At 39.9% G+C, this 57,671-nt stretch carries 46 protein-coding genes, 2 tRNA genes, 1 pseudogene and 1 riboswitch (1 of these 50 running past the window's edge); of the genes and pseudogenes, 17 read left to right on the top strand and 32 right to left on the bottom strand.

What is annotated here, in order from left to right; translation table 11 throughout:
• Together trmB and rsgA are read right to left on the bottom strand one after the other, a co-directional pair.
• Positions 1-478 carry the 5' portion of a tRNA (guanosine(46)-N7)-methyltransferase TrmB gene (gene trmB, locus H0W64_11975; protein ID MBA3662440.1) on the bottom strand. 227 nt of this gene lie to the left of the window's left edge, so only the first 478 of its 705 coding nucleotides appear in the window; the start codon lies at positions 476-478; its stop codon lies beyond the left edge, outside the window.
• Positions 479-481: 3 nt separating this feature from the next.
• Positions 482-1,390 carry a ribosome small subunit-dependent GTPase A gene (rsgA, locus tag H0W64_11970; protein MBA3662439.1) on the bottom strand — a complete coding sequence of 303 codons (909 nt, stop codon included), beginning with the start codon at positions 1,388-1,390 and terminating at the stop codon, positions 482-484.
• 37 nt (positions 1,391-1,427) lie between these two features.
• On the opposite strand from rsgA, the gene H0W64_11965 reads away from it, so the two are divergent.
• From H0W64_11965 to H0W64_11950, 4 genes are all read left to right on the top strand, one after another.
• The gene (locus H0W64_11965; protein ID MBA3662438.1) at positions 1,428-2,528 is read left to right on the top strand and encodes a multifunctional CCA tRNA nucleotidyl transferase/2'3'-cyclic phosphodiesterase/2'nucleotidase/phosphatase; all 1,101 of its coding nucleotides are present in this window, start codon (positions 1,428-1,430) and stop codon (positions 2,526-2,528) included.
• 231 nt (positions 2,529-2,759) lie between these two features.
• A complete protein-coding gene (locus H0W64_11960) occupies positions 2,760-3,551 on the top strand; it encodes a DsbA family protein (protein ID MBA3662437.1) in 792 nt (263 codons plus the stop codon).
• 124 nt (positions 3,552-3,675) lie between these two features.
• Positions 3,676-4,293, top strand: a complete 618-nt coding sequence (locus H0W64_11955; protein MBA3662436.1) for a DsbA family protein — start codon at positions 3,676-3,678, stop codon at positions 4,291-4,293.
• A 53-nt stretch (positions 4,294-4,346) separates the two neighbouring features.
• Positions 4,347-5,579 (top strand): M20/M25/M40 family metallo-hydrolase, encoded by a 1,233-nt coding sequence (locus tag H0W64_11950; GenBank protein MBA3662435.1) that lies wholly within the window; start codon positions 4,347-4,349, stop codon positions 5,577-5,579.
• Positions 5,580-5,632: 53 nt separating this feature from the next.
• Here H0W64_11950 and H0W64_11945 read toward each other — a convergent pair whose 3' ends face one another.
• Positions 5,633-6,277: a hypothetical protein gene (locus H0W64_11945; GenBank protein MBA3662434.1), complete on the bottom strand. Its 645-nt coding sequence runs from the start codon at positions 6,275-6,277 to the stop codon at positions 5,633-5,635.
• Between the two features lie 48 nt (positions 6,278-6,325).
• Here H0W64_11945 and H0W64_11940 point away from each other — a divergent pair, with 48 nt between their 5' ends.
• Positions 6,326-7,207: a hypothetical protein gene (locus H0W64_11940; GenBank protein MBA3662433.1), complete on the top strand. Its 882-nt coding sequence runs from the start codon at positions 6,326-6,328 to the stop codon at positions 7,205-7,207.
• Here H0W64_11940 and H0W64_11935 read toward each other — a convergent pair.
• On the bottom strand, positions 7,187-8,575 hold the full coding sequence (locus H0W64_11935; protein ID MBA3662432.1) for a hypothetical protein: 1,389 nt from the start codon (positions 8,573-8,575) through the stop codon (positions 7,187-7,189). The genes H0W64_11940 and H0W64_11935 overlap by 21 nt on opposite strands.
• 113 nt (positions 8,576-8,688) lie before the next feature.
• On the opposite strand from H0W64_11935, the gene H0W64_11930 reads away from it, so the two are divergent.
• Positions 8,689-9,567, top strand: coding sequence for a Kdo hydroxylase family protein (locus H0W64_11930; GenBank protein MBA3662431.1), 879 nt, complete (start codon positions 8,689-8,691; stop codon positions 9,565-9,567).
• Positions 9,568-9,623: 56 nt separating this feature from the next.
• On the opposite strand, the gene H0W64_11925 is transcribed toward H0W64_11930, so the two are convergent.
• The 7 genes from H0W64_11925 to H0W64_11895 all read right to left on the bottom strand — a co-directional run bounded on the left by H0W64_11925 (position 9,624) and on the right by H0W64_11895 (position 16,796).
• Positions 9,624-10,307: a class I SAM-dependent methyltransferase gene (locus tag H0W64_11925; GenBank protein ID MBA3662430.1), complete on the bottom strand. Its 684-nt coding sequence runs from the start codon at positions 10,305-10,307 to the stop codon at positions 9,624-9,626.
• Between the two features lie 134 nt (positions 10,308-10,441).
• Entirely contained in the window at positions 10,442-11,359 is a 918-nt protein-coding gene (gene truB / locus H0W64_11920; protein ID MBA3662429.1) for a tRNA pseudouridine(55) synthase TruB, read from the bottom strand.
• Positions 11,360-11,398: 39 nt separating this feature from the next.
• Complete coding sequence (gene rbfA / locus H0W64_11915; protein MBA3662428.1) at positions 11,399-11,764, bottom strand: 30S ribosome-binding factor RbfA; 366 nt, start codon at positions 11,762-11,764, stop codon at positions 11,399-11,401.
• Positions 11,764-14,298: a translation initiation factor IF-2 gene (gene infB / locus H0W64_11910; GenBank protein ID MBA3662427.1), complete on the bottom strand. Its 2,535-nt coding sequence runs from the start codon at positions 14,296-14,298 to the stop codon at positions 11,764-11,766. The genes rbfA and infB overlap by 1 nt, the downstream gene beginning before the upstream one ends.
• 71 nt (positions 14,299-14,369) lie before the next feature.
• Entirely contained in the window at positions 14,370-15,914 is a 1,545-nt protein-coding gene (nusA, locus tag H0W64_11905; GenBank protein ID MBA3662426.1) for a transcription termination/antitermination protein NusA, read from the bottom strand.
• A gap of 149 nt (positions 15,915-16,063) precedes the next feature.
• Complete coding sequence (gene rimP / locus H0W64_11900; GenBank protein MBA3662425.1) at positions 16,064-16,531, bottom strand: ribosome maturation factor RimP; 468 nt, start codon at positions 16,529-16,531, stop codon at positions 16,064-16,066.
• Positions 16,532-16,719: 188 nt separating this feature from the next.
• A tRNA-Met gene (locus tag H0W64_11895) sits at positions 16,720-16,796 on the bottom strand.
• 130 nt (positions 16,797-16,926) lie between these two features.
• Here H0W64_11895 and H0W64_11890 point away from each other — a divergent pair.
• Positions 16,927-18,012: an FUSC family protein gene (locus tag H0W64_11890; protein MBA3662424.1), complete on the top strand. Its 1,086-nt coding sequence runs from the start codon at positions 16,927-16,929 to the stop codon at positions 18,010-18,012.
• Positions 18,013-18,070: 58 nt separating this feature from the next.
• Complete coding sequence (locus tag H0W64_11885) at positions 18,071-18,712, top strand: DUF3421 domain-containing protein (GenBank protein MBA3662423.1); 642 nt, start codon at positions 18,071-18,073, stop codon at positions 18,710-18,712.
• Here H0W64_11885 and H0W64_11880 read toward each other — a convergent pair.
• The 4 genes from H0W64_11880 to H0W64_11865 form a co-directional block, all read right to left on the bottom strand.
• Positions 18,693-20,078, bottom strand: a complete 1,386-nt coding sequence (locus H0W64_11880) for a hypothetical protein (GenBank protein ID MBA3662422.1) — start codon at positions 20,076-20,078, stop codon at positions 18,693-18,695. The genes H0W64_11885 and H0W64_11880 overlap by 20 nt on opposite strands.
• 66 nt (positions 20,079-20,144) lie before the next feature.
• A complete protein-coding gene (locus H0W64_11875) occupies positions 20,145-21,446 on the bottom strand; it encodes a nitrate/sulfonate/bicarbonate ABC transporter ATP-binding protein (protein ID MBA3662421.1) in 1,302 nt (433 codons plus the stop codon).
• Positions 21,447-21,449: 3 nt separating this feature from the next.
• Entirely contained in the window at positions 21,450-23,075 is a 1,626-nt protein-coding gene (locus H0W64_11870; GenBank protein ID MBA3662420.1) for an ABC transporter permease subunit, read from the bottom strand.
• 141 nt (positions 23,076-23,216) lie between these two features.
• Positions 23,217-23,966, bottom strand: a complete 750-nt coding sequence (locus H0W64_11865; protein ID MBA3662419.1) for a pteridine reductase — start codon at positions 23,964-23,966, stop codon at positions 23,217-23,219.
• Positions 23,967-24,012: 46 nt separating this feature from the next.
• On the opposite strand from H0W64_11865, the gene H0W64_11860 reads away from it, so the two are divergent.
• Positions 24,013-25,164, top strand: a complete 1,152-nt coding sequence (locus H0W64_11860; GenBank protein MBA3662418.1) for an SAM-dependent methyltransferase — start codon at positions 24,013-24,015, stop codon at positions 25,162-25,164.
• Positions 25,165-25,187: 23 nt separating this feature from the next.
• Entirely contained in the window at positions 25,188-25,676 is a 489-nt protein-coding gene (locus H0W64_11855; protein ID MBA3662417.1) for a 6-carboxytetrahydropterin synthase, read from the top strand.
• A 160-nt stretch (positions 25,677-25,836) separates the two neighbouring features.
• On the opposite strand, the gene H0W64_11850 is transcribed toward H0W64_11855, so the two are convergent.
• Both H0W64_11850 and H0W64_11845 read right to left on the bottom strand, forming a co-directional pair.
• The gene (locus tag H0W64_11850; protein MBA3662416.1) at positions 25,837-28,218 is read right to left on the bottom strand and encodes a hypothetical protein; all 2,382 of its coding nucleotides are present in this window, start codon (positions 28,216-28,218) and stop codon (positions 25,837-25,839) included.
• Positions 28,219-28,360: 142 nt separating this feature from the next.
• Complete coding sequence (locus tag H0W64_11845) at positions 28,361-28,708, bottom strand: DUF1622 domain-containing protein (protein MBA3662415.1); 348 nt, start codon at positions 28,706-28,708, stop codon at positions 28,361-28,363.
• A gap of 161 nt (positions 28,709-28,869) precedes the next feature.
• Between H0W64_11845 and H0W64_11840 the strand changes: the two genes are divergently transcribed.
• Positions 28,870-31,302, top strand: coding sequence for an ankyrin repeat domain-containing protein (locus H0W64_11840; protein MBA3662414.1), 2,433 nt, complete (start codon positions 28,870-28,872; stop codon positions 31,300-31,302).
• On the opposite strand, the gene H0W64_11835 is transcribed toward H0W64_11840, so the two are convergent.
• Genes H0W64_11835 through ribD form a run of 4 tightly spaced genes read right to left on the bottom strand, consistent with a single transcriptional unit; the run spans position 31,299 to position 34,638 of the window.
• The gene (locus tag H0W64_11835) at positions 31,299-31,742 is read right to left on the bottom strand and encodes a 6,7-dimethyl-8-ribityllumazine synthase (GenBank protein MBA3662413.1); all 444 of its coding nucleotides are present in this window, start codon (positions 31,740-31,742) and stop codon (positions 31,299-31,301) included. The genes H0W64_11840 and H0W64_11835 overlap by 4 nt on opposite strands.
• Before the next feature lie 2 nt (positions 31,743-31,744).
• The gene (ribB, locus tag H0W64_11830; protein MBA3662412.1) at positions 31,745-32,977 is read right to left on the bottom strand and encodes a 3,4-dihydroxy-2-butanone-4-phosphate synthase; all 1,233 of its coding nucleotides are present in this window, start codon (positions 32,975-32,977) and stop codon (positions 31,745-31,747) included.
• Positions 32,961-33,572 carry a riboflavin synthase gene (locus H0W64_11825; protein ID MBA3662411.1) on the bottom strand — a complete coding sequence of 204 codons (612 nt, stop codon included), beginning with the start codon at positions 33,570-33,572 and terminating at the stop codon, positions 32,961-32,963. Before H0W64_11825 ends, ribB begins: the two co-directional genes overlap by 17 nt.
• Positions 33,565-34,638, bottom strand: a complete 1,074-nt coding sequence (gene ribD, locus H0W64_11820) for a bifunctional diaminohydroxyphosphoribosylaminopyrimidine deaminase/5-amino-6-(5-phosphoribosylamino)uracil reductase RibD (protein MBA3662410.1) — start codon at positions 34,636-34,638, stop codon at positions 33,565-33,567. The genes H0W64_11825 and ribD overlap by 8 nt, the downstream gene beginning before the upstream one ends.
• 72 nt (positions 34,639-34,710) lie before the next feature.
• Positions 34,711-34,858, bottom strand: a riboswitch (FMN riboswitch).
• A gap of 297 nt (positions 34,859-35,155) precedes the next feature.
• Between ribD and H0W64_11815 the strand changes: the two genes are divergently transcribed.
• Positions 35,156-40,438 (top strand): AAA family ATPase, encoded by a 5,283-nt coding sequence (locus tag H0W64_11815; protein MBA3662409.1) that lies wholly within the window; start codon positions 35,156-35,158, stop codon positions 40,436-40,438.
• 81 nt (positions 40,439-40,519) lie between these two features.
• Here the strand turns inward: H0W64_11815 and H0W64_11810 are convergent, their stop codons facing one another.
• The gene (locus tag H0W64_11810; GenBank protein MBA3662408.1) at positions 40,520-41,272 is read right to left on the bottom strand and encodes a hypothetical protein; all 753 of its coding nucleotides are present in this window, start codon (positions 41,270-41,272) and stop codon (positions 40,520-40,522) included.
• A gap of 222 nt (positions 41,273-41,494) precedes the next feature.
• Here H0W64_11810 and H0W64_11805 point away from each other — a divergent pair, with 222 nt between their 5' ends.
• A complete protein-coding gene (locus H0W64_11805) occupies positions 41,495-43,357 on the top strand; it encodes a GNAT family N-acetyltransferase (protein MBA3662407.1) in 1,863 nt (620 codons plus the stop codon).
• Between the two features lie 232 nt (positions 43,358-43,589).
• The gene (locus tag H0W64_11800) at positions 43,590-44,705 is read left to right on the top strand and encodes a hypothetical protein (protein MBA3662406.1); all 1,116 of its coding nucleotides are present in this window, start codon (positions 43,590-43,592) and stop codon (positions 44,703-44,705) included.
• A 228-nt stretch (positions 44,706-44,933) separates the two neighbouring features.
• On the opposite strand, the gene H0W64_11795 is transcribed toward H0W64_11800, so the two are convergent.
• From H0W64_11795 to bla, 4 genes are all read right to left on the bottom strand, one after another.
• Complete coding sequence (locus H0W64_11795) at positions 44,934-45,146, bottom strand: helix-turn-helix transcriptional regulator (protein MBA3662405.1); 213 nt, start codon at positions 45,144-45,146, stop codon at positions 44,934-44,936.
• Between the two features lie 9 nt (positions 45,147-45,155).
• Positions 45,156-45,743 (bottom strand): DUF2975 domain-containing protein, encoded by a 588-nt coding sequence (locus H0W64_11790; GenBank protein MBA3662404.1) that lies wholly within the window; start codon positions 45,741-45,743, stop codon positions 45,156-45,158.
• Positions 45,744-45,794: 51 nt separating this feature from the next.
• Entirely contained in the window at positions 45,795-46,190 is a 396-nt protein-coding gene (locus H0W64_11785; GenBank protein ID MBA3662403.1) for a hypothetical protein, read from the bottom strand.
• 541 nt (positions 46,191-46,731) lie between these two features.
• Positions 46,732-47,601, bottom strand: a complete 870-nt coding sequence (gene bla, locus H0W64_11780) for a subclass B3 metallo-beta-lactamase (protein ID MBA3662402.1) — start codon at positions 47,599-47,601, stop codon at positions 46,732-46,734.
• A 619-nt stretch (positions 47,602-48,220) separates the two neighbouring features.
• Here bla and H0W64_11775 point away from each other — a divergent pair.
• On the top strand, positions 48,221-48,877 hold the full coding sequence (locus H0W64_11775) for a CatB-related O-acetyltransferase (GenBank protein ID MBA3662401.1): 657 nt from the start codon (positions 48,221-48,223) through the stop codon (positions 48,875-48,877).
• A 265-nt stretch (positions 48,878-49,142) separates the two neighbouring features.
• Complete coding sequence (locus H0W64_11770) at positions 49,143-50,099, top strand: phosphotransferase (GenBank protein ID MBA3662400.1); 957 nt, start codon at positions 49,143-49,145, stop codon at positions 50,097-50,099.
• A 279-nt stretch (positions 50,100-50,378) separates the two neighbouring features.
• Here the strand turns inward: H0W64_11770 and H0W64_11765 are convergent.
• The 6 genes and pseudogenes from H0W64_11765 to coxB all read right to left on the bottom strand — a co-directional run bounded on the left by H0W64_11765 (position 50,379) and on the right by coxB (position 56,279).
• A tRNA-Glu gene (locus tag H0W64_11765) sits at positions 50,379-50,453 on the bottom strand.
• 4 nt (positions 50,454-50,457) lie between these two features.
• Positions 50,458-51,342, bottom strand: a complete 885-nt coding sequence (locus tag H0W64_11760) for a sulfurtransferase (protein ID MBA3662399.1) — start codon at positions 51,340-51,342, stop codon at positions 50,458-50,460.
• A 9-nt stretch (positions 51,343-51,351) separates the two neighbouring features.
• Complete coding sequence (locus H0W64_11755) at positions 51,352-52,284, bottom strand: cytochrome c oxidase subunit 3 (protein MBA3662398.1); 933 nt, start codon at positions 52,282-52,284, stop codon at positions 51,352-51,354.
• The gene (locus tag H0W64_11750; protein ID MBA3662397.1) at positions 52,284-52,844 is read right to left on the bottom strand and encodes a cytochrome c oxidase assembly protein; all 561 of its coding nucleotides are present in this window, start codon (positions 52,842-52,844) and stop codon (positions 52,284-52,286) included. The genes H0W64_11755 and H0W64_11750 overlap by 1 nt, the downstream gene beginning before the upstream one ends.
• An 8-nt stretch (positions 52,845-52,852) precedes the next feature.
• Positions 52,853-54,535, bottom strand: a complete 1,683-nt coding sequence (gene ctaD, locus H0W64_11745; GenBank protein ID MBA3662396.1) for a cytochrome c oxidase subunit I — start codon at positions 54,533-54,535, stop codon at positions 52,853-52,855.
• A gap of 733 nt (positions 54,536-55,268) precedes the next feature.
• Positions 55,269-56,279 (bottom strand): annotated as a pseudogene (gene coxB, locus H0W64_11740) (cytochrome c oxidase subunit II).
• Between the two features lie 163 nt (positions 56,280-56,442).
• Here coxB and H0W64_11735 point away from each other — a divergent pair.
• On the top strand, positions 56,443-57,366 hold the full coding sequence (locus H0W64_11735) for a S49 family peptidase (protein ID MBA3662395.1): 924 nt from the start codon (positions 56,443-56,445) through the stop codon (positions 57,364-57,366).
• The last annotated feature ends 305 nt before the right edge of the window (positions 57,367-57,671 follow it).

Below are 57,671 nucleotides of genomic sequence, written 5' to 3'. Positions count from 1 at the left end.
AGGATCCATTGACGGTTAATTTGTCTTGAAGTAGCTGCAAAAAATCCGGTTGAATTAAACGACGCAAATGATGTCGTCTTTTAGGCCAAGGATCAGGGAAAAAAATCATGATTGCATCTAAACTTTCAGTGCCAAAACAATGGGTGAGGACCTCGACTACATCGGCTTGATAAATACGAATATTCGTAAGTGTTTCTTGATGAATACCGAGACACAACTTTTTGACTGCAGGATGGTAAGTTTCAACACCAATAAAATTTTTCTCTGGATAGAGTTTGGCAAGTTCAAGTAGCGACTGCCCGGTTCCAAAACCAATTTCCAACAAGCTTGACGCTTTTCTCCCGAAGGCTTTTTCCAAATCCAATACAGAAGATGCATCTAACCCCACGGTAGGCCATAACAAATGATAAGCTTCAATTGCGCTGACGCCACTGCGACCGCCACGGCGGCCATAACTCTTAATTCTCAACTGGGACATAACTTAAGGCTTCGAATATTCTTTTAATAGTAATTGATAGCTTTCAAATCGCTTGGGGCTTATTTTGCCAGAAAGTAAAGCTGATTTGATAGCACAATCAGGTTCTGCGCCATGACTACAATTACGAAACCGACATCCTGTTAAATAATCCTTAAACTCAACAAACCCTGCTTGTAAATCTTCTTTGGCAACTGGCCATAAATTAAACTCTCTTACGCCAGGAGAATCGATTAAAGCCCCGCCTGCCCGTAAATGATGCAAACGCGTTGCAGTCGTCGTATGTTTGCCAATTCCTTTCGAACTCACCACACCCACGCGCGGATCATCTTCACTCAGTGCTGCAATAATGGAAGACTTGCCAACGCCAGACACACCCACTAACACGCCTACTTTATTCTCCAAATAACGAGAGAGGTCGGCCATACCCGCCTGATTAACCACGCTGGTGAATAAGGTCTCATACGGAATGGATTGATAAGGAAGCAATGCTCCATCTAAAGTTATTTGTTGGCTCGTATCGAGTAAATCAGTTTTATTAACAACAAGGATCGCAGGAATATTTAACAAGCTTGCTGCGACTAAATAACGATCAATTAAAAATTCAGAAAAAATAGGCGGAGGCGAGGTAACAATAATGATGACATCAATATTAGCCGCAATCGCTTTCGTTTTTCCGCGTTTATCAGCACGCACAAGTTCCGACCGCCTGGGTAAGACCTGATCGATCGTGCCTGCAGCATCGCCTTGGCGTGACCATAAGACGGTGTCACCCACAACGGGTAATTGTTGATTACGATGCAGCAGGCATTGAAAAACTTGCCCATTACGCATTTCTACTGCGACACTATTCCCAAAATAGGAAATGACCAGGCCACTGTTTTCAGTGTTTAAGATTTCTTTCGGTTTCGTCATGCGTTAATAGTTACCCTTGATTGAGGATGTATCTTACATGAAAATTTACCTAGTCGGAGGCGCCGTGCGGGATAAATTGCTAGGCTTCCCGATTAAAGAGCGAGATTTTGTTGTCGTCGGCAGTACCGTTGCTGAAATGTTACGCCTCGGTTTTCGCCAAGTCGGTAAGGAATTTCCTGTCTTTCTGCATCCAAAAACGAAAGAAGAATATGCTCTCGCCCGAGCTGAACGTAAAGTAAAACCAGGCTATCAAGGATTTGAATTCGATACTGACAGAACAGTGACGCTGGAAGAGGACCTCATTCGTCGTGATTTAACCATTAACGCCATGGCTTACGATGAGGAAACAAATCAACTCATTGATCCGTTTCATGGTAAAGCCGATCTCGAGCAACGCTTATTACGCCACGTTTCGCCTGCGTTTGCCGAAGATCCCGTACGTATTTTACGCATCGGGCGATTTTTAGCCCGATATCATGGGCTTGGCTTTCATATTTATTCTGAGACCCTCCTCTTAATGAAAACCATGGTTAATGCAGGCGAAGTCAATGCGCTCGTTGCAGAACGTGTGTGGAAAGAATTGGAGCGTGCGCTTCTCGAACCCTATCCCACATTATTTTTTTCAACCCTGGAACAATGTGGTGCACTCTCTATTTTATTTCCCGGGTTGACACAAACCAGCCGGGGAATGAAAGCGCTGCTTGCGTCAAGTGCAACAACCAGCGCAGCGGTTCGTTTCGCCGCTTTATTACACGATCTTAATCCTGATGTGATCACATCATTATGCGAACGTTACCGCGTACCGAAAGCTTTTCGCGATTTAGCGGTTTTAACTGCACGCCATTTCGCAATGGTCTTACGCGTTGCAACTTTAACGACCGAAGAATGGCTACAGTTATTTAATGCGATGGATCTGTTTCGGCGTGAAATGCGTTTCAATGAATTTATCGAGGCTTGCATTGCCATTGCAGAAGTTGACGATAGGATTTTGGATGTGGAAAAAATACGTCATTGTGCAAACGAGGTAAAATCCATTGATGTGCAAGCCATTCTTAATCGAGGATTACAAGGGGGTGCATTAGTGGATGCCATTCAAGCAGCACGGAAGGAAAAAATAGCGCTGTTTTTAGCAAAATAAAATTTCATTCCGACTTAAACATGTTTATTCCAACAAGGATACAGCACGTCTCGGCACGCTCCCCTTAACTATCCAGACGAATCTCTCAGGAAATGACAAGTACAGCAATCGAATATAAGCGCGGCTAAACTGTTTTCTAATAAGTCAATTCCATCCTTCGCTTTATCAAATTCCCCTGGTTTGCTATGATGCCCACCTTATGCTTTTTATCAAGATAACAAGGAGATTTAGATGAATTCAATAATTAAGGCTTCTATTGCAGCCACGCTTTTGTCTACTTTAGCTGCAACTTCTTTTGCAGCTAATACTCCCGCTTCTGCGCAAGTCTCCGTCACCCCTGCAGAACGGGCAAAAATTGAAACCGTTGTACAACAATACTTAATGCAAAAACCCGAAGTCATTATTGAAGCGGTACAAAATTTTCAACGCAAACAATATGAGCAAGCAGAATTAACCGTCAAGAAAACGCAACAAACGGCTTCTACGTTTGCAGCCCCTTTATTTCGTCAAGACTTAGATCCCATCGCAGGCAACCCTAAGGGTAAAGTTACCATCGTTGAATTTTTTGATTATCAATGCACCCATTGTGTGGATATGGCCCCCGTGGTTGATGCAATTATCAAAGCCAATCCTGATGTACGCTTTGTCTTCAAAGAATTTCCAATCCGCGGACCACTCTCTGATTTTGCAGCGCGCGCAGCCCTTGCTGCCAACAAGCAAGGCAAATACTACCAATTCAGCCATGCTTTATTAGGTTCTAATAAACCATTAACGCAAGAATTAGTATATGAAGTTGCACAAGCAAGTGGTGTTGATGTTGATCAAATGAAAAAAGATATGAACAACATTGAAACTAACAATCAATTAAAGAAGAACATGAAATTAGGACAGGATTTGCAATTGTTTGGCACCCCTGCTTTTTTCATTGGTAAAACTGATATGAGCGCCAGTGGTTCAATCAATTATGTTCCTGGTCGCATGGATCAAGCACAATTACAAGAAGCTATTGATAAAACGAAGTAGGCTAACCGGGCAAGAGTGCGTTCATCAAAACGTAAGATGAACGCACTCGTACGGGCTATTATAATTAGTTCAAGTTGGAAGGATGGACAGATTAATGATTGATTGACTATTTAGGAGTTGAGTTATGTTCAGGATGAATACACCACGGTTATATCTTGCAACCCTTATCTATTTTTTTTCCGCCGCGATCGCAGCTCAAAACATTAATACTCTTTTTCGCCAAGCTCATGATCCTGTCGGCGGTAATCCGCGAGGCAAAATCACTGTTGTTGAGTTTTTTGATTATCAATGCTCACATTGCACAGTTATGGGCAATGTGCTTGCGACTATTATTCGAAACAATCCCAATGTTCGTGTTGTTTTCAAAGAATTTCCTATTCGCGGAGAAGGATCCGAACTTGCCGCACGCGCAGCCCTTGCTGCGAATAAGCAAGGCAAATACAATCGATTTAATCATGCGCTCTTGAACGCCAATCAAGATTTAACTGAATCGGTCATTTTCCAAATTGCCAAATCAAATGGGATTAATGTTGGACGATTAAAAAAAGATATGGATAGTCCCGCTATTACTTCAATATTGAAAGCCAATGCAAACCTTGCGCAAGCCTTAAAAATCACTGGAACACCTGCGTTTTTTATTGGTAAAACGAATGCGCAAAGTTTGAATAACGTTAGCCAAGTGTATGGGGAAATGTCACCCCGCGAGTTACAAGCCGAAATCAATCAAGCTAGTCAGCATTGATATTAAAATAACAGGTAGTAAAGGTATTTATTTAAATTCCATGGGAGGATGATATGTTTAAACTGAAACGTCAAAAATTTTTATTTGCTTTAACCTTTTTATCAATTGTTTCAATGGATACGTTTGCAGCAGCGCAAAGTCATTATTTAATTGCTAAAAGGTGTCTTACTGATCGATTAACCAGTCAAGCTGAAAAACTTGCAAGCACCCAAGATTTCGTCTTACTGAAAGCAACTGACGCGGTACGTGATGAACTCATTGCGGCCAAAGCAGATCGGACGAAGCTTTGTGGGGGCTTTATAGATGTTAGTCATGAATGGCTGATGAAACGAAAGGTAAAAAGATCCGCTGCGCAAGCTGAAGCATTTTTATTGGAACAAATTGGTTCGGATAAAATGGCTGAAAGTAATGCAACTTCCTCGTATGCTGTGCGTTACGAGAAACAAGTGGAAACCATTCTAAAAAATTTAAATCCACAAAATATGTGGGCTGACTTAACTAAACTGACTAATTTTCAGGACCGTTACGCCAATTCTGGAACCGGTAACGAAGCTGCGCAATGGATAAAAACAACCGTTGCTGACATGGCCAAACTTGCTAATCGTGATGATGTAACGCTCTGGGAAGTCCCGACAGGCGGATATAGTCAACCTTCCATCGTTGCTAAAATTGGTAAAGGAGATGAATCAGGGGTTGTTATTGGCGGTCACATGGATACATTACGTGGCACGAGTTATAACAAAAAACCAGGTGCAGATGATGATGGAACAGGTTCCGTAACGGTTCTGGAAACAGCACGTATCCTTATCCAAAGCGACATGCGCTTTAAAAAACCAATCTATGTGATTTGGTATGCCGCTGAAGAAATGGGATTAGTTGGATCCTCTTATGTCGTTCGCGATTTCAAAAAGAAAGCCATTCCAGTAGATGCGGTCATGCAATTGGATATGACAGGTTTTGCTTATAAGAACGAACCCACCATGTGGCTTTTAAGTGATTACGTTAATGCGGACTTAACCACTTACTTGGAAAAGCTCATAACCACGTATGTCAAAAAGGAAGTGAAATACACCCGCTGTGGTTACGGATGTAGTGATCATGCTTCATGGCATAAATATGGTTTTAAAGCAGCAGCGCCATTTGAAGCAAAGTTCGGCCAAGAAAATCACTATATCCATACAAGCAACGATACGATGGATCACCTTTCTCTTGACCATATGACTGATTACGCAAAACTTGCCGTCGCTTTTGCAGTTGAAATGGCAGAACCCGTTAGCAAAGCTTAAGTTACACTCCCTATTACGGTGGATAAAGTGGAATGCCTTGTTCGCCGTAATTCTTATTTTCTTTTCTCTATATTTAGGGAAAAATCAAATTTTTTTGTCTTAAACAAATTACACGCTCGGTATACATAACATAAAGCGCTATCCCATGATCCTTCGATCATGATCGTTCGCTCGAAGCGAAGCTTTGATAAGTTTAAGAGAGGTCTTAAGGTCAAAACCATGCGGACCGAATTCATTTGATTGAGCATCTGACTTAAATGCTTAAGCATCATCGGCGTAAAACAAATGGCATTGATCCAAATCACTGTAGCCTCATTGAAAGGTTCGCGAAAAAAATCGCCTTCAATAAAATCCAAGTGCCGTCCCTGCAAAAGAAGTGGGTGACATTCTTGTAAGGAATTTTTCATGCGCCTTGCAAAAGCTGCACATTCTGGGACGATTTCTATGCCTGTCGCATTTTGCACCTCGGTTAGCATAAATACTTGCAAAACGACTTTCCCTAATGCTGAACCCAAATCAAGAAAATGATCAGCAGAAGATAAATTCATGATTTTAATTAAGCTATTCACACTCTGGAATAAAACTTCGCCTTGCGTTTCAGACACTGGACGACCTGCGCGTTTGATCACAGACAGATCGACCTTTAACTGATTCAAAAATTGCTGGCAAATTTCGCTTGAAGAAAGCACGATAGACACAAAATTAACCCTGAATTGACATGTTGAAATTATAAATAGGATAAACCATTGGCTAAAATCACCTTTTCTACATTACGCTGGTATCGATTTAGTTATGCCAATGCCTTAAGTTTTCTTATCCACTATAGCGGGCTGATGATAAGCCTACAAAGCCCACAAGTTTTACCCATCTCACTTGCTGCAGGCACCGCCTGCGCTTTAACCATGATGCGAGGCTTACGCATTTTACCAGGCATCATGCTCGGAACATTTTGCGCTTTTAATTTTTCTACGCTTCCTCATGCACCGAGCTTGTTAGCCACAGCTTACTACTGTTTATTGCCGCTCAGTGTGCTTTCTTTATCTTATCAATTTTTCAATCCGATTCTTTTATTTAATAACACCCAGCAATTTTTAAAATGGTTAAGCGCCGTAGCTCTTATCATTGCGGCATTAAGTGGGCTTTATATCATACTGCAACATCCTCATGCGCTTTTCCCTTTTCGCCTTTGGGTTTTAACCGGCTTAGGAAGCCTCTCTGGTCTTTTGGTTTTTTCTTTAGGCATCACGATTTGGGATGCGTATTTCCCCATGTCTTCTGAATTGACGCGGCAAGATTATCACATGCTTGGTTCAGCTGCGTGTCTTTGTGCATTTTTAACGATACTTTTACTTATGATTGAATCCTCAACTACCCTATTGATTTTAAGCTTAAGTCTTACGATGATCATTCTAACCTTAACTTATAGCTATTCGTTTCTAGGGCTTGCCATTGGAACTATGACCCCCGCATTGACTATTAACTTTATGGATTATTTAGAATCAAATTTTTTCCTGCATGCAATGCCAAAACAATTAATCATGCTACAGCTCGGTATGATAAGCCTCGTCGTTATCGCAACGAGTTTCGCATTGTATCAACACCAAAAGTTAGCGTACCAAACGAATTGAGTGAGCCTCCCAGCTATTTGGCTCATTCTTTGGCGGCTGAGGTTGCCAAAGTGTGCTGATTTGATGGTTAATTATGGGGCTCATGGGCGTACGAAAATCCAGCATAGCAAGCTCATTACTCAGCTGAAATAGTGATTTTTCATCCCTGCATTTTTCTAGTAAATCTTTATTTTCGTACAATTGATTTAACAATCCCGTCAGGATTTGACGGTTAAATTTCCAACTGTGGTCAGACTTTTGGCTTAATCCAAAAATTAACTGCATGACTTTTTCATATTGTCTAACGTGATATCTTGTCTGAGGATCGGACTCTAGCAATTGGCGCATCTGAAGGGCGCATTCATTATCTGTATCCTCAAAAATAATTAATTCAATTGCCCGTACTGAAGAAACTTTCATCGATGTTGTATCATCATTTTGAACCGCCAAATGAACCAAGCTTGTCTTGGCTAAGTTGGGTTCTATTTCTTGCAATTTATTAAAGAAAGTTTTCTCTAATGCCACTTGCCAAGATCGTAATTCTAAAATCATTAAATGAATAAGGGATTTTGAATATTTTACTTTGAACGAATCTAAATTTTTTTTTAAAGAAATTTTAGCTGCATCTAAAGCTTCCTGCTCTTTACTGAGTAATGCACGTTTTTTTTGTGCCGCTAATTCATAAAATTTCGGCACACCCAATTTTTCTCTTTTGTAGAGTAAATATTTTCGGAACGCTTCTTTATCTTGATCCAAAGATTTCTGCTTTTCTTCCCATTTGCAGCTTGCACTATTGTCTTGCGCAGCTTTGATCTGTTGCGTACACTTTTCACTTTCCCGACTTAATGCTGCAATTTTTTCATTAATGGCTTTATATTCAGGAATGAGTTTTGCAATCCGAGTTTCCACCCCAGCATCTAGTTGCGCAAAACGCTTGTTGATATCACTTTTTTCAAATTTTTTTGCCATCATGACTTCAGCAATTTTTCTGATAGGTTCAATGGTATTAAGCCGTATAAAATCCAATCCTCCTCCTGTCTTTTCCAAAAAGCTAACAATGTAAAATACTTTTGCAATGTCAACGAAGGCTAACGCTTCGGGATCACTAGGAAGTTTTTTATTTAATTCGTCCAATAATTGGTCCATGCCAACATCGTCGGGGTTGGGCGTGCGTTCCTGCAGTGTTGCAATAATTTCTTTTTCTTGATTGGCACAATAGGAAATCAAATTTTTGATGGAAGGGGGAAAAGCGGCCAGTAATTTTGTCTGCAACTGCTTACCCTCGATCGGTGCAAGCGTAAGACGTACTCTCCATAACTCTGCTTGAAAGAAAGCCCGCGCGAGATCTTCTTTGGAGATTTCATTGATGAGTCTTATGACAGGATTCATACCGCTTCCTCATATTTGTCTAATTTTAATTCCAACTTATTCGTGGGATTGTTATTCTTACCATAAGAACGGTAGAATGTTGTTCTTTTCAGGGATTAATAACATAGACTCTTATGACGTTACAAACGTTTTCAACTCATCACTGGGACGCCAACTTTAATCAATCATCACAGCATATGGCGATGAATAGTTTAGAGAGTGGACAAATCCTTTTCTTGCCCCATTTAGCTTTCAACATAAACGAATCCGAATGTCGATTCCTTTCACCAGAATATGTGGATCCGCATGCAAAAAATATTAGTTTTCATGCCCTGCAAAATAAATTATGGGGTGTGCAACATTTGTCTGACCCCCAGCACATTCAGCTCAAGCAAATGCTCGGTCGTTTTGCTCAAAATGCACTTAAATTAATACAAGAATTGCTGCCCCGGTATGCAGAAGAAATGATCATGGCACGCACTAGTTTTCGGCCGGTAGAAATCAGTAATCGAAAAACATCTTATCGTAAGGATGATAAACGGCTACACATTGATGCTTTTCCCTCTGCACCTAATCAGGGAAAACGAATTTTACGCGTCTTTACTAATATAAATCCCGATCGGGTCGATCGTGTTTGGCGAGTTGGCGAATCTTTTGAACGTGTAGCGCAACAGTTTTTACCTAAAATTAAAAAACCTATTCCAGGTTGTGCAACAACATTACGTTTCTTGAAAATTACTAAAAGTTTTCGCACGCCTTATGATCATTACATGTTGCATATGCACGATAAAATGAAAGCCGATGAAGCCTACCAACAACGTGCCCAACAGCAAACGATCCGCTTTCCGACGGGGAGCACATGGATTGTCCAAACGGATCAAGTATCCCATGCTGCAATGTTAGGACAGCATGTTTTGGAGCAAACTTTTTATTTACCCATTTCAGCCATGCAAGATGAAAATCGCTCACCTTTGCGCATTTTAGAAAAAATGTTGCAACAACGATTGGTTTGATTTTTAAAAAAATCTAGCTAGGGTCGTATAACATCCCTAGCTATCTTTTATTCTATTCATTTGCTTAACTTCAAATACGTTTGCGGAGAGAATAAATAACGAGGATAGAAAACCGCCTGAACTTTCAAACCACTTGCTTCAACATCTTTTTTAAATACGGAAAAAGGGATGGGTACACGATCCAAGGGTTTTCTGCGTCGGACAAAATTAAGTAATCGACGCCACTGAGCTCCCAGAGAGTGACTATTAAAAAATGAAACGATAATTGGCCCATCCGTGACACGGCTAAGTTCTTTCAAAGCACGCTGCCTCAATGCCGACGTACCATAATGATGGAATAAACGATTACAGACAGTCGCGCCAAAACTTCGATCAGCATGGGTTATAGCCATTACATCTTGTTGTTCGAAACTAAGAGTATGCTTTAATTCGGGGATAAACAGTGGCTGTTGCTTTGCATATTTAATCATATGCTGGGAATAATCAGCACCGACCACGCGAAAGCCAAGGTTCTTAATAAAAAACGTCAACCGCCCTGTGCCGCAAGGGAGATCAAGAACTAACGTGTTTTTAGGAAGATCAGCAAGTGCCTTTTGAATACAAACTTGTTCTTGTTTACCTTTCCGACTTGTTAAATGACGCTTGCTATAAATCTTTGCAGCATGATCAGTATCAAATCGCACCTTACAATCTTCGTAAGTGAATTCTGTTAAATCCGTAACATTTCGAGCATTATTCACCTTAACTCTTCCTGAACTAAGTTGATGGAATATAATTTGGGAAGCCCAAGGTAACAAGAACTTGAGTTTGAGATCAAGCTTTTCCTTAGAACTCTAAATTATTGCGTTAGATCAAAATCGCTATCCTAAAATACTTATTTTCCTGCAACCAGTCGATGCGGTTTAATGCGCCCGTCTGCCAATATTTCGCCTACGCCAATAAAATCATCATGATCTGTATAGAGCCGGATTAAAGGTGCAGGATAAGGCACATTAGCACGAACCGCTTGTCCCTGACGTAAATAAAAAGCCGTTGCTGCATTTATTTTTAGCGCAGGATAACCCTGTACCGCGGATTCCAAAGGAAGTAAGTAATGCCGTAACTTTTCATAGCCGTCTTTTTCACAAACGGATTCAAGCGTTTCCATGGTAACCATGGGTTTATTTTCATAAGGCGTGACAGCTAATCGACGCAGATTAAGAACTGAGCCTACTGTGCCCGCAGCTTTGCAAATATCTTCAACCAAGGTGCGAACATAAGTTCCTTTACTGCAATGCACGGTAAAGTGAAAACGTTCTTGAGTGAATGCATCCAGGGTAAGCGAATAGATTTGAATACGTCTTGTTTTACGCTCGATCTCAACACCCTTACGCGCGTAAGTATAAAGGGGTTTGCCTTGATGTTTAATCGCAGAAAACATGGGTGGCATTTGTTCAATACTGCCGATAAATGTACTAAGACACGCTTCAAGTTTTGCTTGGGTAAGATGAGATGTCGGGGCTTGTGCAATGACTTCTCCTTCACTATCACCCGTGCTCGTTTGAATTCCTAATCCCGCTTCGACCAAATAAGTTTTATTCGAATCTAATAAAAATTGCGAAAACTTGGTAGCTTCTCCAAAACAAATAGGCAACATTCCCGTCGCAAGCGGATCTAAACTACCCGTATGTCCGGCCTTTTTAGCGGCAAATAAACGTTTAATCCGCTGCAATGCTGCATTGGATGAATACGTAAGGGGTTTATCAAGCAATAAAATGCCATGAATAGAAAAGCGGGGTAAGGAATGCTGCATATCGCCTACAGTTCGGTATGTTACGAAGTTATTATAATTTTATTTTTGCTTTTTCATCGCAGAATCAATCAAGCCTGAGATATGAAAACCGCGCGCGGTTGATTCGTCATAGACAAATTTCAATTCCGGCATAATACGCAGTTTGATCATATGCGCTAAATTGTAACGTAAAGGTTTTGCAGCTTGATTTAATGAAATGATCACTTCTTTTATTTTTTGCGGATCATCCATCAGCACACTGACATACACTTTTGCCGTGGAAAGGTCGCGCGCTAAACTCAAACCAGTAATGGTCACTAAATGAAAACGCTCATCACTCATGTCCGTTATCAACATTTGTGCAAGCGTTTTTTGCATCAAATCAGCAATACGCTGCGTGCGATCAAAACCGCGACCACGTTTCATTAAATTTCTCTTTGTATTTCTATTTTTTCAAAAACTTCTATTTGATCGCCAGATTTAATGTCATTGTAATTCTTAACGGCAATACCACATTCCATACCGGCACGCACGTCAGAAACATCTTCTTTAAAGCGACGTAAGGATTCCAGTGTTCCCTCAAATACCACAATATTATCCCGTAAAACTCGAATCGGGAAATTTCGTTTTACATGACCTTCAGTTACCATGCAGCCAGCAATAGCGCCGGTCTTGGATGAACGAAAGACTTCGCGAACTTGAGCAAGACCCACCATCCGCTCCTGAATCTCGGGCGCGAGCGCACCTTGCATGGCTTTTTTAACTTCATTAATTACATCGTAAATAATGTTGTAATAATGAACGTCAATACCGCTACCTTCCATTAATTTTCGTGCTTCAGCATTGGCGCGGACATTGAACGCGATGATAATAGCATTCGAAGCGATAGCTAAATTGACATCGCTTTCATTAATACCACCAATTCCACTGGAAATAATGAGTACTTTAACTTCGGACGTTGAAAGGTCTGTTAAGGCTTTGCGTAATGCTTCGACGGAACCTTGCACATCAGTTTTCAGTACGAAATTTAAGGTTGTAGCCGTTTTCTCGGCTTCAATACGTTGCAGCAAGTCTTCTAATTTTGGTGCTTGTCTGGCTAACTTTGCTTCACGTGATTTAATTTGTCTAAAAGCTGCAACTTCGCGAGCACGTTTTTCATCGGGTACAACCGTGAAATCATCACCTGCTTGCGGCATCCCTGATAAACCTAAAATTTCAACTGGAATAGAAGGACCTGCAGAATCAATCGGTTTACCTGTTTCATCTGATAGAGCACGAATTCGACCGTACTCGACACCGGCTAAAATAATATCGCTTTTACGCAATGTACCTTGCTGGATTAAAACACTCATCACCGCACCTCGACCTCGGTCTAAGCGGGATTCGATAACGACACCGCGCGCTGGACAGTCGATGACAGCTTTCAATTCTAAGATTTCTGCTTGAACTAAAACTGAATCTAATAAATTATCAACACCCATACCGGTTTTTGCAGAGATGGGAACAAACATCGTATCACCGCCCCATTCTTCAGGAATCAAACCGTATTTTGAAATTTCAGTTTTAACGCGATCCGGATCGATGCCTTGCTTATCCATTTTATTAACAGCAATCACGATTGGTACATTTGCCGCTTTCGCATGCTCAATGGCTTCAATCGTTTGAGGCATGACACCATCGTCAGCTGCCACGACTAGAATGACGATATCTGTTAACTTGGCACCGCGTGCACGCATCGCAGTAAAGGCAGCATGGCCAGGAGTATCTAGAAAGGTGATAGTGCCCTTGGGTGTTTGCACATGATATGCACCGATATGCTGAGTAATACCACCCGCTTCTGAGGCAGCAACTTTCGTCGTGCGGATATAATCAAGTAAAGTTGTTTTGCCATGATCAACATGACCCATGATGGTAATAACAGGCGGACGTGGACCCGCAATACCTTCTACAGCTAATGATTTTTCTAATTCTTCTTCAATCACATCTGAACTCACTAACTTAGGCTTGTGGCCTAATTCTTCTACTACGAGTACTGCGGTTTCTTGATCAATCGCTTGATTGATCGTGGCAATAATACCCATCTTCATCATCGTCTTGATTACTTCATTTGCTTTCACAGACATGCGCTGTGAAAGTTCTGCAAGTGTAATGGATTCAGGAATAATAACTTCATGCACCATGGGCGCAGTTGGGCGGGTAAAAGCTTGAACTTTGACTTTCATTGCGCCAAAGCGACCGCGCGCTGATTTCCGCGTGGATATCGATGAATCTTCATCTACTTGACTCAACACGCGACTTAAATCGGCACCGCGCGCCAGTAAGGATTCAAAATTTCGATCTGGGTTACGTGAGGTATCGCGCGTCTTTTTCTTTTTACGTGCACGATCCACTTCATTTGTTTCTTCAACTCCGCCAACTCTGGGCTTTTCTTTCTTTTTAAGATTTGCCTTTGCAGCGATTTCTTCAGCAGTCTCAACCGGCGCTTTAACTTCTTCCGGTGCATAAACAGCATCTTCTGCAGGCTTCTCTTGCACTTCCGCCGTTGCGAGAGCTCCTTCCACGGCTACGGGCGCCTCAGCGACTGCGTCATCGGCAACCGCAGTAACGGGTGCAATTGCAGTTTCAACAAAGCCTTCGTCTTTTTTATCGATAGGTTCTTCAGGAACCTCTTCTTCCACGACAGCACGTTTAACATAGGTTCGTTTTTTGCGAACTTGAATGCTAACGGTTGTGCCACCTGTTTTAATTTCACTGGTTTTAGCGCGACGGAGAACAATTTTTTCAGGTGCAGTATCTTGTTTCGCACCATGGTGGTCTTGTAAATACCGCAATAACATTTGTTTCTGATCTTCACTAACCAAGGCTTGTTCATTCAACATACGAATGCCAGCTTGTTTAAATTGATCAAGCAATTTTCCTGCTGTTATGCCAATTTCATTTGCAAATTGAATAACAGTCACGCCTTGTTTTTCTGATTCACTTACCGATTTTTTTACCACGTAACCCTTGCCTCCAAGTCGGAAATAATAATTTATTTCCCTTCTTCAAACGCATCATCAAACCATATTTTACGCGCAGTCATGATTAAAGTAGCTGCTTTTTGTTCGTCTATTTCTCCGATTTCCAACAAATCATCAACGGATTGTTCAGCTAAATTTTCTCGTGTCACGATACCATTATTAGCTAATACATAGGCAGTATGCTTATCCATGCCTTCCATGTTAATTAAGTCTTCCGCGGGCTCTACTGCTAAAGCTTGTTCTTCCGCAATGGCTTGCGTTAAGAGGGCCGCTTTTGCACGATCTCGCAAAGTACTAACAATTGATTCATCAAATCCTTCAATTTCTTGCAACTCTTGTAAAGGAATATAGGCAATTTCTTCTAAAGAAGAAAAACCTTCCTCAACTAAAATTTCAGCAACACCTGCGTCAATATTTAATTTTTCTTCAAACAATTTCTGTACCTTGCCACCTTCTTCAGCCGACTTCTTTTGCGCTTCTTCTTCGGTCATGACATTCAATGTCCAACCTGTAAGCTCACTTGCTAAACGCACATTTTGACCGTGTCGACCGATGGCTTGAGAGAGTTGATCTGCCTTCACCGCGATGTCCATCGTATGGGTGTCTTCATCAACCACAATAGCCGCAACTTCAGCGGGTGACATTGCATTAATGACGAGTTGCGCGGGATTATCATCCCATAACACAATATCAATACGCTCACCGCCAAGTTCCCCCGAAACGGCTTGCACGCGTGAACCACGCATTCCGACACAAGCACCAATCGGATCAATACGACCATCGTTGGTTTTAACTGCAATTTTAGCACGCGCACCAGGATCTCTCGCTGCTGCTTTCACTTCAATCAATTCTTCGCCGATTTCAGGCACTTCAATTTTAAATAATTCTGAAAGCATTTGAGGACGGGTGCGACTGATAAGAATTTGTGGGCTTTTGCCCCCTTCAGCATGAATATCGTAGAGATAAGCACGAACGCGATCGCCAATGCGAACTGCTTCATGCGGAATCATTTCGTTACGCGATAGAAAAGCTTCTGCGTTACTACCAAGGTCAAGAATAATAAAATCCCGCGTCACTTTTTTGACTGTGCCCATAATAAGTTGACCAATCTTTTCTTTATACGCATTAACAATTTGGGCTCGCTCAGCTTCTAAAACTTTTTGAATGATGACTTGCTTAGCTTTTTGCGCTGCGATACGACCAAATTCTACTGACTCCATGGGTTCAATAATATATTCGCCCGCTGTAATATCAGGATTTTTATTTTTCGCTTCACTTAAGGGAATAGTTGTTTCACGGCTAAAGTTTTCTTCACCCGTTTCATCGGCTGTCATTGCCGCATCTTCTACCGCGAGCCATCGCCTAACGGTCGCATAATCGCCAGTCTTTCGATTGATTTCTACTTTGACGTCGATATCTTCATCCGCTTTTTTTTTCGTTGCGGTTTCAAGCGCTGCTTCAATGGCTTGAAAAATAACTTCTCTATCCACACCTTTTTCGTTGGATACAGCCTCAACTACTAATAAGATCTCTTTATTCGTCACGGGCGACCTCATCTAGTTTGATTGCTTCAGCAATCTGAAGATAAACGGATTCCTCTTAAATAAGATATAAACCGCCATGTCTACATCACTTGCGCATGGCGAGGAAATCTGGCCGTTTTCTCTTAAGTTAAAAAAATTAAACCGCTTTAATAACCCTATGGTTACCAGCGGACGTCTCCAATCACATTGGCTTTGTCAATTTCAGTAAAAGGAATTTGAACAGGTTCTTCCTCACCTTCTACCAAAAGATAAATAGTGTCATTTTCTATACGTTGTAATATACCTTTGAATTGCCTTCGATTCCCAATTGATCTTGATAATTTTATCTTAATTCGACTGCCAATGAATTTCAGAAATTGATCAAGTTCAAATAAAGGCCGGTCAAGGCCTGGAGAGGAAACCTCTAGGTTATACCGTCCATTAATAGGGTCTTCTGCATCGAGCATGGCACTCACTTGATGGCTGACTTTCGAGCAATCATCAACAGTTACCCCGCCCGGGCTATCAATATAAAGACGAAAAACCGTACTGCCCCTTTGCGGAATCAGTTCTACCCCAAGCAAATCATAGCCCATTGCGGTTAGCAAAGTGCTGAGCTTCGTTTGTAATTCGTGGTTAATTTTTCTCATCTTTACCCTTTGGGTTAGCAAAGGCGTTATGGTGTTTCAACGATTTGGCTCAACCGCCTAACTATTACTTAACTTCACATATGAAAAATGGGCCTGTAGCCCATCCTAAATAAAAAACCCCAGAAGGGGTTTTTTTTATTTTAATCCCTCATTCATCTTGAGAGATGCATCACTTTAAGATGCTTAATTGGTAGCGGGGGCAGGATTTGAACCTACGACCTTCGGGTTATGAGCCCGACGAGCTACCAGACTGCTCCACCCCGCAATAAAGGTCGCTATGATATTAAATATTTACCTAAGCAGCAAGCAATAACCTTCTATATTGTTAAATAACTTAAAATAATCTCAGCCAGTGTGGTATTTTTTAAGATTGCAGGGGAAAAAGGAATCGCACTTTGCAATTCAAATGGTTTGATATTGAACGGATTATACACAGCACCAAGACAGCTATAGCTGTGCTGCTAGGCATTTTGCTGGTTAAATTCATCAGCTTACCCAACGATCAGTGGGTTGTCATTACCATCATTGTGGTCATGTGTGGACAGATTTATGTGGGCAGTGTACTTAAAAGATCTTACCTTCGATTTTTAGGCACGCTCATCGGTTGTTTATTCGCGATTATCACTATTTTAACCACACAGGATAGTTTACCGAGTATTATTCTGACGATCGCACTTTCTTCCTTTCTCTTTAGTTACCTTGCCACGAGTAACGAAAATTTTGTCTATGCGGGAACGTTAGGTGCTGTTACCACCGCCATTATTTTACTCGGTCCCATTCATACGGTTACTTTTGCTGTTCAGCGACTGGGAGAAATCAGTGCGGGAATTTTAATTGCGGCACTCGTATCGCAATTCATTTTACCCATCCATGCAAAAACGCATCTCAAACGCTCCCAAGCTAAAGTTTTATCACAACTTAAAGCTTATTACATTGCCTGTATGATTACGCATGACGTCGATTTTGCGGCAAATTATTATGAAGACTTAGATGAAAATATTATTAAATCACTCACCAAACAACGTCAGTTAGCTAAAGAAGCTGTCAGTGAACCTTTCGGCATGAGTTATGATCGCAAGCGTTTTATGCAATCGCTTTATTGTGAAAAAGAAATTTTACGTGCTATTGATTTTATGCACTATACCGTGAGTCATATTAAAAATATTGCTTACTTTACGCATGAACTCACAACGATTGCCAATTTTAATACCCTCGTAATCCAAAACTTTGATTTACTGATCAAACAAATTGAAGTGGATGTGGTCACCGAAGAACCTCTGCATTTACCCTCCTTGCATTTGCTAACAAATGAATTTAACGAAACCCGGACCGGCCTTTCTCCAAAAGATTCTATTTATATCGATGGTTTCCTGTGCGCAGCAGAAATTTTAACCGACTGTCTTAAACAATTAGCAAAAGCCTCGCACTTAACCATCCACGAAGAATCCGTTTCCCCAGCATTGCCAAACGCCCACAACTAGTTCAAAATTTTTCTTTTTCTCACCTGCTGCGCTTTAAGAATACAAATCGGAGTTTTCTATGCATCACATAAACAAACTTGCTCTTGCTATATTTTCACTCTTCGCACTCAACACATCCTTTGCCGATAATGGGTATTCGAGTAGTCAAGCCCAAGATTCAACGGCAGTAGGTTATTACAGCAGAGGTAGTAGCAACCAAAGTGCAACTGTGAATGGTCAACAACAAACCTTCTCTGCAATGAATTCAAATTACGCACCCCCACACGTAACACAACGCCACCCTGTTTACATTAAATGGGCAACCCTGCCCACTCATTCACCCATTCCTCCACAAGCCGTGGTGGGCGGCGAAGAAGCAAATTATCCTTATTATATTTGTCGTGCCTTATATCGAAATGTTTTCCATCCTGGAAAATTAGTGGGCGCGCAATGCAATATTACTTACGGTGGCAATGAAATCAGCGTGACGCCTTTTCAAGTTCTCCTTAGCCGAAATACGCTGCATTGGGTTGATGCAAGTCATGGTTACATTCCGCCACGTACACTTTTTGCAGGGGTTGAAAACGGCCAACGGCTGTACATTTGCCAAGGCGTGAGGGAATTTGGAATGTACCCCGGTAAAGTAATTAACCAACGATGTTATATTGGCTGGAATGGCAAAGAATTTGCATTAACGCAATTTAACGTTTTGGTGAAATAGCGATAGATGACAAGCCAACCTGTTCGCGATGGACAGGTTGGGCTGGCTGAAAAAACCGGCTTTTACATATCCCCACGATCGATTTGACTTCTGCCTGAATAAAAAATTGCGCCGCATTAACTGCACTTGCTAATTTTTTTCCTGACCAATCTCCAGCTAACATCCCACCAAAACTGCCCACACATGCGGCAAAACTTGCTCCCATAAGCGGCCAGCATTTTTGACCTTGTTGATAAGCACACCACACATTAAAAATATGATGGGCTAAAAATAGTTTGTTGATCAATACAGGACAATCTTTTCCCAAGAGAGGCGCTGCATATTCCGCCACTGCGCTAAGCGTATAAACAGTTGCAAGGGAACGGGGAAAAGGAAGCGCCATTAAAGCAGCAAGGATCAATCCATCTCCGACCACAGGTCCCACTTGCAGCGGTAATAACATGATGCCGGGCTTGCTCTGTAAGTTTGAGAAAAAAGCTGTCGTAAATTGATTAAGGTAGGAGACACTGCCACTAAATAACAGAGCATTGAAACCATTAAATAGATATTGTTTATTATCAATCGGATAAAAATTACCTTTTTTTTGGACGTAATTTAAATCAAGTAATCTTTCATCAAGTGGACCCAGTGGGGAAGCTTGATTAGGTAAGCAATTTATTTGACACGAGTTGACGGGTGTTTCCACTAGCTCAGAGTAAGGCATGACCGAACAATAAACACCGTCTGGAATGTTACTGATCTTCTCAATGTAGCGCGGCACTTCATGTAAATGATCAAACCCTAATGTATGTCCAATTTCATGAGAAGGTGTTGCTGCTACCGTTGAAAGAAGTTCAGTCGTTGGCTTTAACCCTTCAATCCTTTCCATCTCCGTCCAAAAGGGATTTTTACTGTCCCATAAATATTTAAAATCGGAAAAAAAGACATACGCTTGCTTTAATTCTCCATTGTTATCAAAGCGGACAAGGGTATATCCCAAAGCATTGTGGTTTGACATTTTAGCGAGGTTAAAAAAAATACCTTTTGAATAGGGCAAAGGATGTTTCACTTCCACAAACTCAATATGACCCTGACTTTTTTTCGCCCAAGCAGCTAGCGCGTAGTGAATATGGTCTTTTAATTCTTGTAAATCAGGACCAAAAAACTTTGGCTTTAGCGCTCGAATCCAACGGAGAAGAAAAGGCATTTCGGCAAGATAAGGAAGCATTGAAAAACTATAAGGAATTTTTACGGCGCCCTTCTTTGATTCCCAGCGGGCGTAAATGGCTTTCTCTAGCAAATAATCAGGGATGCTTGAACAATCAGGCTGATGTGCATGGAGATTCCGAAGATACCACTTACTTTCGTATTCAATCGCGTCTTTCATGACGGTGCCGATTCCTTGAGATAAGGTTAGTTGCTGACGCAAGGTAAGTAAGCATTGACGAATTGATTAATGCGGATTTTCTAAGCTTAACACGCCTGAATTATAATCATAGGCAAATAGCTCTGCATACCTTCCCCATTCAATCACCGTACTTAACACCCGCTCAGTTTCGCTTTCAGAGAGGTAATCTTCAAGTAGAGAGAGAAAATGTTCTTCTAATGCACGATGACGGGGATGCCGAATTAATTGATCGTAAATGTAACGCGCAAGCGGGACATATTTTTTCAAATGGATGGAAAATATTTTTTTACGTTCTAAAATATCAGCTTCGACGAAACTCCGACCTTCGGGGGTAATGGTGATATCACCTTTGGAGATACGCGCAAACCGAAGAATTTCCAATAATTCCATCAGGGGAAATAAGTTATCGATATCAAGCATGAGTGTATCTGCGACATCGGGTAAATCCATTTTGCCTTGGTGTTCGGGTGCATTTAAAATTTCCAGCAAGCCGGTCACTTCCGCCACACTTGCTTCAGGCAATCGGTAGCCTAAATCCATCGACATATATTTACTGACTTCAGGCTGACTTTTTTCATCCTGCGGTTGTGTGGTCATCAAGGTATAGATGCGATCGACTTGATTCCGAAAACGTGGATCAATATCACTGCGAGGGAAAGGGAGCGTAATTTTTAAATCTGCACGAATAGAACCAGGATTGCTGTTGAAAAGAATAATGCGATCAGCCATTTGAATGGCTTCTTCAATACTATGCGTTACGAATAAAATACCGTTCAAGCCGGTTTTTTTACTTTCCCAAATATCTAATAAGTCACTTTTCAAATTGTCAGCAGTTAAGACATCCAAGGCTGAGAAAGGTTCATCCATTAATAAAATATCTGGGTTCACAACCAGTGCGCGGGCAAATCCAACGCGTTGTCGCATTCCGCCTGATAATTCTTTGGGAAGCGCTGACTCAAAACCATCAAGCCCGATAGTATCAATCGCTTTTAAAGCGCGTTCTCGTCGCTCATTGCGATGAAGTCCCATGGCCTCTAAACCTAATTCAACATTTTGTAAAACCGTAAGCCAAGGTAATAACGCAAAGGTTTGGAAAACCATGGAAATACCCCGCACCGGTCCTCCGACACTTCGGCTGCGATAATTGACAGCCCCGGCACTTGCCCCAATTAAGCCCGCAATGATGCGCAATAAAGTCGATTTGCCTGAGCCAGATTTTCCTAAAATGGCAATGATTTCACCTTCATACATTTTGAGGTTAATATCTTCTAAGACGAGTAATTCCTGACGATCTCCTTTTCGAAAGGATTTTCGCACACCAACTACTTCAATAATCGGTTCCGACATTACCTACTCCAAAGAAAAACGTGTTTCTGCATAATCATAAAGCGGCCGCCACAATAGACGGTTAAAAATCAAAACCAGTAAACACATCATACCGATGCCCAAAGCAATATGGGCAAACTGACCTAAAGCAGAATATTTGGCAATATATGCACCTAGCCCTGTCGCTTCAACCTTCTCGTTACCCCAAGTAGCAACTTCTGCCACGATGCTAGCATTCCACGCGCCGCCGGCTGCTGTAATAGCCCCTGTTACGTAATAGGGGAAAATACCTGGCAATAACAATTTTTTCCAGCGCAGCCAACCCGACACAGATAAATTATCTGCCACTTGTAATAAATCTTTGGGCAAGGTCGACGCCCCTGCAATGACATTAAACAAAATATACCATTGCGAACCGAGGATCATGAGGGGCGTTAACCAAATGTTAGGGTTTAAATGGTAAGTCACGATCATCATGACAATGAAAGGATAAAAAAGATTAGCGGGAAATGCTGCGAGAATTTGTGCAATAGGTTGGGCGAAATGCGAAACTTGGGGTCGTCGTCCTATCCAAATCCCCACCGGTACCCAAACAAGGGAGCAAAGAATAATTAAAATAAAAACACGAAATGCAGTAATCAACCCTAATAGAAACACATGCCAAATTTCATAAAACTTAATATTTGCAGCGATATAATGTGCTAAGAACCAAACTGCAACGGCCCCCAATAAAAAAGTGGTCGCATTCCACAACCAATTTTTATATTTTTCTATTTCTGCATCAATATGAGGAGCAAGGGGCTGCGCATAGCCCTTGGTAAAAATGGGAATATTAACAAACATATCAAAGAGCTGCGAAAACTTAATACCAAAATTACGCAACATTCGTGTGCGTCTAAATAAATTAATAACCCATGATTCTTCATCAGGGCGATCTAACCCGGCCCCTTCACGTTCCGCCTTAAACTTTTCAGACCAGGCGACGAGGGGCCGGAAGAGAAGTTGATCGTAAATAATAATGACGATGAACATGGCGATCACTGCATAACTAATCGCATGCAAATCTGCAGCCACGATGGCGACATAAATATAAGAACCGATACCCGGTAAAAGAATTTCTTGTTGCGCTGTTGTGATTGCTTCGGATGCCACCACAAAAAACCAACCAGCAGACATAGAAGCCATTGTATTCCAAAGTAAGCCCGGCATGGAAAAGGGCACATCAATTCGCCAAAAGCGCTGCCAAGCTGACAAATGAAACATATGAGCAGCTTCTTGTACTTCTACCGGCACGGTACGCACTGTTTGATAAAAACCAAAAGTCATATTCCAAGCTTGCGAGGTAAAAATAACAAAAATAGCGGCACACTCTGGTCCCAACAAACTGCCTGGAAATAAAGCAATGAAAGCAGGAATGGCCAGGGATAAATAACCTAGAATAGGAACGGATTGCAAAACATCGAGCATAGGCACAATCAAGCGCTCCGCACGATGGCTTTTAGCAGCCCAGGTTCCGAAAATAAAAGTAAAAAGCAGCGAAAACACGAGTGCAATAAGCATCCGCACGACAGTGCGGCCTGCATAAAAAGGTAAATAATGCGGATCAAGAGAAATCGGAATGACTTGGCCAATATGATAGGGCGTCGCCATTTGTCGCGCATTCCAAGCAATGAGTGTAATGCCAGCCAACACAAAACAAAGCGCTAAAATATCCCAATAATTGGGGTATAAACGCGAGCGGTACGCTGTCATCAATGTCGAACGGATAAAACTCATGACGACCCTCGTCTATTAAATTGTACGACCCCCATCCACTGCTATGATTTGGCCTGTGATAAAAGGCGCATCTTTAATTAAGAATAAAACTGCTTTAGCTATATCCTTTTCACACCCTACTTTCTGCAACGCAGTGCGGTCGATGATCTTTTGTTTTGCTTCTTCTGACAAGCTATTTTCACCTTCAGGCCAAATAATAGAACCAGGTGCCACTGCATTAACTCTTATGTTAGGGCCGAGCTCGATCGCGAGCACTTTCGTCATGTAAGCAAGACCCGCTTTCGCAATGCTATAGATGGGGTAGCCCATCATAGGACGCTCCGCATGAACGTCAGTAATGTTAATAATGACCCCATGATTAAGCGCCAAATGGGGTGCTGCCGCTTGAGATAAGAAAAAAGGCGCTTTTAGATTAGAATTCATTAAGTCATTCCAGGCTGCTTCATCCACTTCTGCAACAGGTGTACGAAAAAAACGTGAAGCATTATTGACCAGCACATCAAGGCGATGCCAATGTGCAACGACTTGCTGAATCAGGGCTTTTTCACTCTGCGGCTCATTTAAGTCAGCTTTAACTGCAATGGCTGAACCTTTCCGGATCCGATTGAATGACTCAACTAAACCCAATGCCTCACATTCAGAAACGTGATAATGCACAGCGAGGTCCATGCCCATGCCATGCAAAGTGCGCGCAATTTCAGCGCCAATTCGCCTAGCGGCGCCAGTAACGAGTGCAACGCTACCAGTAAGTGCAGACTTTTCCATCGGTTTTTCCTTATAATGTGGCAACAACACAAAACTATTATAAAAAATGAATACGTATTCCGCACTGCTTACCGCTTACTTACGCGATCAGATTGCTCAGGGACAGGGTGCAATTTCTTTCGCTGAGTTTATGCAAACTGCACTCTATCACCCAGAGTGGGGTTACTATTCGCGATTAACTGCACTTGGCAAAAGTGGTGACTTTACCACTGCACCAGAAATTTCCCCGCTTTTTGCACAATGCTTTGGTACCCAATGTGCAGCTATTCTATCCATGCTTCCAGATCGGTGTATTTTAGAGGTAGGCGCTGGCAGCGGCAAATTTGCTTGTGACTTAATTGGAAGCCTTAAGAGTCTAGGCATTACGCTCTCGCACTATTATATTTACGAACCCAGTCCTTCTCTCGAACGAGAACAAAAACGTCATATCAACCAGCAAGCTCCTGAAATCGAATCACTCATAACATGGTTATCCGCTTTGCCCAAAGATTTTATTGGCATCATCATTGCCAATGAAGTAATAGACGCCTTGCCGGTTCATTGTTTTGCTATGACGCCGGATGGAATGAAAGAACGCAAAGTAGTCCTCTCTCATGAAACCTTTACATGGCAAGTAGAAGAGCCTAGCAATACTGATGTTAAGAATGTATTGGATCAACTCAACCACACTTATCATTTTCCGATGGGCTATGCATCCGAGATTAATTTAAATGTGGCCTCTTTCCTTCAATCTCTCATCGGGGCAATGCAACAAGGTGTAATATTAATTGCTGACTATGGTTATGGCGAACGTGAATATTATCATCCCGAAAGAACTCAAGGGACGTTAAGTTGTTTTCATCAACACAACTATCATAGCGATCCGTTCCTTCATATTGGCAATCAAGACATTACAGCGCATGTCAATTTTACCCAACTTGCTCATCTCGCCGTGGACTTAGAAGCAAATTTGTTAGGGTTTACAACACAGGCTGGATTTTTATTAGGATGTGATCTCATCCGCTGGACCGAAAAAATGGAACATCATCTTAATGACAAAGATTGTTACGTCTTACATCAAGCTATTAAGACATTGACGCTCCCCAATGCGATGGGTGATGTAATTAAAATAATGGGATTGAGTAAAAACATGCGAGCGATAACACCTGAATTACTACCAGGATTTCGCCTGCAAGATAGACGCCGGGATTTAGACTAAATAAAATAATAGGTGGACATGTAGTGTTACGAACTAATTACTTAACTATTCATAAAGAAGAATTTTCATTTTCCGCAGGTCATTTTACTATTTTTTCTGCAACGGAACGTGAACAATTGCACGGGCACAATTATAATGTCAGCATTCGTTTTAAAATGAATATTGATCATAATGGTCTTGCTTTTGATTATCGAATTTATAAAAAAAAATTACAGGCAGTTTGCCAGCAAATTGATCGCCACTTTTTGCTACCCAGTGAATCAACTTATATGCAACTATTTGAAGAAGGCGATTATTGTATTGGTTTATTTAATGGTGAGAAAATACCATTCTTAAAAAAAGATGTAATTATTTTACCTTTATCAAACATCACAATTGAAGAATTATCGCATTGGTTTTTAGCAAAAATGCTGGAAGAAGTGACTCTACTAAAACATGGTATTGTTGCGGTGGAAGTGCAAGTTTATAATGGACCCGGACAATCGGCAGCTGCTCATTTTGGAACATGGTAGCCATTAATGAAATGGTATTGCTTTCTTTGCATTTTTTTTATCTTTTCTGCGCTCACCAGTTGTTCTCCGATTGATTCTCTCGCCCCCTTCAATGAACGCCAGGCAGCAATTTTAGTACCCGCACTTGGGAAAAAATCTTAAATTGTACTGGAATATTTGATTACATTTTCGGATTATTATTATTGTTATTAGGATCGGGTTCAGGTTCATTGTCTTTCGGTTTTGCGGGTTGAAAATAGCCAGCTTGACTTAGGGATTTTGGCTTTTCATGTTCTTTAAACAATCCTTGCAGATGAGGCTCATTTTTAAAAAGATTGAGATATTCATTGTCAACATGGAGAGCGAGCTGGCTTAATTTACTTTTGAGTTGATTCAGAAACTTAACATCAGCATATTTAACCGACTCTAATTTACTTAACTGAATGACGCCTTTTGCTAAATCGACAAATTTTTTATTTACATCTGTCCTATGCTCACTACTTTTTATAAATACTTGGGCTATTCTATGTTGGATGAAAGGCCCGAAATTCGGTAGCTTATTACCCACTACTTCCTTTGCCGTTTGATACCACCCAATTGCCTCGCCCCATTGCTGTTTTGTAAAGGCAGCATCAGCTTCACTAACGTAATAATGCCCTATACGTTGCATGATATGTTTGGCTTCTTGTTCTAATTCAGAAATCTGAGATGCTAGCTGATAAATTTGTCTATATTGCAATAGACCCAAGACTTTATTTTTTTCAAACTGCCGATCACCGATATGAACCAGTGTTAGGATCAAACTTGTAAGTGAGTCTCTATAATCATTAAATGCGAGCGCTGGCATCATACCGGGTGCGCTCAGTAGCTCCAGGACTTCAGTGTTTATCTGAAGCACTTCCTCATGCTTATTTAAATCAGTTAAGGAAATCATGGACTCCGTATAAGCAATTAAAAGCTGTTTAGTTAAGTGTGCTTCATCATTATTCTCTCGGTTTATTTTAAAAAACGCAGCCATCCCATTACTTGCTGGCACATAGCAAGCTTCTTGAAAACCGAATCTTAAAACCTTAACCGCTTCTTGAAATTGTTTATTCTCGAGGTAAGACAATCCTAAATGGTAAAGCACTAGCATGATATCAGGGATCAAGGCATCGGGATTAATTGTTTGTTTAGCATGTTTGATAGCAGCATAAAATACACGTTCTGCCTCAGCGATTGCTTTTTGATTTAACATTTGAAGTCCATAATCTTTAGCGGAATGAAAAATATTTGCATGCGCTATGGATCGGTCTTGCTTATCCTTAGCATTAACGACAGTGGAAGGGAGATATTCCAGACCTAATAATGCTAGATTAAATTCTTGTATAGCTTGAGTGAATTGACTCGTATTGTATAAAACGACGCCCTCCTTTAAGTGAATTTCACAGTATTTTCGTAAAATTTTATTTCTAAATGGACTAATAGGAAAAACATCAAATTCTGATTGATCTTGCGCACTTAAGTTAGCTAAAGTTGTCACTAGTTTATTTATTAAATTTTTTGCCAGGCTGTCTTCAGCATGCACTTCGCTCAAAGGTCTTTGAGAAAATTTCTCTAAATTAATTAAAGCAGATTGGTAAGCACGCAAGGCATGTAAAGGTTTATGTCGCGTTACTTCCAAATCACCTAGCAGTTGATATAATTTGGATAAGAATCGAAAATCATCTTCTGTTTTATTTACGATCGTGCGCACATATTTTGCAGCTCGATTACACAACTCAACTTTCCGGTTAGATTCTTCCTTATCTAGCGCTAAGGACCCATCATACAAAGATAAAGCTAAATTTCTTTTTTGTGCTTCAAGTAAATTAATCACGGGTAAACTCATCTCCATCATTTTTTCTAAAGCAGCAATAGAGCGCCTAAAATGTTGAGCGGCAAATAAATATTGGGCGTTTTGATATGCTCTTGTCGCAATGAAATCATGGTTAGTATGTAATAAAAACTGCGGATCAGATGAGTAGTCGATCGCTAACCCGTTAAACTTCGATATGAGCCGCTCAGATCGGCTTTGCATATTATTATTATTATTATTATTATTATTATTTGGATCCACAGAGGGATGAACTTCAGGTATAACCTTTTTAAAAGATAAGGTAGGCGAACCCATCAATTTATCCTTCGAAGAAGTTTGAAAATGGAGAGGGAAAGATGTGATATCAGTTTTTTTATACTCTAAATTGTTTAACCCTTCAATAAACTCATGCATGGATGAATTTTCGAAAAGTAGCTTAGATTTTTTTCCCATTCCTTGTAAATCGTTTGCAATAAAGTCTAAATATTGCGCTGGATATTGGGGAAATAGATCCCTTATCGCATTGAATTGCGAAAGAATAATTTCGTTTTTTTGATGCACATTGTTGGCTACATTTTTTAAAAACTTAATATAATTTTTTTGAAAAGCGGCAAGCGTCGAGTTATTTGTATTGTTCTGAACAAGTTCAACTAACTCTGCATAGAAACTGCGAATAACTTTTCGAGATAATTTATCAGCTTTTTCCGGTGGCAACACGGTAGGCATCTTTATCTCCCAAATATCCACTCTCTTCCTTAATTATACGCTGCAACGTATAAAATGAGATTGGATCTAAATCATAGACTTAGGGATAAGAAGGGCTTTCTGATCGATGAGTATTTAACTTTATTAGGAAAAATTCTAACAATTAACTTTCTTGTTTAATGCTCATCAATTCACGGTTAATAGAAAAACTAAGCAAGGTTCGAATGACAACTATGATAGCAAGCAACCCTACGGCGTAATAATCAGGCGTCGTTGTGGTACCTATTAAATCTGCAGCAACAATAAACTCTAATCCTAATATCAAGGTGCGTCCGAGATGGACCCTAATTTCGTTTATTTGTGACCCTTCGGTAAGCCCTTGACCGGTCATTATAAAAATAATATATCGACAAAATGCCGCGAAAACGCCCGTGACAATGATTAGAACCCCTGCTAAAGAAACAGCGTGTTGAACCCAAAATAAGCCGGTATGTAACCATTGCCAATTCATTTGATCATTCCTTACCTTCCTTGGTTATTTTATATTAACACGGGTTAACTTTAAGTAAATGATCTAATTATCTTTTTTATTTCAGCTCCAGGCTTCAACCTTAACGGGCTCTTAATAAAAAAACCTTATAATATTTATACGCTTAATTTAATGAGACTCTGATGCTTCATAAAAACTTATCTGACGTAAAAGCTTCATCGATCCATCGATGCACTTACATGCAACTTAGTCTCATGATTAAGCAATTAAGTTTCTATGCGCGCAAAACAGAAATAACCTCGCCTATTACACTTGCATTTCAAACGTTTGATCAAAAGAAATTTTCTATTACTTATTTTGCAGAAACAAATCGATGGCGTTGTAGTTATGCCGAACAAAGCCTTTACTTTAAAGAAGATGAACTTACTAAAAATATTTTTTCATGGTTTCACATTGCAGCGTCTACACCCATCGCAGATGCAATCTTAAGTTTTAAAATGGAATTGACTGTCAACAAAAAGGAAATGTCTAGCCTACTTCCTTGGATTGCAAGTTCTTCCGTTCAATCAACTTATTTGTCTCCCCTTGTCCAATCAGTATTCTTACTTTCCGAAGAGCGAGAAAAGATCGCGTCTCATGTAAATTTCCTTAATCAATGCATCAAAGATGAAAATATCGATGCAATCCATGATTTTTTAAGAAGCGACGATTTCAATCCTATTATTTTAAATGCAATCGATCACAAGGGTTACACTCCATTACGCGCTGCTGTTGAAATGGGACTTCCTAAAGTTGTTAACGCCTTTATTCAGCATGGCGCTAATTTAGAATGGGCTGTGCCTATTCCTACCGGATTTAGGGATTCAAATTTTAACTATCATATTGAAGATTTATTAAGTGTTGCGATTGCCCATCAACAGATAGATTGCATCCGACTTTTAATCGAGCAAGGCGTAGATCCGCATAAAAAAAATAGTCGAGGCATCTCTCCTTACAAAGCTTTTACGTATTACGCGGATCAAAATAATCAGCGTAATGCTGAAATCGAAGCACTGCTTTATCATGAAATTGAATCGATAGCTCCCACTAAATTTTGTCCCCGGGGACAAGAATGGATAATAGAGCAGATGAAAGCGCTCGGTTATCGTGCCCAAAGTGATGGATTCTGCAGTGGAGTTGAAGCCCTAGGACGTCCGCTTCTTTTGACTGAGAATACGCATCCGGAACATCTCGTCAACTTCAATGAACGCACTTTCATATTGAGCACCATTCCACCGGCATTATTAGCAGGGCAAATAGAACGGGCGCAGAAAAAAGTAACCGCTGAAATCAATGCAATTTGGCAATCACTTTATATTCAAGGTTACAACCCCTGGGGTCATAACGTTAAAGAAATGTTTCAAAAGAAATTTGAACAGTACCTCACCCTCACTTCGCCTAACCCTGATTCTCATTTGTTAACACGCGAAGAACGACTTCTTCTCGACGTTAAGCCCTGGTTTGATGGTCTTTCGTGCGCGCAAGAGCTTTACCTTTACAAACCTATCGATCAGGTACGAAAAAAGAAAAAACAAGCTACCAAAGCTTTTGTATCAGATTTATTAATGCCTGAATCGTTAAAAGAATTGGGTGGAGAAAAATTGGTCGCTCGATTCTCAGGATCTTACTCCCACAAAGAATTGAACCGTTACTTTCAGTCATTTCGGGAGGCAATGAAAGATAAATTTGAACACCCCATTGCCTTACGAATCAGAAATTATGATCATGTAATCAATATTCAATACAATCCCACAAAAGATACCTGGCTTTACCTTGATGCCAATCATTTACCTATCCAAACGCTCAAAACAATCCATGATATAACATTTAGGACTTATGATGCTTTTTGCAAAGAAAAGGAAAACGTCATTTTAGGCACAGATATTTTTATAGCTCGAGATCCTTTGCAGACAAATGACATAAATGCCCAAAAATTAAATGAAGAAAAATTTAATACACACTTCCATAATTGGCAGAAAAGTAAATCGTATAAAGAAATCCATTGTGTAACTCGGGAAAAAGCAAAGACTAAGGATGCTGGCGGATCAACATGGTTAATGATGGCTGCAGCTTCGGGAGAAGTTGAAGTAACCCGCCAACTTGCTCAATGGACTCCGGGATCGAAAGGAACGACCAATGCGTTTCGTGTACTGGGTTTCGCTATTCTATGCTTGGGGGGACTCCTCTTTCTCGGCTCACCACCCGTGGGGCTTGCTTTGCTAGCATTTGGAACCGTCATGCTGTGCAGTGCTGATATGATTGCCAAAAAAATTCAATCGGGCGCGCAGATCATTCAAGCAAAGAAAAAAAAGGCACATCAAGATTTATTGAATCACGAAGCTATCCCAGAGAAGAGTGCTGCTGGTCTTGGTCAGCGCGGTAACGCACAGAAATTTAAGAGTAGCACGGGAATTTGTTTTCAAGTAACCGGAACTACTTCATTCAATCCGCTCACTGAACTTAGCAACACTGAGCGCAATCAAGATAACTACAATCATTTACCCCAAATACCACAAACAATTAATAATTCTGATGGGGACAAGAAGATAAGTCGAGCCCCTAGCGCTCAATTCTAATTAAGCTCATGCAGGACATTAATCATATCAATCGCAGCCATTGCCGCTTCTATTCCTTTATGCCCCTCACTTCCACCGACGCGCGCCAATGCTTGCGCTTCATTTTGCGTCGTAAGAACACCAAAAATAACAGGAAGATTATACTGCAGCATGACTTGCTGACATCCTTCACTGACTTGCGCACAAACATATTGGTAGTGATCGGTATCACCTCTGATAACACAGCCTAAGCAAATAATTGCATCATATTTTTTTTGCTCTGCTAAACGTTTTGCAATCAATGGAACTTCGACCGCACCTGGCACATGCACTATTTTAATTTGACTTGTTGCAATTTCTTTTTCTGCCAAATGTTGAATAGCCCCTTCTAAAAGTTTTGAAGTAATATCACGATTAAAATCACTGACCACAATGGCAAATTGCGCATTTTTATAAGGCATGCTTACACTCCATTTATTTGATGTAAAAAATCATTCGCAAACGTATGATTCATTTTCTGAATTTTAGTTTGTAAATAATGTTGATTTTGAGGATTACAAAAAGCCGGAAGTGGTATTTGCTCAACTTGATCAATTCCGCAAAGCTTTAAGTAAGCTAACTTAGCTGGATTATTGGTAAGTAACTTTACCTGAGTAATATTTAAATTTTTTAAGACATTTGCTGCAATGTAGTAGTGGCGCCCGTCTGCTTGGAAGCCTAAACATTCATTCGCTTCAATTGTATCCATGCCTTTTTCTTGCAAAGAGTAAGCTTTAATTTTGTTAAGAATACCAATACCTCGACCTTCTTGGCTGAGATAAATCAAGACACCGCCGACTTTGCTAATCTCTTCTAAGGAATACAATAATTGTTGACGACAATCACAACGTTGTGAGGCAAATAAATCGCCCGTTACGCAAGATGAGTGGATACGAACAAGGGTTGCGTCCTTTGCGTTTTTACTCGGTTTGGTTAAAACAATGTGTTCTTTCCCCGTAATCTTTTCTTCGATGGCCGTAATTTTAAATTCGCCAAACGACTCGAGTGGCAAGGTAGCGCTTGCTTCGGTTGCAATTAAATTTTCATGTGCATAACGATACACAATCACATCTTCAATCGATAACCTCATGATGTCATGGTCTTGGCTAAAGACTTCGAGTTGCTCGCCATGTGTCATCGTGCCATCTGAATTCATAACTTCACACAATACAGCTGCTGGGGTTAAACCTGCCATGCGTACCAAATCAATGGAGCCTTCGGTATGACCGGCTCGCTCTAAGACGCCATGATCTTGTGCTTGTAATGGGAAAACATGGCCCGGGCGAACTAAATCTTCAGCAACAGAAGTTTCGCTAATGGCCGTTAAAATGGTGTGGGCACGATCGACAGCTGAGACGCCTGTGGTGATACCTGACCGCGCTTCAATTGAAATGGTAAAGCCTGTGCCCTGTCGACTTTCATTAAGGGGAACCATTAAAGGTAAGTTCAATTTTTGAAGGTGTTGACGCGGTAGAGCTAAGCATACGACACCGCTTCCATGACGCAGCATAAAGTTAACATTTTCAGCGGTTGCAAATTCTGCCGCAAAAATCAAATCACCCTCATTTTCCCGATCATGATGATCCGTGAGAATAACCATTTTTCCTTTTTTTAATGCATCCATTGCAGCTTCAACGCGCTTAATGTGTGCTTGCATAACGGACCGCTCCCAATAATTTTTCAACGTATTTACCTAAAATATCGACTTCAATATTAATTTTTTGATTAACGATGTAATTTTTTACAATCGTGATGGCTTGCGTATGCGGAATGAAAGTCACTGTAAACCAATGCGCAGTCGCTTTAATGACCGTAATACTCATACCATCTAAAGTGATATAACCCTTATCCACAATGTATTTACTGAGTTGCGCAGGACAACTTATCTTGACCAAAAGCGCATTTTTTCCATCTCGTGTTAACTCCAAAATTTTACCGATTGCATCAACATGGCCTTGTACATTATGTCCACCAATACGACCATCCACTTTGAGCGAACGCTCCAAATTGACAAGTGATGCTTGATTTAGTTCGCTTAAATTAGTTAAACGTAAAGTTTCAGGCACCACGGTCACTGAAAATGAATTGAGACTAAAAGCTGTTACCGTAAGACAAACGCCGTTAATACTTACGCTATCGCCGATTTGCAAGTCATCCCAATGTTGCAAGGGTTTGACTTGCAATTGCATACAATCTTGCAACCATTCAACGTGAATAATTTCACCCAGTGTTTCAACAATACCGCTAAACATAATGACTACCCTCAATATTTCCTGTGAAGCAAACATCAGCGCCCATTTGAGTGGCAGAAAAATTGATGAGCGGTTTTTTTTGTGAGAGCGAGGCAATGATAACGGGCGCTACATAAACTTGGACTTTATTAACTAAATGCTCAGCAAAAAAACTTTCTTGCGTCATTCTGCCTCCTTCAATTAACAGACTACTGATACCGCGCTTCCCTAAAATTTTCAAAAATTGGATGAGGTCAATCTTACCCGCCGCGTCGAGAGGACCAGATAGAATCTCAACCCCCTTTAATTGCAATGCGCGATAGTATGGTTCGTTTCCAGGCGTTGTGACGACTAACGTGCGCGCTTCCTCAGGCGTTTGGAACAAATGTAAATTTGGCCTGAGTCGACTTTGCATGGTTAGCACAATGCGTAAAGGTTGACGTTTAACATTCGGTAGACGCGTTGTCAGTTGCGGGTTATCAAGTCGCGCCGTATTTGCTCCAACAAGAATGGCATCAACTTCATGTCGTAAGTGATGAGCATCTAAATGCGATGCTGGGGAAGAAATGATTCTTGAATCTTTTACATGGGTTTGGGTCAAACCATCTAATGACATTGCCCATTTTGCAATAACAAAAGGCATACGTTGCGTAATGAAATGAAAAAAGCGAGCATTTAATGCACGGGCTGCTTCCTCATTCACACCAACAATCACTTCAATACCAGCGGCAATAAGGACGGCAATCCCTTTACCTGCAACTTTGGTATGCGGATCCTGGCAAGCAATAATTACTTTTTTTACTTTGGCAGCAATGAGGGCGTCAGTACATGGCGGGGTCGCACCCTGATGGGGACACGGTTCAAGCGTGACATAAACTGTTGCACCACTCGCTGACTCGCCCGCTGCTTTAAGCGCAATAATTTCGGCATGGTCAGAACCTGCTAAAAGGTGAAAACCTTCCCCGACGATGCAATCATTTTTGACAATAACACAACCCACCATGGGATTGGGGGAGACTGAATAGCGCCCTCGTTCCGCGAGTTGCAAGGCTTTTAACATGTAATGATGATGTCGGTCAGTATTCATTTCCACCCCGAATAAAACTCAAGGCGGATAAATAAATAGACCCAGCAACTTCTGAAGGAAGGGGTGATATTTATTAATCTTCTTGCATCCGGACTATACCGTCGGCTTTGGTTTTGCACCAAATCTGCTGACCTTTCCTAAGAAAGCGCTCGCGGGCTCATTTATCCCAAAAGATAAATTTACCGCCGGTGGGGACTCACACCCCGCCCTGAAGATAATGGCCTCAAGGTAATGGGATTTAGCCCGCTTGTCAATGTTCAAAATTTAGTTAAAAAAAGATCTTTTAGAGATGGATTCGTTTATCTCTAAAAGTAGAGAACATTAGCAAATGGACAAGACCTAAGTGAGTTAAAATTAATAAGCACTTGTTTTTACTTATTTTTTCAATTTACCCCGGAACCTGATTTCGACTTCTTTCTGGTCAGATGAACTATACTTAAGTCTGAAACTTGCTGTTTTGATGTGTATTTTATGCCCACCGATTTTGCATGCTGGGTACGAGAGGGCGAGAGGCGACATGCTACAAATGAAAGGCTACGCGATTGTTGAAAAAATTTACCACGGGGCAACAACCGAAGCCTATCGAGCAGTGCGTCTTGAAGATAATAAGAAAGTTATCCTTAAATCAACCGCCTCTGATCATCCAACGACCAAAGAATTGGCGACCTTGCAGCATGAATATTCATTATTAAAGAAATTAGACTTATCAGGCGTGGTACGTGCCGAAGGATTAATCACGCATGAAAATACCACGATCTTAGTATTAGAAGACATTCAAGGCATTACCCTTGCGCAATTTTTAAATTCACGTCCCGTGGATCTCACTTTATTTTTTCGAATTGCAAAACAGTTAATCCAAATTGTGGCTTCTCTTCATCAACACCACATTATTCATAAAGATATTAATCCCCATAACATTATCATTGAGCCGCATTCGCTGGTAACTAAACTCATTGACTTAAGTATCTCAACTGAAATTTTTGAAAAAGTTGAAACGCAATTGAGCCCTTATACTCTTGAAGGCAACATTGCCTATGTCTCGCCAGAGCAAACGGGAAGAATGAACCGCTCGCTTGATTACCGTACTGACTTTTATTCCTTAGGGGTCACCTTTTTTCAAATGTTAACAGGGGCACTCCCCTTTCAGGCTTCAGACCCTGTTGAATGGGTTCACTGTCACATTGCTAAAATTCCTCCCCTTGCAACGAGTATCAATCCAAATATTCCAGAAATGGTTTCATTGATTATTGGTAAGTTATTAGAAAAGATTCCCGAAGATCGTTACAGTTCAACCACGAGTTTACAACTGGACATTAATGAATGTAGCCAGCAATGGGAAAGAAAAAAATCGATTGATATTTTTTCCTTACGCCAGCGCATTTCATCTGGTCAATTATATATTTCACAGAAACTTTATGGTCGGGACGATCAAGTTGAAAGTTTATTAGGTGCATTTGAAAGAACGACGCGCGGGGTTAGCGAATTGTTACTTGTTTCGGGGTACTCCGGAATTGGTAAAACATCCTTAATTCAAGAAGTCCATAAACCTATCGTACGACAACATGGTTATTTTATTAGTGGTAAATTCGATCAACTAAAACGAAGCATTCCTTATAGCGCAATCATTCAAGCGTGCCAATCGTTAATCAAACAATTGCTCACAGAACCTGATGCTCGCTTAATTGCACTTAAGCAAGAAATCATTGCGGTACTGGGTATCAATGGTAATATTATTATTAACATCTTACCCGAACTCGAATTAATCATTGGTCCACAGCCCCCGGTTGTAGAATTACAACCCTCCGAAGCACAAAACCGTTTCACGATGGTGTTTGAAGATTTCTTTCGCATCTTCACTAAAGCCGATCATCCGTTGGTTATGTTTTTAGATGATTTACAGTGGGCTGATAATGCCTCACTTCTCTTGATTGAACATATTTTAACAGATGTTAAAAGTCATTATTTATTAGTGATTGGTGCTTATCGAGATACGGAAGTCAAAGGCGATCACATTTTAATGAAAATGCAGCAGAATATTATGGAAGTTGGAATTGCCACGCAAACCATTCAATTAAGTAATTTAACGCTTACTGATGTCGAACATTTAGTAGCAGATACATTGCACCAAGATATTTTACGTATCCAACCTTTAGTAAAATTAATTTATAGCAAAACGCATGGCAATCCGTTTTTTATCACCCAAATTCTTAAAGTACTTTATCAAGAAGAATTGTTAGTTTTTTCGCATGAGTTAAATACCTGGCAATGGGATATAAAGAAAATTGAAAGCTTAGCGGTTACGGACAACGTTATTGATTTGACCATTGCTCGCTTACAAAAATTACCCATAGTCGCCCAAGAAAATTTAAAGTTAGCATCGTGTATTGGTAGTCAATTTGATTTACAAACTTTATCTATTGTAAGCCAACAATCGTTAAAAGAATTAGCACTCAGCTTTATACCCGCTCTCACCGAAGGATTAATTAAAAATTTAGGGACTACTTATAGACAAGCTGATTTAAACAATAGTGAAAAGGATGGCACGGTTGAAAAAATTGAATATCAATTTATTCATGATCGCGTTCAACAAGCTGCCTATGACTTAATGTCTGAAGGTGTTCGCAAACAAACGCATTTGTATATTGCTCGCTTACTTTTAAAAGACGCTAATATTGAAACCAACGAACAAAAAATATTTGAAATATTACAGCACTACAATAAAAGTTTAGATTTAATTACTGACAAAGATGAAAAACTACAAGTTGCTCGTCTAAATTTAATCGCCGCACAAAATGCAAAGCGCTCAATAGCCTATCAATTTGCTTTAAGTTACATCACCGCAGGCATTGACCTCTTGACTGAAGCCGATTGGGAAACAGATTATCAGCTTTTATTTAATCTTTATCGTGAACGATCTGAATGTGCTTATTTAGTGGGTCAACATGAAGATGCAGAAAAATACTTCGATATTTTGTTAAATCATGCCAAAACAAATTTGGAAAAAGCGGATATTTATACGATTAAAGTTATTCTTTATGCAAATCGGCATCAACATGAAAAATCGCTTGAAACCGGCATTAATGCTTTAGAATTACTGGGTATTAAGTTACCGCGCCATCCTAATTCTTTTCATGTCATTAAAGAAATTCTTTATATCACCGCAAAACTTTTCTTTGTTGATGTTGCGAATTTATATAAAACATTAAAGGAAGCTCACAATCCTGAAACCATCGTCTCCAGCCATATCCTGATGGAGATGGGACCTGCTGCCTATATTGCCAATCCTAAATTTCTTGCTTTAATGGCGAGCAAACGTATTGTCATTAATTTAAAAGATGGATACTGCCGTTATTCTATTACAGCTTACATGACTTACGCTTTAATCATCATGACCCGTTTTCAACATTATAATAAAACGTTTGAGTTTGTCACTTTGGCAGGCAAGTTAGCTGATAAATCTAACCATTTACCGACCTTAAGTCGTTATTACGCCACTTTAGTATTGTGGTTTGCGCATTGGCGATATCCTTACGCGGAGTGCATTCATTTAGCGAGAAAATCTTATCAATTGGCTTTTGACGCGGGCGATGTTTTGTTTGCAGGTTATTCACAAATGGTACTCACTGCACTGCAATTTTTAACCGCTATGCCCTTGGCAGAACTTTTAAAAGCAATTGACGTAATGAATGAAACCCTACATCGCATTCAAGATGTGGGTTTTTATCAATTCGGCTTGTTATTTAAAACAACAGTACTTTATTGGCAAGGTCAAACCAACCTTACGATGGAAGAAATAAGGCAACTCATTTTATCATCAGAAAAAAATGAGTCACAAACAGTTGCAATGATGACTCATGAAATTTTTTCTAATTTGGCATTTACCTTTGGCCATTATGATTTAGCCCTGCAATCTATTATCAAGGCTTTTAGCCTGCGCCCTTATGTTTTAGGACTAGTCTGGAATCAAGAATTATACATGTTATATGCCTTAATTCTTGCGCGAAAATATAAAGAGGTTTCCGCGAAAGAACAAAAAAGTTATCGCAAAACTTATAAATCCTTATTGAAACAGGTGAAAATTTGGAACAAGCAATGCCCTCAAAATATGGAATATAAATATCTTTTAATGCAAGCAGAATGGGAACGCATCAATGGCAACATGACCAAAGCTGCTGAACTTTTTGATTTAGCAATTGTTTCCACACAAGAAGGTGGCTTCACACAATTTATTGCACTTACTAATGAGCTTGCGGCTTTCTTTTATCTTGAATTAGGCAAAACGAAATTTGCTAAAATTTACATGGTTGAGGCTCATTATAATTATCTTCGTTGGGGTGCCATTGCCAAAGCCAAACAGATTGAACAAGCCTATCCCGATTGGTTTATCGTGCAAAAACAAGCGCTAGAGCTATCCGTTGATACAGTTTCCTCAAGCACACTTAATCCAGTTTTATTAGATTTTATTTCTGTCTTGAAAGCCACACAAGCGATCTCAAGTGAGATTGTTTTAGATAATTTACTGCGTCAAATGATTTATATTGTTTTAGAAAATGCAGGTGCGGAACGGGGTTTAATTATTCTTGAAAATACTGATACTTTAGTGGTTGCAGCAGAAGGCTACGCGAATAATAAAGATGTTAAGCTATTACAAAACGTTCCCTTAAATGAGCGAAATGATCTCCCCACTAAATTAATTGCCTATGTGAAGAATTCTCATGAAGAAGTGGTCATTAGCAATGCAAGTGCTGATGGTAGATTTATGGGCGATCCTTACATTATGACCAAGCAGCCGAAATCAATTTTATGCATACCAATTATGAAACAGAAAAATTTAATTGGGATTTTATATTTAGAAAATAATTTAGTCGAAGACGCCTTTAAAAAAGAATTACTACAAGTCCTAAATTTATTAGCAACCCAAGCAGCCATCTCTTTAGAAAATGCCCGTCTTTATTCAGCAAGTGAGCATTTTGTGCCGCGCGCTTTTTTACAACAACTAAACAAAACAAGTTTGGTCAATGTAAAAATTGGTGACAGTGTATATTGTGAACGTTCTATTATGTTTTGCGACATTCGCGGTTTCACGCGGTTTTCTGAGGGAATAACACCCAATGAAGTATTTCAATTTGTTAATAAATTCTTTGCAGAAATGGAACCTATCATCGGACAGTATCGCGGCTTCATCGATAAGTATATTGGTGATGCCATCATGGCACTTTTTGAAAATCCTGATTCTGCCATTCAAGCTGCCATCGCAATGAAGCTTCAACTTGTCAAATTTAATAAACAATTACAAGCCGCGGGAGCCTTAACCATTGATATTGGTATTGGTATAAACACAGGAGAACTTATCTTAGGAATTATAGGCAACGCAACCCGCATGGAAGGTACCGTCATCGGTCATGCCGTCAATACTGCATCACGCATTGAAGACTTAACTAAGCAGTATAAAGTCTCACTACTCATTACCGAGGATACTGAAAAGAAATTAATGTACCCACAACACTACGCATTACGTTTAATTGATAATGTCATTGTGCGTGGGCAATCATCGGCTATTGGTATCTTTGAAGTATGTGCAGTAGATTCACCCGTGGTTCGTAACCATAAAATCAATTGTATTGAAACCTTCAATGACGCCAGACAATTTTATATTGAAAAAAATTATTCCAAAGCGTTAGAGTTATTTCAAAGCTGCTTGAAACCCGACATTCTTGACACTGTCGTCAACCTCTATATTGAAAAGTGTCGTGCCGCATTACTTGACCCGTCGGATGAAAAAAAGATCATTACGCATTAGCAACGCTTTCCAATTATACGTCTTTATCATTTTGCATTGATCAATGTAGCCTAGTAATTATTGCCTTCACTCAAAGTAATTTTATGCAAATTTAAATGCAAGGCGATCAATATTTTCAGTATTGAAAATTTGTTCGAACGTTTCTTCAAGTGAATGGTTGTGGAACTTAACTGATACATTATTTTCCTTACACCACGCGGTAATAACCGCACATTCCCTCTCGGCCATCTGCCTAGCCGTTTTGTCTTTAATATTGGCTGGATTACCCAAAATTAAAATAATTTCTCTCGGTTTATTGAAGTCTTTGGAGCGAATGTCATCAATAATATGTTTGACCAACGTCTCGCGATTCCTACCGATGCGATAAGACAGGTAAAGGGGAAGTTGTCCAAATTGTATGGGTTGTTTTGTCGCATCTAATTGAATGTTTTGGTTTTCACTTTCTTTAACTATCTTATTAAAGTGGGAATGATTCGTGTCGCTTGAAAGGTACATTAAAGCGTTATGTTTATATCCGACCTCTTGCAAAAGATGCACTTTTTCAGCAATATTCCCCAATATCACCATCTGGTCCCATGCATTCCAAAATTCATTAAGCGGCATGGTTTTAATACCTAGTAACTTTAAAAGTTGAGACGCAAATGTTTCAGATTCAATCTTACCTTGATTGAAAGTCTCGGCTAAAAGAAACCCTTGTTTTTGCAATGATTGTGTAAATATAAAATCAGGATTTTCTTCTTTTGCTATTTTAAGTAGTTTAGCAATGAACTCGCTGGTATCAACCTTTTCAAGTAGCATACCTAACGATAGAAGTACTGCTGTTCGAGTTTGCATATTTTCTATTCGCCTCATGTTTGGTTAACTGATGAATCCGTTATTTTAAGTGTAATTAAATTCAAATCAATACCTTGTTATACGGGTGATACAGAATAGTTTAAGTATTGCGCCTAAATTTCCCGATTTTTGAGACGTGCAAATCTAAGTTATTGATGAGGCAATGAAAGACACTTACTATGGGATCAACATGCAAACTATATTCTGAGAGTATTAACACTAATGAAAACGATTACACAATTTCATTCGATTGATTCATTTACAACCGATCGGTTGATCGCCGAAAAAATTAAACATAATGATTTAGATAAATTTTTCATCATGCATAAAAACTTGCAATTAATGGCAACGTTAGGAGGGGTACGTTCTGAAGAACAAACACGGGCCAATTTCGCATGGAATTTAAGTCAATGGCAAGACAATGGTTTTGGTCTGTGGTTATTTTACTTAAAAACCACTAAAGAATGGATTGGTCGCGCAGGCCTTCGTCGCGTGATGGTCAATGGGCATGAAGAAATAGAGTTAGGTTATGCATTAATGCCGCAATTTTGGAAGTTAGGATTAGCGACTGAAATGGCTAAAGCATCCACAGAAATTGCTTTTGAAGTCATACGACTGGATAATATTGTTTCTTTCACGCTCACTACAAATAAAACATCGCAACGCATAATGGAAAAAGCAGGTTTTCAATACGAACGAGAAATTATTCATGCTGATTTACCCCATGTTCTCTATCGCATGAAAAATCCCCGTAAAGTTGAAATATTATCTTACGACCCTCATTGGCCTGACCTTTTCGAGCAAGAAGCTAGGCGCATTAAAAGTGTATTAAGTAATCAACTTAAGGAAATTTACCACATTGGTAGCACTGCTATTCCTAACATGCCTGCCAAACCTATCATCGATATGATGCTGGTATGTAATGATTTAGATGAGATCGAGTTTATTAAAGATAAGTTAAGCAGCCTAAATTACTCTAATCTTAGACGTCAAATTATTCCGCACCGCAGCTTTTTTGTAAAACGACAAGACAATCATATAAGTTTTAATTTGCATATCCATGAAAGAGGAAGCACGCAAATCAAACGCCATGTTAATTTTAGAGATTATGTTATCCATCATCCAGAAGATGCGAAAGCTTATGCAGCGCTTAAAATAAACCTCGCAAAACAATTTTCCGATGATATGAACAGTTATGTCATGGGCAAAGATAGCTTGGTTCAAAAAATCGATGCCAACGCAAAGCTCTGGCCAAAGAGAAAAAATGATTACCTCAAAGAAAATACTGAAACAATAGCCAAAAATTGGTCGCATGAAAGGTTAGTTAAAGCAATGGTAACCAACCTTAATGTGCATATGACCCACTTTGCGCAATATCTAAACCAAGTTGAATTAGTACGCATCCCAGGCTTTACGATTGTCAATACAAGCCTTCCCGATGACACGTTTAATTTCGTTTTGGATGCTGATTTTTCTACAGCAGAAGCTCAAAAGAAAATTTTGGAAGTTACAAATTATTTTACGCAAAAAAATATTCCTTTTTCATGGTGGGTTAGCCCCTTTGATAAGCCTGATGATTTACCTGAACAGTTAGAGCATAACGGTTATCAAAATACGGAAAACAATATTGCAATGTACTTCGATTTAGATGCATGGGAGGGTCAAGTTTCTTTACCCCCAGAGCTTGAGATTATTCAAGCCCAAGATGAAAAAACATTACATGATTTTGCACTTGTTTTGGCTAATGATGCAGTTGCGTTTAAGCAATATTTTTCCTGGATCGCATCCGTTTTAACGGATGATGATCCCATTGAATATTACGTTGGTTATGTCAACGGCAAACCGGTCGTGCGTGGATTATCTTGTTACTTTGCCCAAGTAGCTGGGCTACATTGGCTATCAACTGCCCCCGATGAGCGAAGGAAAGGCTATGGCGCTGCCATGCAACAATACCGCTTAAAGCGCGCCAAAGAATTGGGCTATCACATCGCTGTGTTACAAGCTTCTAGTGCAGGATATCCTTTATATCAAAAACTAGGATATAAAGGGTGCGGCGTTTTTAGGGAGTTTAAGTTAAAAACATGAATGAGCTTTAATCCTATGCGGCATTTTGCTTAATAAGTTCGCGATGAAAGCTTGGTCTTTACCCCTATAAAATTTTTTGTGTATCATTTTCAGAATGAACCATATGGCCTGAAACTCTCTTGTCATAAAAATATTTTTTGTTTTGCATGAAGCCAAGATTAATAGCTATCTTCTCGGCTTGTAGAAAATCATTTTACCCAACAGTTGCCCTGGCTTATTGAGAGGATTAGTGATGCGCTCTACATTAAATAGTTCTGCTACCGCACAAAGTGCACCTCGCACTCATTCGCAACAAAGCTCAAAAGCTGCTCAGCGCACTCAAGAAGTTCGACAACAGTTTTGGCAGCAGATTAGCTTCTGGAAAAAAAGATCAGCAACATTACCTCCGATAAGCAATATAGGAAAATATAATCAATCCACTGTGGTTAGAGCAGAGATAACTGAAGATGCATTGCGCGCGCTCCTTGATGGTGACAAAAAAATTAAAGGCTTGCCAAAATTCATGGATGATTTTTTAAATTTGCAACCTTCCCAGCATAGAGAAACCTTGGCACTAAAACCTGAACTCATTACTTGGAGTGAGGATGGGAAATATATTTTAATGCCCAATCCTGAGCAAACGAATCACGAATTATTGATGAGCGACCCGAAAAAAGCAAAATATGAAGAAGGCGGATTCGGACTAATTGCTTGGTATATTCACCCCAAGCTATTACAGGAAAGTAGATTTGCGGATAAGGATAAAATTATAAAAGAGACATTAGAAAATGGCGAATCGCTAAGATATGGAAAATATGGCACTAAAGAAAATCTAATCAAAAATTCAAATAAACATTCATTAAAAAAAATAAACTCATTTTCCGAATTATTGGAGCGCGATAATAACAAAGAAACCGTTGAAGACATTGTAAATAAATCTAATGAACCCTATTTATGCGGTCCATTTGATTATCAACAAGAACATCTTGAATCATTGAAACGTTTAAAAAAAATGGTAATAGCGCACTTATCAGCAATATATGACATCAATGAATTAGACAAAGTTGAATTGTATTTTCATACTCACTACAGCGTGGACACGACTACCATGCATTTGCACGTCCGTGTTAATCAAATGCGTCATGGTTTGGAATTAGATAAGAGCTTAGCACTTGATGATATAATTTATTATCTTGAAAACGGCAAAAGTGTTAAAGAGACCTTCATGGAACGAGGGGTAATCCATAAAGAATTAAAATCTTTCCCATTTTTGCAATCAACTGGATATAAGATTAAAAAAGTCGCTAATCCCTATTTTATTGAAAAATCTAATACCGAAGGTGAGGAACCTACCTATAGGTTTGCTTGACTGTATAAAGTTTCGGAGCACAATTGCCTTTAGGACGATTTTAGCGAGATTATCCGACTCTGCACATCAAGATCAATTTCTAAAGCTGGATTACTTGCTTGCTCATTCCATTGCTATCTATTTTCTAGCAAAAAAATTAAACGTGAAATATCATGTGCGGCTCAATTTCTTTGCCTAGTTACACTGAACATCCAGCTTGGAAAGATGGAAGATAAAAATATACCAGCGTTAAGATATAGTAATTTTACACTCTAAAATATCTCCTGGCTGGCATGATAGGTAATTACAAATTGCATCTAATGTTGCTAAACGAATGGCTTTGGCTTTCCCGGTCTTTAAAATTGATAAATTCTGCTCAGTAATGCCAATAGCTTCCGCCAGTTCTTTTGAACGAATTTTTCTTTTTGCTAACATTACATCTAAATTTACGATAATTGCCATGGCATCACCTTATATCGTTAGCTGTTGTTCTTCACGTAACTTACAACCTTCAGCCATTATCCAAGAGATTAAAATAACCATAAGTGCCGTTAGTAAAATCCCAATATTGGTTTGATCTAATGTAATGGCCGCATAACGGTGATGCGGTGGATTATTCAGCGTTAGAACTAGCCCCATCATAAATTGATAGAATGGTTCGAGTAACTGACCGGTTAGCAGCGCATAACCAATATTGCGTATATCTCTAACATGATTAATTGAAAAAATTTCTCCCTTTTCATACAGTTTAAACAATTTTATTAATGAATAAAGAATAAACATTTCAACCATCATGGGTATTGCACTGATTAAACAGCCTAAACTTTTTTCTCCTGCAGTAAGAGTATGTAATATGGCTTTTTCTGGTATGCCTTGCGTCGTGTAAGCATGCATGCCGTTATAGGTAGCAGGAATAGCATTCAGCTTGATAAAACCAGCTAACAGCACTAATTCATCAGGTGCATCAATCCAGCTAATGATTAATAAAATAGGCAATGCAACGAAAATAATTTGAAACACTAATCTAAAAAACAGACTGATATTTTTAATTTTGTTCATGTTTTTTCACCCCGACATAAAATCCTGGGCACACACTCGTGCCCACTTAACTTATCCAAATACTCCACCATATGTATGACAACTAAGGCTATGAGCAGATAAAGTAAATTCTAATATGCCCGTACTCTTTGTTTTATCTGTTGTCATAGAACATTGCTTTGGTTCATTAAATTGATTAGCTGAGGGTGGCAATTCATGCCCATTCGCAGATACGATGACTATTCCCACACGATTATAGCCATCCAAAGAAACCGGAATCCGAACTTTTTTACTAACCTCTATTGATTGAAGTTCACCAAAAATAGGCTGATTATTTTGGTTCTTATGCGCCATACGAAACGTAACCTTCATAGGTTGATTTGCAGTAAGCAGCACTTCGTTTGCATGTGCCGCCATTGTAAAACCTAAACAACTTAAAGCAATTACACTCAATTTTTTTAATTTCATATGGACCTCTCCGCACTGGGTTTAAAATAGGATTTAGCATCGATGCCGAGAAATTTAAACGATTTATTATCGAATTACAATAATTACTTATTGTTAAATGAGATTTACCTATTTCCGGAAGAAATCGGGCCTATGAAAAGGACTGAAACTATGACTTAATTAGTCGTTAAGATAAACATTCTTAATGCTAAAATCCTCACTTAGCTTGTCGACTGCAAACCACTCTGGCTTTTCATCATTTAATCAACAAGTTGTTACAGACTGAAAACATTAACTTAATATTGACACTCACTTAATAGCTTTGAGCGTCAATCAATTATGTGCAGAGACCAAAATGACCCGGCTAACTTCAACCTATTCTATATGTCTCAAACTTACAAGTGGCGGAACTTTTTTTCGCGATATTAACTCATCAACTGTTGTCTACCGTATGAAGCCAATGAATTGATACACATTGATCATAGAAATTATCCTGGCGCAAAACTCTCCTATAGCTGATGACTACTCTGGGAAAATCTTATTTTAGTCATGCAGAGATTACCTATGAACTCTTTTGCTTAACAAGTTCGTTGCGAAAATCTTGCTCTTTTAGCGCGATAAATTTTTTGTAACCTGCAGGATCAACAAATGAATTTTTTTTGCCTTGCTTCATCAGAGCATATTTTTTCTCAAGATCAAAATACATGCCATGTGCACCAAGAAAAATATCGCAAGGCAAAGACTTTAACATTTTAAACGTATGCTCATAATCCTTGGCAATCGTCGGGTACGCAGTGTTATGCACAAGTTTATATCCCGGATTGACATACGGGCCACCTACTATGACAACGTTATACGCTTTACCTTTCTCGACCACCCTCATCGTCCAGGTTGTACAACCTTTTGTATGACCACCCGTGTGATGTGCAACAAGCACCGTGCTCCCTAGCTTCACTCGTTCACCATCATGCAAGACTCGATCTACTTTCGTTGGCTGATAATGATTATCAGGATCAGTGCTAGTGCCATATTGAAAGTCATCTTTACCGCCTGATTCAACTATAGGTACATCGGCATCCATCACCATATATTTTGCGTCGGTTTCTTTTTTTATTAAAGCACTGCCCCCACCATGATCAGCGTGTGCATGGCTAATCAGAAGTACTTTAGTAGCGTTAAATTTAAACCCAAGCTTTTCGACACTCGTTTTAATCTTTGGAATATCCGCTTCATAACCACTATTAATAAGAATATTTCCTTGCGAGGTTACAATTAAATAATCAGCTTGATAATGATCACCCACGTAATAAAGATTACCCGCGATACGAAAAGGAGGGAATGGTTTGCTTTCAGGACGAGCTTGCGCAAGCTCTACGCAAACAAATATTAAAATAAAAGATAAGAGGAAAGAGATTATTTTTTTTATTTTCATCAGTATTTTTCGCGATATATTCTTAAGGAAGCAGCATGGTACAACTTCAATAGACTGCATTCAAACACCAGTTCAACTTCAATGTTTTCTAACACGGTATATGAGTGATATGTATCTTATTTTTTTGACCGTCTCATTTAACAACTTATTGAAGAGTTTGGCTACCTTAGGGATTCGAATCCGCATTTCCCCCGGGAGAGAGCAAATCTATATACCTCCCGCAGACAAATTTAAACCCCTTGATGATTAAATTAATTATAAGTATATTACAATTCATCATGGCCCACATTGAAGCATGCGCGAACGATTTAATTGTCCATTGTAGAAATTGACTGGCGTTTTTTGACATCAAATCATTAGCGCAAAGGTTATGTCGCAGAGCTGCAAAACAGTTTACACTATGCTTTTACAGAATTATCTCACTGAAATTATTTTTTTATGCTGATAGCTAATACCACATCACGTTGCGTAATTTAAAAAATTTTCTTACATCCCGCCGAAGCAAATGATTTTGACCCCCAAAATTTGAAGAAAATAGCCCATTAAGGCGGCATGTGCTGTATGGAATAATGGTGATAACTTACCTGTTAATTAAATGATACATAAGAGGAAAAAATAAATGATCAAAGCTCTCGGACCAGGACCTGATCCTAACCAAATTTACCCCATGCAACCCTACGATAAATTAGTTTTCCTAAAAAATTTCATTAAAGCTAGCAATATTCATATTGGTGATTACACCTATTTTGATGATAAGCGTTATGGTCCTCAGAATTTTGAAGAATATAACGTTCTATATAATTACGATTTTTCAAAAGTTAAATTGGTCATTGGAAAATTTTGCGCAATCGCCGCTGAAACAAAATTTATTATGACTGGCGACCATAAGCTGGATGCGATCAGCACCTATCCTTTCCCGATTTTTCAGCAAGGTTGGGAATCAGTTTATGATGTCGCAAATCTGCCGGTGAAAGGAGATATCATCATAGGTAATGATGTTTGGCTTGGTTATGACTCTTTGATAAAAAATGGCGTTACTATCGGTGATGGAGCTATCATTGCGGCTAGAGCGGTTGTAGTAAAGGATGTTCCTCCTTATGCTGTTGTTGCTGGAAACCCTGCCAAAGTTGTTAAGCTGCGTTTCGATGAATCTACGATTAAGCGTTTACTAAACATCGCTTGGTGGCATTGGGATATTCAAAAAATTAATCAACATCTTCCTCTCATATGCAGCTTGGATGTGGATCGCTTGGAAGAAGTTAACAACCAGCGCTAGGAAGTACATAAGTAGCCAATGAAACATGCTCTTGCAAATCAGCGTATTACTCATTGCCTAAACAATTATGGCATTAAAGTTGCTAAGCTTACTTTCCTTCCTGTAGGTGCAGATTGGTACGCATCCGGATATGAAGCTGAGACGCGAGACCCGTCATCTTATTTTATAAAACTAAAACACGGCCATCAGCATGGATATGAATGCTAACATACCGTTGTTACATAATGCTGAAACTCAACAATTATTCCTTTTAAAAGGATGAAAAATTTTGCGCAACATCTTTCCAAAAATTAATACTGACGAAGAATATGAAAAATTCAAGGTTGATCATAGCGAGCTGTTTAAGAAAGTAGCGTTTGAAATTGTTACTCAGCATCATTTACCGGATGCAGGACTTTCACCGCTCGATGGCACTAACATTGTATTTTCTCATGGCAAATCCAGAGTTATAAAAATATTTCCTCCGCTTCATAAAAGCCACTTCGACAATGAAGTGTTAACAATGAAGCATCTTTATCATAAACTTTCTGTTACAACTCCCCAAATAGAATATATAGGTGAAATAGACCATTGGCCTTACATTGTCATGAGCCAACTGGAAGGGACGCTTTTGGAGGGTCTTTGGGAAAAGTTAGATCACAGTAATAAGATAATTATTATTCGTGAATTAGGGTCTTTAATTCGGGAAGTTCATTCTTTGCCTACTGAAGGACTTGAAGCTATTGATTGCTATTGGCACGAGTTCATTAGCAAGCAATTAAAGCAATGCGTAGTACACCATCAAGAAACAGGTCTACCAGATATATTATTACAACAAATCCCAAAGTATTTGGATTCAATCAAAAACCTTTTATCCGTAATCAAAAAGCCAGTTATTTTAACTGGAGAATACACGCCAATGAATTTCTTAGTGCAGCAAGAAGCGGGGATTTGGCATATTCATGGATTAATAGATTTCGGAGATTCGATGCTTGGATTGCCAGAATACGATTTATTGGGGCCAGGCGCTTTCTTGATCCAAGGCGATAAAATCCTTTTAAGAGCATTCCTATCTTCTTATGGCTATTCTCCTGAAGAGATGACAAATGCATTAAGTCACAAACTCACTGCTTTAATGCTTCTACATCGTTATAGCCGCCTAAACGCACAAATTAGAATAGAAAACTGGGAAAATAAAGTAAAAAGCTTGGAGGATTTAGAAGACCTGGTATGGGGATTTTAAATTACAATAAAAAATTTATAAAAACCCTTTCTTACATTTCCACTTCTAACAAATCTGGTAGAAACATTTTTCACACATTTATGAATCACTTCTTCAGTTTTCCTTTTTGCTCATGCTCTTCTTTACCATAGAAATATAAATCCCTTAGCTATCTTAATAGGTCAATTGTATTTGTTCAGATAAAGAAATAGATAAGATTTCAAACTGGATATAAGGGCATTATTACGGGGAAACTTATTAAATTTGGACCTAAACAGATTATTATCCCTTGATTAAATTTGGCGCTCCCTACGGAATTCGAATCCGTGTTACCGCCGTGAGAGGGCGACGTCCTAACCGCTAGACGAAGGGAGCAGAATTATTGATCGATACTGCGGATAACGGGGCGTTCAGATAAACTTTCTTCACCCGGATAGATTTCTTGAGCGCCCCATTCTGACCATGAACCATCGTAGAGGGCGTGCTTATCATTATTTAATAAATCGAGGACGAAATTTAAAATACAAGAAGTAATGCCCGAACCGCAGGTGGTAACAAGCGGCGATGCAAGATCAATACCAAGTCCTGATAATTGTTTGCGAATTTTTTCGAGCGGCTTGAAGGTTTCATTAGCTTCGAACATGGTGGTGTAGGGAAAAGAAAAGCTTCCTGGAATATGACCGCTACGTAAACCTGCACGATGCTCTTTACCGCCGGCAAAACGAACTGGGTGCCGCAAATCGATAACTTGTTCCATGGGATGATGCAAATTGGTTTTCATTTGCATCAAGGTACGCAAGTAATGTGCTTCGAAGTTAACTACATATTTTTTAGAAGAAGTTTGCTTGGGTTCACCGCTTTCAACTTTACCGGCATAACGTTCCCAAGCTGCGAAACCGCCATCTAAAATATAAAGTTGATTGGGGTTATGACCAAAAATCTTTAACATCCACAATGCACGGCAGCTGGTATGCAGTTTGCTTTGATCGTAAAAAATAATTTTGTGTTCATTCGTAATGCCTAGCTCACCCAACTTTTCTGCGATTACCGCTTCATTACGGGTAATCATATTCGGTAACGGGTTTTCTGGATCATTAAATAACGTAAGATCGAAAAATTTAGCGCCCACAATGTGACGCTTTAAAAATGCTTCACTTGGATTTTGGTTATCTTCAGGCAAATGCCAGCTAGCATCCAAAACAATAATATTTTTTTGGCTTTTACGAAACTTTTCTAGCTGACCTGCATTAATTAACCATGGCATAAATTGTCATCATAACCAATAAACAAAAATGAATAAGAATAACCATACCACATCTACAAAATGCCAATACCAAGAAACGGCTTCATAACCGAAATGATGTTCCGGCAAAAAATGCCCTTTGAGACAACGAATGAGAATAATGCCAAGCATAATTGCACCAATGGTGACATGCATAGCATGCAAACCAGTCAGCGTAAAAAATGTGCTGCCATAAATACCGCTAGACAATGTCAAATGATATTCAGAATACGCTTTAATATATTCATGAATTTGAAAGCCTTCGAAGATAAACCCTAAAATAATAGTGAGCGCTAATCCAATAATCATTTGGCGACGATTATTTTTTTTAAGCCCCCAATGTGACCAAGTTAACGTAACGGCGCTGGATAGTAAGATAAGTGTATTAAGAGCAGGAATTCCCCAAGTTGGAACAATTTCATGTGGACCAGGAAAGAGTTGAGGATTTGGATTTTTTAATAAAGGCCACATCGCTTGGAATTGGGGCCACAAATAGTGATGCGTAGCCGGGCCTTTAGACATGAGCAACTCTTTCGCAAATTCATAGGATTCTCCTCCCAAAGTAGGAATACTAAAAATTCGAGTATAGAAAAGAGCAAGAAAGAAGACGCCAAAGAGTGCAACTTCAGAAACAATAAACCACATCATACCCCATCGATAAGTTCTATCCATTTGCTCACTATGCAAACCTTGCAAACTTTCCTTTACGACGGCGCCAAACCACCCGTACATCACGGTCAATAAAATGATAATGCCTGCTCCCATGAGATAAGGACCAATCGCACCATCATGCAATATTTGGACTAAACCTAAAACGGTACAAAATAATCCAACCGAGCCTACAATCGGCCAGTAGGAAGGATCAGCAATAAAATAATATTTAACTGGTTTGTAAGGTTTGATCTGTGGAGTTTGTTTACGCATTAGCCTTTCCTTGAATCTTTTTTGGGAGTTGCATCAAATAAAGTGTATGCAAGCGTAATGACATGCACATCCTTTGGAATATCTTTATCAATCTGGAAAAGCATGCCCATGTTACGACTTTCCCCTGCTGCCAATGTTTGTTGGTTAAAGCAAAAACATTCTATTTTATGAAAATGACTTATGGCTTCGACGGGTGTCATACTTGGAATCGCTTGCGCGATCATCGTATTCTTTGTGGGATTTTTCGCATAAAAATAAATTTGTTTTTTCTCACCAGGATGCACTTTGACTAAAAGTTGTTTAGGATAAAAATCCCAGGGCATGCCCATGTGATTAGTTGAAGTAAATTGCACTACCACGGTACGGCTAAGATCAGGTTCTTTGCTAATCTCATCGGCTTGGGCTGCAGTAATTAAATTGGTTCCAATGCTTTGATTAATGCCGGTGGCGCGACAAAGCACACTATACAAAGGCACCATTGCAAAACAAAAACCAAACATAAGGGCGGCTACAATACCGCCAATCCAAAATATTTTTTTATGTGATTTATTATCAGACATATTTTTTCTTATTTAGTGACCTTCTCATATTTTTCATCCATCTCATGCGTCGTCATCGCAAATTGAGGTGGCGTAGTAAAGCTATGGTACGGTGGTGGCGAACTAAGGGTCCACTCTAATCCATGCGAACCTTCCCACACCCGTCCATCTGCCTTTTTTCCATATCCCAACATTGCAGCAACAATATTGTAAAGGAAAATGAGCTGAGCAAAGCCTAGGATGAAGGCACCTACTGTACAAACCATATTAAACTCCGTGTATTGCAAAGGATAATCCGCAATACGACGAGGCATGCCGGCAAGCCCCAAGAAGTGCATCGGGAAGAAGGTTAAATTGATCCCAATAATCGTAAGCCAGAAATGCCATTTGCCTAAACTTTCTTTGTAATAATGCCCCGTCCACTTCGGTAGCCAGTAATATACAGCTGCAAAAATAGAAACTAACGCACCTGCAACAAGAACGTAATGAAAATGCGCCACGACAAAATAAGTATCTTGATATTGATAGTCAGCAGGAACGATACCGAGCATTAATCCGGAAAACCCACCGATTGTGAATAAGAAAACAAACGCTACAGCAAATAACATAGGCGTTTCAAAGGTTAACGAACCCCGCCACATTGTACCAACCCAGTTGAAAACTTTAATACCTGTCGGGACCGCAATTAACATGGTGGCATACATAAAGTAGAGTTGAGTACCAACCGCCATCCCCGCGGTAAACATGTGGTGTCCCCAAACGATATAGGATAAAAAGGCAATCGCGGCGACTGCACCCACCATAAATTCATAACCAAAAAGTCGTTTACGACTAAAAGTAGGAATGATTTCAGAGACAATACCAAACGCCGGTAAAATCATAATGTACACTTCAGGGTGCCCGAAGAACCAAAACAAATGTTGGTACATAACGGGGTCACCACCACCTGCTGCATTAAAAAAGCTCGTGCCAAAATGACGATCGAACAAAACCATCGTTACCACACCCGCAAGAACTGGCATCGCGCCAATTAATAAAAACGCAGTGATAAACCAAGTCCAAACAAATAATGGCATTTTCATCCACGTCATGCCGGGTGCGCGCAAATTAGTAATCGTGGCAATGATATTAATGGCGCCTAAGACAGAGGAAATTCCCATTAAATGGATGGCAACAATTAAGTAGTCCGTGCTGGGAGGGCCGTATAGGGTGGAAAGCGGTGCATACATGGTCCAACCAAAATTGGGGCCCGAACCCGGCAAAAATAATGAACTCAATAAAAGGGTGAACGCAAAAGGAAGAATCCAAAAACTCCAATTATTGAGACGGGGCAAGGCCATGTCGGGTCCGCCAATCATCATGGGGATCATCCAATTGGCAAGGCCTACAAAAGCCGGCATGATGACACCAAAAATCATAATGAGTCCATGCATCGTGACTAACATGTTATAAAAGTTTGGATCAAAAAAATGAGCACCGGGGCTAAATAATTGCAAGCGAATCAGCAAGGCCATGCCACCGCCCACAAACAACATGAATAAGCTAAAAAGCAAATAGAGCGTACCGATGTCTTTGTGGTTGGTTGTAAATAACCAACCTTTAACCCATGGACCAACGCCATTTTTTAATGAATGATGGTGTGGCGCTTCATGTCCGTGCCCATGACCATGAGAATCATGGTCTAAAGTGTGCGAATCTGTTGGGGTCGTCATGGCTTTAGTTTTCTCCCATTAATTATTGTTGTGGTGGTTTTGAACGTGCAGACTGAACATCAGCCTCTAACACCACTGTGCCCATATTATTTCCCCAAGCATTACGCTCATAAGTAATAACATCAGCAAGTTCTTGGTCTTTTAATTGATCTTTAAAAGCTTGCATGGCTGTTCCTGGTTTTCCATAAAGCACCATATTGAGATGGTTCAGTAATGGACCTTTAGGAATTGGGCCATCTTTGAGAGCTGGAAAGACAGGGGGCATGCCTAATCCACTCGGTTGATGACAAACTGCGCAAGTGTTCATGTAAATTTTCTCACCGCGTATCATCGCTTCTTTAAGCGCCTCTGCACCTGAAGCTGCACTGGGGGCTGCAACTGCTGCCGGTTCGGCAGCAGATGGAGCTGATGCTTGATTAGCTCCTTGCTGAGGGGCACCCAGCGTTGCTTGGGTGTTACTGGTTGTCGATGGAGTTGTCGCAACACCTGGTGTGGCACTGGGTGTTGAAGCAGGGACCGCGCTCGGGATTGCTGGTGCTCCCTTATCGGTCATAGCTACGGGCGCATTTGCATCTGTTGCTTTGGCAGCAGCATTTGCATTCACCGCTTTTGCAGCTGGGGTTTCAGCAACCGTCGCAGCAGACGTCGTAGAAGGCACTTCCTTCAATGCATCTTCAATCGATTTGCCATCACGATAAGCTTTGATTTGAATAGGCTGAACGAAAGTTTTGGTATTGTTTCCCCAAGCATTACGTTCATAAGTAATAATAGAGGCTAGATCAACATCATTGAGTTGACCTTTGAATGCTTGCATAGCCGTACCATTGACACCATTCATTACAATTTCAATATGCTTTTCGATCGCACCGATAGCAATTTTACTATTTTTGAGTGCTGGGAACGTTGGAGGCAATCCCATGCCGGTGGGTTGATGACAGGCAGCACAAACGCGATTATAAGCTTGCTCACCTTGCTTCATTAACTCTTCAAGCTTCCACTCACGATTGGTTTCCGCGGCACCTTGCGTCGCTTGACCTTTTTGTTGTGCAACCCAATCTTTATAACCTTCTTCCGTTGTAGCTATCACAACGATAGGCATATAAGCATGGTTGATACCGCATAACTCGGCACATTGCCCACGATACGTACCGGGTTTATCGATAATTGTCCACGCTTCGTTAATAAATCCAGCGACAGCATCACGCTTCACACCAAAATCAGGGATCCACCAAGCATGATTTACATCGTTTGACGTAATAAGGAAACGAATTTTTTTATGGATAGGGACAACCATAGGGTGGTCCACTTCTTGCAAGTAGTGTAAACCTTTGGGTGCTTGATTATGCAATTGCTCGGCAGGAGTAGAGAGATTACTAAAATAACTAACCTCATCTTCCAAATAGTCATAATGCCACTTCCATTGATATCCCGTAATCTTAATAGTGAGCTCTTCTTGATCATAATTATTCATATTCAAAAGAACTTTGGTGGCAGGAATAGCCATTAAGACTAAAATAAGAACAGGGATGATTGTCCAGGTTATTTCAACCCAAAAATGCGAGTGGAATTGTGCCGCAACCGCGCCTTTAGATTTACGATGGTAAAAAATTGAATAAAACATCGCACCAAAGACAAGAATGCCAATTACAACACAAATCCAAAAAACGGTCATGTGGAGTTCGTAGACATCGTGACTGATAGGTGAAACGCCAGGCGTCAGATTTAAGGTTGTTTCTGCAAAAGCCGCACTACTTGCAGCAAACAAAGTAAACAAGGTAGATTGTACGCGTCGCACGCTATCTCCTTCCGTGAGTATTACGGTTTTTATTTTAATTAGGATTTCATTGTTTTGGATTGGCGAATTATAACGGCACTTCTACACGATTAAAACTACGGGAATGAAAAATATGCATGAGTTAAACGATCAAACGGTCACTTCCGCCCTTATTGAGGATTTAATTAAGGAAAAACGGGCCGAACGACGTTGGAAAAATATTCGCTCGATTCTCTGGCTTGTTCTTGTGGCTCTCATTTTCTTCAGTATCTTCAACTGGACCCATGGAAAAAAAGGGGCAATGAGCAGCCTTGATGATAAATATGTCGCTCTCATTCGTCTAGACGGTATGATTGCGCCAGGCCGAGATTTCTCTGCGGAAGAAATTGTTCCTTTGTTACACGATGCCTTTACTGACAAAGGCGCTACGGGCATTCTTATTGATATCAATTCACCAGGTGGCACACCTGTGCAAGCTTCAATCATTCATGATGCGATTGAATCGTTTAAAAAGAAATATAAAAAACCAGTCATCGTAGTCGGTGAAGATTTGCTAACGTCAGGCGCTTATTACGTCGCGGTCGCTGCTGATAAAATTTATGTTAACCCCAACACCTTGACCGGCTCCATTGGCGTCATTATGAAAGGCTTTGGCTTTGTTGACTTGATGAAAAAAATTGGCGTTGAGCGCCGAGTCTATGTCTCTGGAAACGCGAAAGATCGTCTCGATCCCTTTTTACCTCAAACTCCGGAAGATCAAATTAAAATCCAAAACGTAATGACAGAAGTCCATGACAACTTTGCCCAAGCAGTGGTGCGTGGTCGCCAGGGTAAATTGAAAGGTGATTTAAAAGAATTATTTAGTGGGGACTTTTGGTCTGGGCAAACGGCTTTGAAACTAGGCTTAGTCGATGGTTTAGGTAATTTATGGGAGGTCATGGAAAAAGAATTTCATACGACTAACTTTAAAGAATATAATAATTCACCTAATTTTGTGAAACTTATTTCCGGACAATTAGGCACCGCAATTGATACGTGGTTTTATTCTTACAGTTAAATCCGTAGGACCTGTCTTTAAAAGCAAAAACAAAGCCTAATGTCCCCTACTAAAGTACCAAGGTAGGATTTGATAAGTCCTGGGTGGAGCGCGAAGCGTGTAACCCAGGAATCACCTCACTTCACTAAATCATCCTCTCCTACTTTAAAAAAACTTTCACACACATTTGATTACATCTTTGCTAGAAGATTCGGGGTTTGTGAGTGATGTAATCTTGGGTCTGTGTTTGATGGGGCTTTTTTGGTGATTAAAGTGGTGGGTGGCAATTGATAGTGTCCTGGGTTTCGCTGCGCTCCTCCCAGGAG

Source organism: Gammaproteobacteria bacterium (genome assembly GCA_013816845.1).
In the GTDB taxonomy this organism is placed as follows: Bacteria; Pseudomonadota; Gammaproteobacteria; order DSM-16500; family DSM-16500; genus Aquicella.
This window is presented reverse-complemented; position numbering and strand designations above follow the sequence as displayed.

Coding starts and splice junctions, on each gene's coding strand:
- rsgA (MBA3662439.1), bottom strand. CDS start 1,390: ATGACGAAACCGAAAGAAATCTTAAACACTGAAAACAGTGGCCTGGTC.
- H0W64_11965 (MBA3662438.1), top strand. CDS start 1,428: ATGAAAATTTACCTAGTCGGAGGCGCCGTGCGGGATAAATTGCTAGGC.
- H0W64_11960 (MBA3662437.1), top strand. CDS start 2,760: ATGAATTCAATAATTAAGGCTTCTATTGCAGCCACGCTTTTGTCTACT.
- H0W64_11955 (MBA3662436.1), top strand. CDS start 3,676: ATGTTCAGGATGAATACACCACGGTTATATCTTGCAACCCTTATCTAT.
- H0W64_11950 (MBA3662435.1), top strand. CDS start 4,347: ATGTTTAAACTGAAACGTCAAAAATTTTTATTTGCTTTAACCTTTTTA.
- H0W64_11935 (MBA3662432.1), bottom strand. CDS start 8,575: ATGAATCCTGTCATAAGACTCATCAATGAAATCTCCAAAGAAGATCTC.
- H0W64_11930 (MBA3662431.1), top strand. CDS start 8,689: ATGACGTTACAAACGTTTTCAACTCATCACTGGGACGCCAACTTTAAT.
- truB (MBA3662429.1), bottom strand. CDS start 11,359: ATGCAGCATTCCTTACCCCGCTTTTCTATTCATGGCATTTTATTGCTT.
- rbfA (MBA3662428.1), bottom strand. CDS start 11,764: ATGAAACGTGGTCGCGGTTTTGATCGCACGCAGCGTATTGCTGATTTG.
- nusA (MBA3662426.1), bottom strand. CDS start 15,914: ATGAGGTCGCCCGTGACGAATAAAGAGATCTTATTAGTAGTTGAGGCT.
- rimP (MBA3662425.1), bottom strand. CDS start 16,531: ATGAGAAAAATTAACCACGAATTACAAACGAAGCTCAGCACTTTGCTA.
- H0W64_11885 (MBA3662423.1), top strand. CDS start 18,071: ATGCATCACATAAACAAACTTGCTCTTGCTATATTTTCACTCTTCGCA.
- H0W64_11880 (MBA3662422.1), bottom strand. CDS start 20,078: ATGAAAGACGCGATTGAATACGAAAGTAAGTGGTATCTTCGGAATCTC.
- H0W64_11875 (MBA3662421.1), bottom strand. CDS start 21,446: ATGTCGGAACCGATTATTGAAGTAGTTGGTGTGCGAAAATCCTTTCGA.
- H0W64_11870 (MBA3662420.1), bottom strand. CDS start 23,075: ATGGCGACGCCCTATCATATTGGCCAAGTCATTCCGATTTCTCTTGAT.
- H0W64_11865 (MBA3662419.1), bottom strand. CDS start 23,966: ATGGAAAAGTCTGCACTTACTGGTAGCGTTGCACTCGTTACTGGCGCC.
- H0W64_11860 (MBA3662418.1), top strand. CDS start 24,013: ATGAATACGTATTCCGCACTGCTTACCGCTTACTTACGCGATCAGATT.
- H0W64_11850 (MBA3662416.1), bottom strand. CDS start 28,218: ATGCCTACCGTGTTGCCACCGGAAAAAGCTGATAAATTATCTCGAAAA.
- H0W64_11845 (MBA3662415.1), bottom strand. CDS start 28,708: ATGAATTGGCAATGGTTACATACCGGCTTATTTTGGGTTCAACACGCT.
- H0W64_11840 (MBA3662414.1), top strand. CDS start 28,870: ATGCTTCATAAAAACTTATCTGACGTAAAAGCTTCATCGATCCATCGA.
- H0W64_11835 (MBA3662413.1), bottom strand. CDS start 31,742: ATGCCTTATAAAAATGCGCAATTTGCCATTGTGGTCAGTGATTTTAAT.
- ribB (MBA3662412.1), bottom strand. CDS start 32,977: ATGCAAGCACACATTAAGCGCGTTGAAGCTGCAATGGATGCATTAAAA.
- H0W64_11825 (MBA3662411.1), bottom strand. CDS start 33,572: ATGTTTAGCGGTATTGTTGAAACACTGGGTGAAATTATTCACGTTGAA.
- ribD (MBA3662410.1), bottom strand. CDS start 34,638: ATGAATACTGACCGACATCATCATTACATGTTAAAAGCCTTGCAACTC.
- H0W64_11815 (MBA3662409.1), top strand. CDS start 35,156: ATGCTACAAATGAAAGGCTACGCGATTGTTGAAAAAATTTACCACGGG.
- H0W64_11810 (MBA3662408.1), bottom strand. CDS start 41,272: ATGCAAACTCGAACAGCAGTACTTCTATCGTTAGGTATGCTACTTGAA.
- H0W64_11805 (MBA3662407.1), top strand. CDS start 41,495: ATGAAAACGATTACACAATTTCATTCGATTGATTCATTTACAACCGAT.
- H0W64_11800 (MBA3662406.1), top strand. CDS start 43,590: ATGCGCTCTACATTAAATAGTTCTGCTACCGCACAAAGTGCACCTCGC.
- H0W64_11795 (MBA3662405.1), bottom strand. CDS start 45,146: ATGGCAATTATCGTAAATTTAGATGTAATGTTAGCAAAAAGAAAAATT.
- H0W64_11790 (MBA3662404.1), bottom strand. CDS start 45,743: ATGAACAAAATTAAAAATATCAGTCTGTTTTTTAGATTAGTGTTTCAA.
- H0W64_11785 (MBA3662403.1), bottom strand. CDS start 46,190: ATGAAATTAAAAAAATTGAGTGTAATTGCTTTAAGTTGTTTAGGTTTT.
- bla (MBA3662402.1), bottom strand. CDS start 47,601: ATGAAAATAAAAAAAATAATCTCTTTCCTCTTATCTTTTATTTTAATA.
- H0W64_11775 (MBA3662401.1), top strand. CDS start 48,221: ATGATCAAAGCTCTCGGACCAGGACCTGATCCTAACCAAATTTACCCC.
- H0W64_11760 (MBA3662399.1), bottom strand. CDS start 51,342: ATGCCATGGTTAATTAATGCAGGTCAGCTAGAAAAGTTTCGTAAAAGC.
- H0W64_11755 (MBA3662398.1), bottom strand. CDS start 52,284: ATGCGTAAACAAACTCCACAGATCAAACCTTACAAACCAGTTAAATAT.
- H0W64_11750 (MBA3662397.1), bottom strand. CDS start 52,844: ATGTCTGATAATAAATCACATAAAAAAATATTTTGGATTGGCGGTATT.
- ctaD (MBA3662396.1), bottom strand. CDS start 54,535: ATGACGACCCCAACAGATTCGCACACTTTAGACCATGATTCTCATGGT.
- H0W64_11735 (MBA3662395.1), top strand. CDS start 56,443: ATGCATGAGTTAAACGATCAAACGGTCACTTCCGCCCTTATTGAGGAT.